Origin of the sequence: Arthrobacter sp. RIT-PI-e (genome assembly GCF_001187915.1) — a bacterium.
In the GTDB taxonomy this organism is placed as follows: Bacteria; Actinomycetota; Actinomycetes; order Actinomycetales; family Micrococcaceae; genus Arthrobacter_D.
Genome location: NZ_LGIU01000071.1, coordinates 1 through 40,871 on the forward strand (window position 1 = coordinate 1; position 40,871 = coordinate 40,871).

29 protein-coding genes and 2 pseudogenes are annotated in these 40,871 nt (G+C 71.1%); 13 read left to right on the top strand and 18 right to left on the bottom strand.

The genetic code is table 11. The features are described from left to right. Positions 1–297: 297 nt before the first annotated feature. From AC792_RS10235 to AC792_RS10255, 5 genes are all read right to left on the bottom strand, one after another. Positions 298–990 (bottom strand): hypothetical protein, encoded by a 693-nt coding sequence (locus AC792_RS10235; RefSeq protein ID WP_049830429.1) that lies wholly within the window; start codon positions 988–990, stop codon positions 298–300. Then, positions 987–2,459, bottom strand: a complete 1,473-nt coding sequence (locus AC792_RS10240) for a serine/threonine-protein kinase (protein WP_049830430.1) — start codon at positions 2,457–2,459, stop codon at positions 987–989. Before AC792_RS10240 ends, AC792_RS10235 begins: the two co-directional genes overlap by 4 nt. 190 nt (positions 2,460–2,649) lie before the next feature. Beyond that, positions 2,650–4,062 carry an MFS transporter gene (locus tag AC792_RS10245; protein ID WP_049830431.1) on the bottom strand — a complete coding sequence of 471 codons (1,413 nt, stop codon included), beginning with the start codon at positions 4,060–4,062 and terminating at the stop codon, positions 2,650–2,652. 148 nt (positions 4,063–4,210) lie between these two features. Next, entirely contained in the window at positions 4,211–5,287 is a 1,077-nt protein-coding gene (locus tag AC792_RS10250; protein WP_049830432.1) for a DUF2235 domain-containing protein, read from the bottom strand. Between the two features lie 62 nt (positions 5,288–5,349). Beyond that, positions 5,350–6,750: an NAD(P)H-quinone dehydrogenase gene (locus tag AC792_RS10255; RefSeq protein WP_049830433.1), complete on the bottom strand. Its 1,401-nt coding sequence runs from the start codon at positions 6,748–6,750 to the stop codon at positions 5,350–5,352. A 174-nt stretch (positions 6,751–6,924) separates the two neighbouring features. Here AC792_RS10255 and AC792_RS10260 point away from each other — a divergent pair, with 174 nt between their 5' ends. From AC792_RS10260 to AC792_RS17525, 4 genes and pseudogenes are all read left to right on the top strand, one after another. Next, the gene (locus tag AC792_RS10260) at positions 6,925–7,725 is read left to right on the top strand and encodes a purine-nucleoside phosphorylase (RefSeq protein WP_049830434.1); all 801 of its coding nucleotides are present in this window, start codon (positions 6,925–6,927) and stop codon (positions 7,723–7,725) included. A gap of 65 nt (positions 7,726–7,790) precedes the next feature. Further along, positions 7,791–9,498 (top strand): annotated as a pseudogene (locus tag AC792_RS10265) (phospho-sugar mutase). 59 nt (positions 9,499–9,557) lie between these two features. Then, positions 9,558–10,238, top strand: a complete 681-nt coding sequence (gene deoC / locus AC792_RS10270) for a deoxyribose-phosphate aldolase (RefSeq protein ID WP_049830435.1) — start codon at positions 9,558–9,560, stop codon at positions 10,236–10,238. Between the two features lie 36 nt (positions 10,239–10,274). Beyond that, a complete protein-coding gene (locus AC792_RS17525; RefSeq protein WP_049830436.1) occupies positions 10,275–10,598 on the top strand; it encodes a hypothetical protein in 324 nt (107 codons plus the stop codon). Positions 10,599–10,682: 84 nt separating this feature from the next. On the opposite strand, the gene mfd is transcribed toward AC792_RS17525, so the two are convergent. Further along, the gene (gene mfd / locus AC792_RS10280; RefSeq protein WP_049830437.1) at positions 10,683–14,330 is read right to left on the bottom strand and encodes a transcription-repair coupling factor; all 3,648 of its coding nucleotides are present in this window, start codon (positions 14,328–14,330) and stop codon (positions 10,683–10,685) included. Between the two features lie 522 nt (positions 14,331–14,852). On the opposite strand from mfd, the gene AC792_RS10285 reads away from it, so the two are divergent. From AC792_RS10285 to AC792_RS10300, 4 genes are read left to right on the top strand one after another with little or no spacing between them, the layout of a single operon-like run. Further along, positions 14,853–15,350: a DUF2505 domain-containing protein gene (locus AC792_RS10285; RefSeq protein ID WP_049830438.1), complete on the top strand. Its 498-nt coding sequence runs from the start codon at positions 14,853–14,855 to the stop codon at positions 15,348–15,350. Positions 15,351–15,390: 40 nt separating this feature from the next. After that, positions 15,391–15,612, top strand: coding sequence for an SCO4848 family membrane protein (locus AC792_RS10290; protein WP_049830439.1), 222 nt, complete (start codon positions 15,391–15,393; stop codon positions 15,610–15,612). A 53-nt stretch (positions 15,613–15,665) separates the two neighbouring features. Continuing rightward, positions 15,666–17,027 carry a Na+/H+ antiporter NhaA gene (nhaA, locus tag AC792_RS10295; protein WP_049830440.1) on the top strand — a complete coding sequence of 454 codons (1,362 nt, stop codon included), beginning with the start codon at positions 15,666–15,668 and terminating at the stop codon, positions 17,025–17,027. Beyond that, a complete protein-coding gene (locus tag AC792_RS10300) occupies positions 17,002–18,702 on the top strand; it encodes a sensor histidine kinase (protein ID WP_152916138.1) in 1,701 nt (566 codons plus the stop codon). Before nhaA ends, AC792_RS10300 begins: the two co-directional genes overlap by 26 nt. Positions 18,703–18,727: 25 nt before the next feature. Here AC792_RS10300 and sufU read toward each other — a convergent pair whose 3' ends face one another. From sufU to AC792_RS17765, 12 genes are all read right to left on the bottom strand, one after another. Beyond that, positions 18,728–19,180: a Fe-S cluster assembly sulfur transfer protein SufU gene (gene sufU / locus AC792_RS10305; protein ID WP_049830442.1), complete on the bottom strand. Its 453-nt coding sequence runs from the start codon at positions 19,178–19,180 to the stop codon at positions 18,728–18,730. Next, entirely contained in the window at positions 19,177–20,496 is a 1,320-nt protein-coding gene (locus AC792_RS10310; RefSeq protein ID WP_049830443.1) for a cysteine desulfurase, read from the bottom strand. The genes sufU and AC792_RS10310 overlap by 4 nt, the downstream gene beginning before the upstream one ends. 209 nt (positions 20,497–20,705) lie before the next feature. Then, positions 20,706–22,163 (bottom strand): glycosyltransferase, encoded by a 1,458-nt coding sequence (locus AC792_RS10315; protein ID WP_082177647.1) that lies wholly within the window; start codon positions 22,161–22,163, stop codon positions 20,706–20,708. A 1-nt stretch (position 22,164) separates the two neighbouring features. Beyond that, a complete protein-coding gene (locus AC792_RS10320; protein WP_049830444.1) occupies positions 22,165–23,787 on the bottom strand; it encodes an ArnT family glycosyltransferase in 1,623 nt (540 codons plus the stop codon). Positions 23,788–23,904: 117 nt separating this feature from the next. Beyond that, positions 23,905–25,200 (bottom strand): glycosyltransferase, encoded by a 1,296-nt coding sequence (locus AC792_RS10325; protein ID WP_049830445.1) that lies wholly within the window; start codon positions 25,198–25,200, stop codon positions 23,905–23,907. A gap of 46 nt (positions 25,201–25,246) precedes the next feature. After that, positions 25,247–26,233, bottom strand: coding sequence for a hypothetical protein (locus tag AC792_RS17325; RefSeq protein ID WP_160317633.1), 987 nt, complete (start codon positions 26,231–26,233; stop codon positions 25,247–25,249). Beyond that, the gene (locus tag AC792_RS10335; RefSeq protein WP_049830447.1) at positions 26,230–28,755 is read right to left on the bottom strand and encodes a galactose oxidase early set domain-containing protein; all 2,526 of its coding nucleotides are present in this window, start codon (positions 28,753–28,755) and stop codon (positions 26,230–26,232) included. Before AC792_RS10335 ends, AC792_RS17325 begins: the two co-directional genes overlap by 4 nt. 740 nt (positions 28,756–29,495) lie before the next feature. Continuing rightward, a complete protein-coding gene (locus tag AC792_RS10340) occupies positions 29,496–32,174 on the bottom strand; it encodes a helix-turn-helix transcriptional regulator (RefSeq protein ID WP_049830448.1) in 2,679 nt (892 codons plus the stop codon). Then, on the bottom strand, positions 32,171–34,885 hold the full coding sequence (locus AC792_RS10345; protein WP_049830449.1) for a LuxR C-terminal-related transcriptional regulator: 2,715 nt from the start codon (positions 34,883–34,885) through the stop codon (positions 32,171–32,173). Before AC792_RS10345 ends, AC792_RS10340 begins: the two co-directional genes overlap by 4 nt. A gap of 140 nt (positions 34,886–35,025) precedes the next feature. Then, a complete protein-coding gene (pth, locus tag AC792_RS10350; RefSeq protein WP_049830450.1) occupies positions 35,026–35,610 on the bottom strand; it encodes an aminoacyl-tRNA hydrolase in 585 nt (194 codons plus the stop codon). A gap of 11 nt (positions 35,611–35,621) precedes the next feature. Next, positions 35,622–36,272 (bottom strand): 50S ribosomal protein L25/general stress protein Ctc, encoded by a 651-nt coding sequence (locus AC792_RS10355; protein ID WP_049830451.1) that lies wholly within the window; start codon positions 36,270–36,272, stop codon positions 35,622–35,624. A gap of 268 nt (positions 36,273–36,540) precedes the next feature. Next, complete coding sequence (locus tag AC792_RS17765) at positions 36,541–36,798, bottom strand: hypothetical protein (protein WP_235436623.1); 258 nt, start codon at positions 36,796–36,798, stop codon at positions 36,541–36,543. Here AC792_RS17765 and AC792_RS17020 point away from each other — a divergent pair. The 5 genes and pseudogenes from AC792_RS17020 to AC792_RS10380 form a co-directional block, all read left to right on the top strand. Then, positions 36,686–37,036: pseudogene (locus tag AC792_RS17020) on the top strand (acyltransferase family protein); the annotation flags it as partial. The gene AC792_RS17765 and the pseudogene AC792_RS17020 sit on opposite strands and share 113 nt — an antisense overlap. A gap of 247 nt (positions 37,037–37,283) precedes the next feature. Then, positions 37,284–38,825: an acyltransferase family protein gene (locus tag AC792_RS10365; RefSeq protein ID WP_049830453.1), complete on the top strand. Its 1,542-nt coding sequence runs from the start codon at positions 37,284–37,286 to the stop codon at positions 38,823–38,825. A 34-nt stretch (positions 38,826–38,859) separates the two neighbouring features. Next, positions 38,860–39,300 (top strand): VanZ family protein, encoded by a 441-nt coding sequence (locus AC792_RS10370; protein ID WP_049830454.1) that lies wholly within the window; start codon positions 38,860–38,862, stop codon positions 39,298–39,300. Positions 39,301–39,524: 224 nt separating this feature from the next. Continuing rightward, complete coding sequence (locus AC792_RS10375; protein WP_160317635.1) at positions 39,525–39,752, top strand: hypothetical protein; 228 nt, start codon at positions 39,525–39,527, stop codon at positions 39,750–39,752. An 841-nt stretch (positions 39,753–40,593) separates the two neighbouring features. After that, positions 40,594–40,871 (top strand): hypothetical protein (locus AC792_RS10380; RefSeq protein WP_049830456.1); only part of this gene is annotated, 278 nt, incomplete at its 3' end.

Below are 40,871 nucleotides of genomic sequence, written 5' to 3' on the forward strand. Positions count from 1 at the left end.
GGGGCGCTCCGGTGGTGGTCCTCGAAGCCAGGAAGAGGGGGCGGCCGCTCCCCGCGCCCAGGGCGGGCCCCACCCCCGGGCTGACCAGCGACCCCGGCGCCACGGTCTCGGCCGGCTCCGTGATCGCGACCATCCAGGACTGAACCGACGCCGGGTCACCGCCACCGCACGCAGCACCGCCCGCCGTGACCCACCGGCGGGCGGTGCTGCGTGGACCTCCGTGCCGGGAGGTCGGGCGCCGGGCCCGGTGGTGGCCTTGATCGGGCGAGTGCGACCGACCCGACCTGCACATCCCGGTTAGCCGCCGTTACCCCGACCGCTGCTGCCGTTGCCGTTACCCGGGCTGCCACCGTTGCCCGAGTTACCGTTACCGTTACCGGTACCGTTACCCCAGTTTCCGATCCCCTGGTCGCCTGGGACATCGCCGGCGCCACCCTCGGCGGGGGCGCCCCCCGCGCCGCCGCCCCCCGGGGCGGGCAATGGCGCCGGGGACGCGGGCGGGGGCTGCTCAGGAGCCGGCGCGGGGTCCACCGGCTCGGGTTCCCCCGCCGCGTCCGGTTCGTCCGCTTCATCCGGTTCGTCCGCCTCGTCGGGCTCCTGCTGTGGTGTCGCAGGCACCGGGTCGGGCTGCGCGGGAGCGGTGTCCGCGGGTGCGGGTTCCACGGTCTCCTCGGCGGGCGCAGGCTCCTCCTGGAACTGCATCCCGTCCGCTTCGAGTGAGGCGATCAGCTCCTCGATGGTGTCACCGATCACCGTGGCGCGATCCTCCGTCACCGTGCCCTCCGCCCGGGCGCTCTGCCCATCGGCCTCCAGGGCCCGCGCGAGCGTGATGGCGCCCGCGGAGTTCCCGTCCGCCGCGGTATCGGCAATGCGCCGCACGTCGGCCTGCAGCTCTCGCGCGAGATCGGTGTCCAGCGCCCCGTCGCTGCACCCCGTGAGCAGCAGCGCGGGGAGGAGGGCCGGGACCGTCACTGTCCAGCGGAACTTCATGGCTGCACGCTTTCGTAGAGTTCCTGCAGTCGCTTCCCGGTCTCACCGGGGACCGGCGGGAGCGGGGGAAGATCGGGGGCGGACCCGACGTCCAGCACGCCACTGCTCCACAGCCCGATCGCGATGGCCAGGAGCACTCCGAACGTGACGATCCGGAGCAGGGTGCGCCTGCGCTTCCTCGGAGTGCGTCCCGTGGTCACCCGATCACCGGGAGGCATGTCCGGCACCCGGTGGCGCTCCGTCCGATCGGAGGCCTCCGTGCGCAGTGCCGCGGTGGACGCGGTCCCGGTGGGGAGCGCACGGGTGAGGCGCGCGGTGTCCGGGGCGCGCGTGCGCGTACCGGCGTCGCTCCCCGATGCCCCCACCGCCCGCGTCATCGGTTCCGATCGGGCCAGGACCGCGGTCCCGAGCTCGTCCGGGAGCGGCACGGCACGAGGTGACGGCGGCGCGGCAGTGGCCGGCGCAGCAGTGGTGTGCGCGGCAGTGGCCGACGTCGGCGCGAAGGACGACGTGTCGGACCCGGACGCCGCGGCGGTCGGGGAGGATCCCGTTGACGAGGGCGCCGAGGAGGGCACCGCCGCCGATGCTGCGGTCGTGTCGTCGTCGCCCTCGTCGTCGGGATCCTGGCGGTCAAGGGCGTCTGCGTGCGGCTGCAGCGGACCGAGCGCCGTCAGCGACCGCACCAGCGCCGCCGCAGTGGGACGCGCCCCGGGATCGTCCAGTGTCATGGACATCAGCACGGCGGACAGGCCGGGCCCGGCGGCGTGCGGTATCGAGGGGCCCCGGTGCAGACGCACCAGGGCGCTCTCCACTCCCGTTCCCGGGAAGGCCTTCTCCCCGGTGAGGCACTCGATGAGCACCAGTGCGAGCGAGTAGACGTCCGAGGCCTGCCCCACGTCGTCGCCGCGGGCCTGCTCGGGGCTGAAGTACGCGGCGCTGCCGATCACCTGGCCGGTGGCCGTGAGCCGTCCGCCGTCGAAGAACCGGGCGATCCCGAAATCGGTGAGGAGATGACCGAATCTGTCACCGTACTGCTCGGCGGGCCGGGTGAGGATGTTGGACGGTTTGATGTCGCGGTGCACGATGCCCCGGCCGTGGATGTACTCGAGGGTCCTGGCCAGCTCGAGGGCCAGCCGCCGGACGCCCTCCCGCCCCAGTGCTCCCGCGCTGCGCAGCAGGACGTTGAGGTCCGGACCGCGGACCAGCTCCATCACCAGGTACGCCCGCTCCCCCGACTCCTCCCCGGCGTCCATGTCCAGCACCCGCACCAGTCCGGGGTGGTCGAGGCCGGCCAGGAGCCGTGCCTCGGCGGATCCCCGCTCGATGCCGTCCGCGGCGCCGGCACGGAAGAGCTTCACGGCCACGTCCCGCTCCAAGCGGGTGTCGTGGGCCTCGAAGACCTCCGCCATGCCACCGGTACCCACGCGCGGGCCCAGGACGTAGCGCCCCGCGAGTACCTGCTGCTCCATGTCCTCTGCTCCCGCTGTCCTGATGCCCTCCGGGCATGCGTCGATCCCCTCGTCACCCCAGCGGACGGCATCGCTCCCAGTGTACGGGCGGCGTACCCGTTGCACCGTGGCGTCCGGGTACGGACGACGACGGCGCCGCACCCCTCGAGCGGGTGCCGCGCCGTCGTCGGTCGGGAGGACAGGGTCAGGGTCAGGCGACGTTGTTCTCGTAGTCGTTGTCGCGGGTCTCCCGCGAGATCAGCAGGGCGATGAACGTGGCGACGGCAGCGACGCTCAGGTACGCCCCCACCAGCACGGTGCTGCCGTCGGCGAGCTGCCACAGCGCGACGGCGATGAAGGACGCCGGAGCGGCACCGATCATGCTGGAGACGTTGTAGGCCACGGCGGAGCCCGTGTAGCGGACGTTGGCGGGGAAGAGCTCGGGCAGCACGGCGGCCATGGGGCCGAACGTCAGACCCATGAGGATGAACCCGATGATCAGCAGCGCCATGGCGCCCACGGTCCCCGCCCCGAACAGCGGCGCCCAGAGCAGACCGAAGACGGCGATGCCCACGGTGGTGGCCAGGAGCATCTTCCGGCGGCCGAAGCGCTCCGCCAGCGGGCCGGACACGATGGTGAAGATCCCGAAGAACACCACGCCGATGATCAGCATCCACAGGAAGTCGGTGCGCTCCATCCCCAGCCCGGGAACGAACGCCGCCTCCTGCGCAGCGGTGAACTCGCCACCGGCGGCCTCGGCCCGGGACCTGGCCTGCTCGATGCTGGACGCCCTGGTGCCGTAGGTGAGGGTGAAGGCCGTCATGAAGTAGAACAGCACGTACGTGGCGAACATGATGAACGTCCCGAGCAGCAGCCGCTGCCAGTGGTTGGCGAACACGGAGCCGAGCGGGAGCTTGACCACCTTGCCCGTCTGCTGCACCTTCTGGAAGGACGCGCTCTCGATCAGCTTGAGCCGCACGTAGAGGCCCACGATCACCATGACGGCACTGAGCAGGAACGGCACGCGCCATCCCCAGGCGAGGAACTGCTCCGGGGTCAACGCGGTGCTCAGGAGCACGAAGAGCAGGTTCGCGAGGATGAACCCGATCGGGGCGCCGAGCTGCGGGAACGTCCCGAAGATGGCCCGCTTGCCCTCCGGGGCGTTCTCGGTGGCCAGCAGTGCCGCACCGCTCCACTCACCGCCGAGCGCCAGGCCCTGGAAGAAGCGCAGCACCACCAGCATGAACGGCGCCCAGAACACCCAGGCCTCACCTTCGGCGGTGGGCAGGACGCCGATCAGGAAGGTGGCGATGCCCATGGTCAGCAGGGAGCCCACGAGGGTGGCCTTCCGCCCCACCTTGTCGCCGAAGTGCCCGAACAGGATGGACCCCAGCGGACGGGCCACGAAGGCCACGCCGAACACGGCGAAGGAGCTCAGGAGCTGGTTGGCGTCCGACTGCGTGGGGAAGAACAGCACCGGGAACACGAGCACGGCGGCCGTGGCGTAGATGTAGAAGTCGTAGAACTCGATGGTGGTGCCGATGAGGCTGGCGAAGATCACCCTCCCCCGGGAGTTCAGCGGCGTGGTGGTCCCGCTGGTACCAGCGGAGGTCGAGGAGGTCATGGAGCGTCGGCTTTCTCCCGAGACGCCGTGGGCCCACGAACGAGCATGAGCAGCACGGCGTCCGTGCGTCAGTGGAATCCTGACATCAGACCATCGGTGTCCGTAGCGTGGATAAGCGTGTCCACGATGTGGACCGTGGGAACTCGGTTCACCGCCCGGTGAGCTCCCGGACCCACGCGGCGAGGTTCGGGTTCCCCGGGCGGTAGGGCGGCGCCCCCGTTCCCCAGCGGCGCAGCACCGAACCGTCGATCGTCTCACCGGTGCTCGTGCGTACCGGGCGCAGCCGGGGCTTGCGCCCGGGGAGGAGACGCAGCAGGCCACCGAGCGTACGGGGGGCGCGGATCGGCCCACGCCACTCGTCCCCTTCGACAGGTACCACGGGCAGCCGGAGCACGAGCCCGGCCTGGGCAGCACGACCGGCGATCCACTCACGCGTGAGCACCGAGAGCGGATTGTCGATGCTCGGTCGCGACGTACCCCCACCGCCGATGCTGGAGTGGGCGCCGACGAACCAGCGTTGCTCCACGTGGGTGACGTGGTCGCCGACCGGGATCGGTACACCGCTCCACAGCGTGGGGGTGAACTGTGCGCGGTGCTCGTCGATCGCCACCGCGTGACAGGCGTGATCCACCAGCCCGCTGAGCGCGGTGTCGTGGAACGCGTACCGCCTGCGTGAGAGCCAGTGCCCGAGACCGCCTGGGATGCCGAGGCTCCCGACGGTGTCGAGGACACCGATGAACCGGATGCGGACGAGACGCGATCGTTCCAGCAGGAGACGATCCTGCGCCGTCGTCGCCGGTTCCTCCCCCGCCTGCATCTCGCGCAGGCCGGGGGCGTCACCTCCACGCCGGTAACGGGCGAAGACGGCCTCGGCGGACAGGATCTCGGGTGCGATGATCCCGCACTTGGCGATCACACCGCCCAGGCTCCGCGCCGTGAAAGCACCACGGCTGAACCCGAGGAGGTAGATCCGGTCGTCGTCGGAGTGGTGGTGGTCGGCGATGAAGCGGTAGGCGTCGATGATGTGCCGGTCCAGGCCGTAGCCGAAAGCACCACCGAGCAGACGCTCCAGGAGTCCGTGGCCCGTCCCGACCCCCGGATCGTAGTACGTCTCCTGCGGTGCTCCTGCGGTGCCCGCAGCAGGGGTGCGCTCCCAGAGCTGCACGATGTTGGTGAAGTCGTCGCGATCCTGCCACGTGCCGTCCAGGAAGAGCGCGATGTCCATCCCCGCCCCTCTCCCCTCGACCCCGGTGAGGGCTCCGACCAGCGCCGCCGAGCGGTACGGGACTAGATCCGTACGTGGAGCCGGCGCGCTGCCTCGGAGATGGACCCGGTGAGCGACGGGTACACCGTGAACGTGTTGGCGACGTCGTCCACGTGCAGTTTCTTGGTCACCGCGAGCGCCAGCGGGAAAATCAGCTCGGATGCGCGCGGGCCCACCACCACACCGCCGATCACGGTGCCGGAGCCCTTGCGGGAGATCACCTTCACGAAGCCGTCCTTGACGTTCATCATCTTCGCGCGGGCGTTGGTGTGCAGGGAGAGCTTCACGACGTCGCCCTGGTACCGTCCGGACTCGATGTCCTCCTCGCTGACCCCCACGGTGGCGATCTCGGGCGAGGTGAAGATGTTGGAGGCCACCTGCTTGAGCTTGATGGGGCTCACGGAATCGCCCATGAGGTGGGCGATGGCGATCCGGCCCTGCATCGCGGCCACGGAGGCCAGCGCGAACACGCCCGTGCAGTCGCCGGCGGCGTAGACGTTGGGGGCGGTGGTGCGCGAGACGCCGTCCACCTCGATGTGGCCGGACTCGGTGAGTGCCACCCCGGCCTCCTCGAGACCGATCCCGGCGGTGCGGGGCACCGCACCCACGGCCACGAGGCAGTGGCTGCCCTCCACCGTGCGGCCGTCCGCGAGCTGCACCCGCACACCGTCGTCGGTGCGCTCCACGGCGTTGGCCCGCGACTGCGAGAGCACGGTCATGCCGCGGTCCTTGAACACGCCCTCGAGCACCTCGGCGGCGTCGGCGTCCTCCCCGGGGAGCACGCGGTCGCGGCTGGAGATGAGCGTCACCTTGGAGCCCAGGCCGTTGTAGGCGCTGGCGAACTCCGCGCCGGTGACCCCGGAGCCCACCACGATCAGGTGCTCGGGGATCTCGGTGAGGTTGTAGAGCTGGGTCCAGTTGAAGATGCGTTCGCCGTCGGGCTTGGCCGAGGGCAGTTCACGCGGCGTGGCGCCGACGGCCAGGAGCACGGCATCGGCCTCGACGACCGTGGTCCCGCCGTCGGCCTCCACCTCCAGGCGGTGGTTGTCCAGGAGTTTGCCGGAGCCGATGATCACGCGGACGCCGAGACGCTCGAGCGTGGCACGGATGTCCGAGGACTGCTCCACGGCGAGCTTCAGGAGCCGCTGGTTCACCTTGTCGAGGTCCGCGTACACGGTGCTGTCCGCGGAGAAGTGCACACCGAGTCCGGTGGCGTCCGTGAAGCGGGTCATGGTGTCCGCGGTGGCGATCAGGGTCTTGGACGGCACCACGTCCGTGAGGACGGCCGAGCCGCCGAGGCCCTGGCGCTCCACGATGGTCACGTCCGCTCCGAGCGAGGCGGCGACCATGGCCGCCTCGTACCCGCCGGGTCCGCCGCCCAGGATCGCCAGGCGCAATGAACTGAAATCGAGTGGGTTCGTCACCGTCCCATTCTCCCCCACGCTTCTCGGGGCGCCCAAACGATCCGCGCGCGGTATCGCCAGGAGCATACGGCCGGTACGTAACCGCCCGGGTGGAACGTGGGAACGGCCGCGGCATGACCCCGAATCACTCGTTGCGCGAGTGATTAACACTCGTCCAACGAGTAAGTTGTAGCGGTGACTTCCGATCCTTTCGACCTGGCCCGCGAGGCCGCCGCCACCATCGCCCGGGCCACCGGGGTCGAGCAGCACGACACCGCACTGGTGCTCGGTTCGGGCTGGGGTGAGGCGGCCGAGCTGATCGGCGAGACCACCCACACGCTCGACGCCGCCGAGATCCCCGGCTTCTCCGCCCCCGCGGTGGTGGGACACACCGGCACCATCCGCTCCGTGCTCACCCCGAACGGCAAGCGCGCCCTGGTGCTCGGGGCACGCACCCACTTCTACGAGGGCAAGGGCGTGCGCGCCGTGGTCCACGGGGTGCGCACCGCTGCTGCCGCAGGGGCGACGACGATGGTCCTCACCAACGGGTGCGGTGGCCTGCAGGAGCAATGGGAGCCCGGCACCCCGGTGCTGATCAGCGACCACATCAACCTCACGGCGTCGTCCCCCCTCGAGGGCGGCACGTTCGTGGACCTCACGGACCTCTACTCCCCCCGCCTCCGGGACCTCGCCCGCACCGTGGACCCCACGCTGGAGGAGGGCGTGTACGCGCAGTTCACCGGACCGCACTACGAGACCCCCGCCGAGGTGCAGTACGCCAAGCGGATCGGCGCGGACCTCGTGGGCATGTCCACGGCGCTCGAGGCCATCGCCGCCCGGCACGCCGGCATGGAGGTCTTCGGGATCTCCCTGGTCACCAACCTGGCCGCCGGCATCAGCCCGGTGCCGCTCAGCCACGCCGAGGTGCTCGAGGCCGGGCAGGCCGCCGGGCCGCGGATCTCGAGGCTGCTCGCGGACATCGTCGCCGCGATCTGACCCGACCTCCGCACACCGAACAACCGCTCCACCACCACAGCTCGATCACCACAGTAGGGACCCGCATGAGCACCCCGGACCTGGCCACCCTCCTCGCCGACGCCGACTCCTGGGCGGGCACCGACCCGGACCCGGTGACCGCCAGGGAGCTCCGCGCGCTCGCCGACCGCGTGCGCTCCGGCGGCAGTGACGCGGACGCCGCCGAGGAGGACCTGCGGGACCGTTTCTCGGGCCCGCTGGCCTTCGGCACGGCCGGTCTGCGCGCAGCGCTGGGGGCCGGGCCCAACCGGATGAACCGCGGGGTGGTACGCCGCGCCGCCGCCGGGGGGGCCGCCCCCGCGCCGGCCTCGCCGCCGGCGCCTGCGTGCCCCGCGCGGGGCCCGCTGCGCCGCCCGCCACAACTCGCGGATCTTCGCCGAGGAGACGGCCGCGATCTTCACCGCGGCGGGCCTCCAGACGTTCCTCATGCCGCGCGAACTGCCCACCCCGGTGCTCGCCTACGCCGTCCGTACCCTGGCCTGCGAGGTGGGCATCATGGTCACGGCGAGCCACAACCCGCCGCAGGACAACGGGTACAAGGTGTACCTGGGCGGGCGCGCCGTGGAGGAGGACGCCCGCGGCGTGCAGATCGTGGCCCCGCACGACGCCGGGATCGCCGCGCACATCGCCGCCACGGACAGCGTGGACCTGGCGGACGAGGGGTGGAACGTGCTGCCCGGGGCCATCGAGACGGACTACGTCGCCGGGGTCCGCGACCTCGCCGACCCCGCGCGGACGGACCGGGACCTGAGGATCGTGCTCACCCCGCTGCACGGGGTGGGCGGGCGCACCGCCCGCGCGGTGCTCACCGGCGCCGGGTTCGACGACGTCACCCTCGTGGCGCTGCAGGCGGAACCGGACCCCGACTTCCCCACCGTGGCCTTCCCCAACCCGGAGGAACCGGGTGCGCTGGACCTCGCCGTGGAGACGGCGGAGCAGGTGGGTGCCGACCTCGTGATCGCCAACGACCCCGACGCCGACCGCGTGGCGCTCGCCGCCCGCGAACCCGCCTCCGGGACCTGGCGCATGCTGCGCGGAGACGAGGTGGGCACCCTCCTCGGGCTGCACCTGGTGGCACGGGGCGGGGACGCACCCGCCGTCTTCGCCAACTCGATCGTCTCCTCCCGCCTGCTCGGCCGGATCGCCGCGGCGTCCGGCGTCCCCCACGAGCAGACCCTCACCGGGTTCAAGTGGATCGCCCGGGTCCACGGGCTCTCCTTCGGCTACGAGGAGGCCCTCGGGTACTGCGTGGCACCGGAGCTGGTCCGGGACAAGGACGGCATCTCCGCCGCCCTGCTGCTCGCCGAACTCGCCGCGGCCACGAAGGCCGAGGGCCGCACGCTCTTCGACCTCCTCGACGACGCCTACCGCACCCACGGCCTCCACGCCTCGGACCAGCTCTCCGTCCGCGTGGATGACCTGGACGTCCTGGGCGAGCTGATGACGCGGCTGCGGCAGCATCCGCCGTCGTCGTTCGCCGGGTCCGAGCTCACGGTGAGCGAGGACCTCGCGCGGGGGTCCGCTGCACTGCCGCCCACGGACGGCCTGCTGTACCTGACGGCGGATCAGACCCGGGTGATCATCCGCCCCAGCGGCACCGAGCCCAAGCTCAAGTGCTACCTCGAGGTGATCGAGCCGGCGGACCCTGCCGTGTCCCTCGAGGACGCCAGAATCGCCGCGCAGCAGCGGCTGGCCGCGGTGAAGCGCGACGTCGGGGCGGCACTCGGACTCTGAGGATCGACGTTGGCAGGTCGGGGAGATCCGCGGCCGGGCGCGCATGGAAGGATGGGAGCATGCCGAACAACGCCTCCCTCGCATCCTTCATCGACCACACCCTGCTGAAGCCGGACGCCTCGCGCGAGCAGATCCTCACGGTCTGCCGCGAGGCCGTGGAGCACTCCTTCAAGTCCGTCTGCGTGAACCCGGTATGGGTCAGCACCGTCCGCACCGCGGTCAAGGACACAGGTGTTCTCACCTGCTCGGTGGTCGGCTTCCCGCTCGGCGCCACCACCACCGAGATCAAGGTGCTGGAGGCCGTGGGCGCGGTGGCCGACGGCGCGGACGAGATCGACATGGTGATCGACATCGCCGCCGCCCGTGCCGGTGACCGTGAGCGGCTGGTCGGGGACATCCGCGCGGTGGCCGAGGCCGTCCACGAGCAGGGTGCGATCGTGAAGGTGATCATCGAGACCTCCCTGCTCACCGACGAGCAGAAGGTCCTCGCGTGCGAGGCCGCCGTGGAGGCGGGCGCCGATTTCGTGAAGACCTCCACCGGGTTCAACGGCGGAGGCGCCACCGTGGAGGACGTCGCGCTCATGCGGCGGACCGTGGGCCCGGACCTCGGCGTCAAGGCCTCCGGCGGTGTCCGCTCGCTCGAGGACGCCCGTGCGATGATCGACGCCGGGGCCACGCGTATCGGTGCGAGCTCCGGAGTCGCTATCGTTAGGGGTGAACAGGGCGCCGCAGGGTACTGACGGGGCAGCACTCACATCACGTCACGAGGAGATCCAATGTCGCACCAGCCAACGGAGAGCCGCCGGTCAACCGAGGACCGCGAGCAGCCCCAGGAGCGCCAGCCCAGCCACGCCGGGGAGGGTCACCTCGTCAGCAACCTTCTGTGGTTCGTGCTCATCTTCGGGATGTTCCTGCTCGGCATCTACCTGCTGACGTTCCTCAGCCTCGAGACCATCTGGCCGATGGGCGCCGTGGTGGTCCTCTCGTTCCTCGCGTTCTTCATCCCGCAGGGCATCATGGGCCGCGCGGACACCGGCTACAACCTGGCCAGGGGCAAGCAGACGGACGAGAAGGAGACCTCGGCGGGCGTCAGCTCCTGATCCGCTGAGGAAGCACTTCCACCGGACCGGATGGACACACGAAGAGGCCGCCCCGACGGGGCGGCCTCTTCGTGTGTCCGGGGATCAGGGCGTGAACACGGACTCCAGCACGTTCTTGGCCCAGGCCAGGATGTCCGCATCCACCAGATCGCGTCCCCCGATCCGCGCCGTCTTCGGCTTGGGCACCAGCACCGCGTTCAGCGCCGGCTTCACGGAGGACCCCGGGTACAACCGGTTCAGCCGCAGCTGCTTGGACTCCGGGAGCTCGGCGGGGGCGAACTTGATGAAGTTGCCCTGCAGCGCCACGTCGGTGAGGCCGAGCGTGCGGGCGGACACCCGGAACCGGGCCACCGCGATCAGGTTCTCCACAGCGGCGGGCGGCTCCCCGTAGCGGTCCTTCAGCTCCGCCACCACGGCGTCGATCCCCTCGTCCGTGACAGCGGCGGCCAGCTTCCGGTAGGCCTCCAGGCGCAGGCGCTCCCCCGGCACGTAGTCGTGCGGGAGGTGGGCGTTGACGGGCAGCTCGATCTTCATCTCCGCCGCCTTCTCCTCGGCCTCCCCGCGGAAGCTCGCCACGGCCTCGCCGACCAGGCGGATGTAGAGGTCGAAGCCCACGCCCTGGATGTGCCCGGACTGCTCCCCGCCCAGCAGGTTGCCCGCACCGCGGATCTCGAGGTCCTTCAGGGCCAGCTGCATCCCGGCGCCGAGCTCGTTGTGCGCGGCCACGGCCTTCAGCCGCTCGAGGGCCACCTCGCCGAGCGGTTTCTCCGAGGGGTAGAGGAAGTAGGCGTACGCCCGCTCCCGCCCGCGCCCCACGCGCCCGCGGAGCTGGTGGAGCTGGGAGAGCCCGTAGGAGTCGGCGCGGTCCACGATCAGCGTGTTCGCGTTGGAGATGTCCAGGCCGGTCTCGATGATCGTGGTGCACACCAGCACGTCGAACCGCTTCTCCCAGAAGTCCACGATGATCTGCTCCAGCCGGGACTCCGTCATCTGCCCGTGCGCCACGGCCACGCGCGCCTCGGGCACCAGTTCCTTCAGGTGCGCCGCCGTCCTGTCGATCGAGGACACCCGGTTGTGCACGAAGAACACCTGGCCCTCGCGCATCAGCTCGCGGCGGATCGCGGCCGAGGCCTGCTTGTCCGTGTACGGGCCCACGTAGGTGAGCACCGGGTGGCGCTCCTCCGGCGGGGTGGCCAGCGTGGAGGTCTCCCGGATGCCGGTCAGGGACATCTCGAGCGTGCGCGGGATGGGCGTGGCGCTCATGGCGAGCACGTCCACGTTGGTGCGCATCTTCTTCAGCGCCTCCTTGTGCTCCACGCCGAAGCGCTGCTCCTCGTCCACGATCACGAGCCCCAGGTCCTTGAACGTGGTCTCCTTGGAGAGCAGGCGGTGGGTGCCGATGACGACGTCGACCGCGCCCGAGGTGAGCCCCTCCGCCGTCTCGCGGGACTCCTTCGCGGTCTGGAACCGGGAGAGCGCGCGCACGCGCACCGGGAAGCCGGAGAACCGCTCGGAGAACGTCTCGAAGTGCTGCTGCACCAGCAGGGTGGTGGGCACCAGGACCGCCACCTGCTTGCCGTCCTGCACCGCCTTGAACGCGGCCCGTACCGCGATCTCGGTCTTGCCGTAGCCCACGTCGCCGGAGACCAGGCGGTCCATGGGGATCTCGCGCTCCATGTCCGCCTTGACCTCGTTGATGGTGGTCAGCTGGTCCGGCGTCTCGATGTACGGGAAGGCCTCCTCCAGCTCGCGCTGCCAGGGGGTGTCCGGGGCGAACGCGTGGCCGCGGGAGGCCATGCGCGCCGAGTACAGCCGGATGAGCTCCCCGGCGATCTCCTTGACGGCCTTGCGCGCCTGGCTCTTGGTCTTGCTCCAGTCGGAGCCGCCCATCTTGCTGAGCGCCGGGGCGTCCCCGCCCACGTAGCGCGTCACCTGGTCCAGCTGGTCCGTGGGCACGAACAGGCGGTCGCCCGGGGCGCCGCGCTTGGACGGCGCGTACTCGAGCACCAGGTACTCGCGCGTGGTGCGGGTGGGGCCGGCGCCGGTGGAGCGCTGGAGCAGTTCCACGAAGCGGGCCACACCGTGCTGCTCGTGCACCACGAAGTCGCCCTCCTTCAGCTGCAGGGGGTCCACCGCGTTCCGGCGTCGTGAGGGCATCTTCCGCATGTCCCGGGTGCCGGCGGCACTGGTGCGGCCCAGGAGGTCGGCCTCGGTGAGCAGACCCAGCTTCAGGCCGTCCACCACGAAGCCACGGCCCGCAGAGCCCGTGGTGATGCCGATGACGCCCGGTTGCGGCGGAGTGTCCAGGGACTCCACGCGGGAGGACGGGATGTCGTTGTCGGCGAACAGCTCCGCCAGGCGCTGCGCCGGACCGGGGCCCTCGGTGACCACCACGAGGCGCCACCGGTCACGCATCCGCCCGCCGATGAACTCCATCATCTCGGCGACGTCGCCCTGGTAGCCGCGCGGTTCGCGGGCGTGCAGGGTGAAGCTGTCCACGTCCGCCAGCTCCTCGTCGGCGCCGAAGGAGGTGATCCCCCACCACGCCACCGAGTTGGCGAGCGCCGTGGCACGGGTGTCCGTGAGGGAGCGGAAGCTCGCCTCCTGCAGGTCCGTGCCGAGTCCACTGCCGAGATCCAGCGGTGCGGCACCGCCGTCGGACGCGGTGGACCACGCGGCGGCGAGGAACTCCTCGTTGGGGGCCGCGAGGTCGTGGGCACGGGCGCGTACCTTCTCGGGCTCGATGACGCCGGCGATCGAGCCCGCCGGGAGCTCCCCGGCGAACGGCACCATGGCGTCCACGAGCACCGGTGCGAGGGACTCCATGCCCTCGACGGCGATGCCCCCGGCGATCTTCTCCAGCATCGCGGCCGCCGCGGGCAGCTCCGACTGCAGCTTCGCGGCACGCGACATGACGCTCGGGGTGATGAGGATCTCGCGGCAGGGCGGCGCGTACAGGGCGGCGGGCGGCTCGTCCGTGGTCAGCGAGCGCTGGTCGGCCACGGCGAACCAGCGCAGCTGGTCCACCTCGTCGCCGAAGAAGTCCACGCGGATGGGGTGGTCCTCCGTGGGCGGGAAGACGTCGATGATCCCGCCGCGCACGGCGAACTCCCCGCGGTGCGTGACCATGTCCACGCGGGCGTACGCGGCGTCGGCGAGCGCCGTGACGACGTCGGTGAAGGGAATTTCGTCGCCCACCTTGAGGGACACGGGCTCGAGGTCGCCGAGGCCGTCGACCAGGGGCTGCACCACGGCGCGGATCGGCGCGGTGATCACCTTCACCGGGGAACCCTCGGGGTGGGCGAGGCGGCGCAGCACGGAGAGCCGGCGCCCCACGGTGTCCGAGCGCGGGGACAGGCGCTCGTGCGGGAGGGTCTCCCAGCTGGGGAACTCCTCGATGGCGCTCTCCGGGAGGTAGCTGCGCAGGGCGGCCGCGAGGTCCTCGGCCTCGCGCCCGGTGGCGGTGATCGCGAGGACCACGGGGACGGCGTCGTCCGCGGCCCGGGTGCCGTTGCCGCCGGTTCCGTTCCCAGAGGCGGCGTTCCCGGCGTTCCCGTTCCCGGCGGTGGGGAGCGCGTCCACCATCTCCGCGAGCAGTGCCGCCCGCATGCCGGCGGGTGCGCCGATCTGCAGGTCCGCGCTGCGCTGCTCCACAGGGCGTGAGGCGTTGGTGCGTACGCGTGCGTAGGACGCGTCCTCGGCCAGCGCTGCGCGCAATCCGTTCAGGCTCATGGTGTTCGAGGCTCCTCAGGCGTGGGTTCCTCCGCCGTCGTCCCCTGCGGCGGGTGGCCGGAGGGACGCGCGGAGACAGCACAAAAGCCCGGAAAGACGAATCGTCTCCGGGGTTCTCCCAGCCTAACAACCGCTGCCGACGCTTTGTCCGCCCCCCTGCGCCGGGTGCTCGGGCGCCGCCGGGGATTGGTGCGCCTCCGGGACGCTCCGGCGGCTGGTGCGACGGCCTGTGCGTGGCGTCCCGGTACGTGCTCCGTCCTGAGGCGCCTGCCGAAACGTCCGGCTTCCACGGGAGAAGTGCGTGTCGCAGCCCGACACGCCGCGGATCCGGCGCCGTCGCCCAACAAAGCCGTGCGTTTCGGCACCACCCCGACATCGACGTCGCACTGACCCAGCCCCGACGCCAGCCCCGACACCGCCCTCGCCGGCCCGCCCGCCGTCACGGCTCGGGCAGGAGTGCAGGCCGTAGGATTACCGAGGACCCCTGCCCCTACCGCCCCGAAGGGCGCCCCCGGAGGAATCATGGCACTGAACGCATCCACCACGCTCCCCTATGACACCGCCACCGTGCTCGGTGTGCTGACGGACGAGGGCTTCGTGCGGCACATGAGCGAGTACGTGGGCGGCACGCTGGAGTCCCTCACGGTCGACGGCGATCCCGCCGGGGCGTTCACCGTCACCGCCGTACGCACCCTGCCCACGCAGCGGCTCCCCGAGATGGCGCGGAAGTTCGTGGGTGAGACGCTCTCGGTGACGCAGACGGACCGGTGGGATGCGCCCGAGGCGGACGGCTCCCGGCGGGCCACGGTGAACATGGCCGTGGCGAACGTGCCGCTCACCGTCACGGCCGTGCAGCGCCTCGTGGCGCAGGGGACGGACACGGTGGTGGACCTGCAGGGCAACGTGACCTCGTCCATCCCGTTCCTCGGCGGGAAGATCGCCGCCTCTGCGGAGCCCATGATCGGCAAGGCCCTGAACGTGCAGGGCACCGAGGCGAAGAAGTGGCTCGAGACCCACTGACCTCCCGCACCTCCTCCCGCAGCCCCCGAAAGGACTCCCCGTGCAACTCGCCACTCCCCTGGCCCTGATCCTGATCCTCTCCGGGGTGTGGTCGCTGATCGTCTGGCCGCCGTTCCTCCGCCGGGTGCTGAAGGATCCGCGGGCACGGGACGAGAAGGGTGCACCCACGCGCTTCCTCACCGTGCACCTCATGCTCGTCTCGACGTCGATGATCCTCGGAGTCGCGACGCCCGTCATCGGCATCCGCGCCCTCGTGGCCTGAGCCACCGGCCCCCGCCTCCCCATCCAGGAACCAGGTCCACGAAGGAGCCACCCATGGCACAGGGAGATACCCCGCAGGGCGGTGGCTCACACCCCGTGATCCTCCAGCGCTCCAGCCCCCCCGAGCATCTGCGGATCACGGAGATCCTCCGCAAGGAGACCGTGGGTGGCATCCTGCTGCTGATCGCGAGCGCGGTGGCGATCATCTGGGCCAACTCCCCGCTCACGGACTCCTACTTCGCGGTGCGGGACGTCGAGTTCGGGTACGAGCCGTGGCACCTGAGGCTCTCCGTGGGTCAGTGGGCGTCCGACGGCCTGCTCGCGGTGTTCTTCTTCCTCACGGGGCTGGAGCTCAAACGGGAGTTCGTCTCCGGGGACCTCCGGCGGATCAGCCGGGCGATCGTGCCGGTGGCCGCGGCGTTCGGCGGCGTGCTGGTCCCGGCCCTCGTCTACACGGCGGTGAACCTCACCTCACCGGACACCCTGCGCGGCTGGGCCATCCCCACCGCCACGGACATCGCCTTCGCCCTCGCCGTCCTCGCGGTGATCAGCTCCCACCTGCCCGGGGCGCTGCGGATCTTCCTGCTGACCCTGGCGGTGGTGGACGACCTGATCGCCATCACCATCATCGCGTTCTTCTACTCCACCGACGTGCACCCGGGCTACCTCCTGTGGATGCTGCTGCCGCTTGGGCTCTTCGCGTTCCTCGCGCAGCGCAGGTCGGGGTTCTTCGGCGCTAGCACGTGGGCGCCGTGGGTGATCCTGCTGCCCCTCGGCATCGTCACCTGGGCGCTGATGCACGCCTCGGGCGTCCACGCCACGGTGGCCGGGGTACTGCTCGGCTTCTGCATCCCGGTCCTGCGCCCCACCCCGGACGGACCACCCCTGGCCCCCAGGCCCGGCCACCCCGGGCTGGCCGAGGTGTTCGAGCACCGCTTCCGCCCGCTCTCCACCGGTGTCGCCGTGCCGGTGTTCGCCTTCTTCTCCGCGGGGGTCCTGATCGGCGGCGTCGAGGGCTTCGTCAGCGCCCTGGGCGATCCCGTGCTCATCGGGGTGGTCCTCGGGCTGGTGCTCGGCAAGCCGGTCGGCATCCTGCTCACCACGTTCCTGGTCACCCGCGCCCGCAAGGCCACCTTCGATCCCGGACTGAGCTGGTGGGACCTGCTGGGTGTGGGCATGCTGGCGGGGGTGGGCTTCACGGTCTCACTGCTGGTCAACGATCTCAGCTTCGGTGCCGGCCACGAGCACAATGACCACGCGAAGGTGGCGATCCTCACGGCCTCGCTGACGGCGGCGCTCCTCGCGAGCATCGTCCTACGCCTGCGGAACAAGCACTACCGCCGCATCGAGGAGATCGACACCGTGGACGCCGACGCCGATGGAGTACCCGATGTCCTCGAAGACCGCCGCCCCTGACCCCGCCCCGCCATTCCACGGATGGAGCGCGGAGGGCCTGGACCTCTCCGGTCATGCGGACAGGCCGAGGACACCGCACCGCCGGAGCATCCTCCTCAGCCAGACCTCCACTGTCATCACGCTCGGCCTGGCTGTCCTGCTCGGCCTCCTAGACCGGCCGGCGCTGCACTCCCCCACGCTCTTCGTCACCGGTCTCCTCATCACCGTCGTCGTGCTCGCCGTCTGCTGCATCCTCCCGTGGAGCAGGGTTCCCGGCCGGTACGTGATCCTGGTCCCTCTCGTGAACCTGCTGGCGGTGGGGATGTCCCGCGCATCGGCCGGCGAGGGCTATGTGGCGGTGGGACTCGTGGCGGCGCTCCCCGTGGTGTGGATCGCGGCCTCCAACGTGCGCATGCGCACGGCCGTCCTGCTGACCGCCGTCCCGTCCTTCGCGATGGTCTGGCTCTCCCTGGTGCTCGATCCGTACCGGATCAGCTTCGACCAGGTGGTACAGCCCGTGATGCTGCCGCTGATGCTCATCGCCCTCGCCCTGACCATCAGCGCACTCACCCGGGACAACCGTGCACGCCAGGAGGAGCTACGGGTGTCACGGGCGGAGCTGCGCGAGAGCATGGTCGCCGGACAGCAGCGTGAGCGACTCCTGAGCACCGTGTTCGACGCCGTACCCGTGGGGCTCCTGGCGGTGGACGCCGAGGGCGACGACCTCATCATGAACGCCCCGCAGCGCAGCGCCCACGCGGCCGCAGCGCCTCCCGGCATCGGCGACCCGGACGAGACGCAACTGCTGATCTTCGGGGAGGACCGCGTGACACCCCTGCCCGTGGAGGAGCGTCCTGTACGGCGGGCCGTCAGTGGTGAGGACCTGGAGGCCCTGCAGGTGTGGGTGGGTACCGGGCGTTCGCAGCACGCCATCGCGGTCTCCTCGCGTGCCATGCACGACGACGCCGGCGCGTACGCGGGCACGGTGGTCTCCTTCAACGACGTCACCGAGCTGATCCTGGCGCTGCAGGCCAAGGACGATTTCCTCTCCAACGTCTCGCACGAGTTCCGCACCCCGCTGACCTCGATCCTCGGCTACCTCGACCTCACGATCGAGACGGACCTCCCGGAGCAGGTGCTCCGGAATCTGCAGGTGGTACGGCGCAACGTCCTGCGCCTGGAGCGGCTGGTGGAGGATCTCCTCGCGATCAACGCCGGCACGTTCGAGGTGCACCCGGTCGTCACGGACGTGGGGCGGCTCCTCCAGGAGGCGGCGGCGTCCGCCCTGCCCTGCGCGGAACGGGCGGGTTTGCACCTGAGGAACCGGGCGCCGTCGTGCCTCACCGCCGTGGCGGACCCGGTGCGGCTGGCGCAGGCCGTGGACAACCTGGTGAGCAACGCCACGAAGTACAACAGGACGGGCGGCAGCATCACCCTCGACGCCTGCCTCGACGCGGAGGGGCTGACCGTCCGGGTCGAGGACACCGGGGTCGGTATCGAGGAGGAGGATCTGCTCCATGTCTTCGACCGCTTCTTCCGCTCCCCCTCGGCGCGCACCTCCACCGTGCCGGGTGTGGGGCTGGGGCTGCTGATCACCAAGAGCATCGTGAGCGAGCACGGCGGAAGCATCACCGTGACCAGCACACCGGGCGAGGGCAGCCGCTTCACCCTGCAGCTGCCGCAGCCCGCGGACTGATCCAGCCGCGGGCGACGACGACGGTTCAGCCGTTCGCGGCCAGCAGCGACTCCTCGAGGGCCACCCAGGCGAGCATGGCGCACTTCACCCGGGCCGGGAAGCGCGAGACGCCGGAGAAGGCGGCGGCGTCTCCCAGCACCTCCTCGTCCGCCTCGATCCTCCCGCGCGACCGCATCACCTCGCGGAACGCGTCCACCAGCACCAGCACCTCGTCGCGCGGAAGACCCTCGGCGAGCCCGGTGAGCACGGAGGCTGAGGCCATGGAGATGGCGCAGCCCGCCCCGTCCCAGGTCACGGTGGTCACGGAGCCGTCCGCCACGCCGGCGCGCAGCGTGATCTCGTCCCCGCACACCGGGTTCAGCTGGTGGGACTCACCCGCACGCCCCGCGCCGTCGTACTCCCGCAGCGGTGAACCGTAGCGTTCCTTCGCGTGGTCCAGGATGATCTGCTGGTACAGCTGCTCGAGGCCCGCGCTCATGAGGATGCTCCGAAGAAAGGGCGGACCCCGGCGACGGCGTCCAGGAACGCGTCCACCTCGTCCGTGGTGGTGTAGAGGTAGGTGCTGGCGCGCGTGGTGGCGGTGAGGCCGAGGCGCCGGTGGAGCGGCTGGGCGCAGTGGTGGCCCACCCGCACGGCGATCCCCCTGTCGTCGAGGAACTGCCCGACGTCGTGGGCGTGGACGCCGTCGACGTCGAACGCGGCGAGCCCGATGCGCGGCAGACCCGAACCGGGACCGAGCACCCGGATGCCGGGGATCGCCCCGAGGCCCTCCACCAGGCGAGCGCCGAGCGCGGCTTCCCACGCCTCGACGCGCTCCATCCCGGTCTCGGCGAGGTAGTTCGCCGCCGCACCGAGCGCCACGGCCTGGGAGATGCGCTGCGTCCCGGCCTCGAAGCGGTTGGGGGCGGGCAGGTACTCGGCCCGCTCCATGGTCACGGTGGTGATCATGGAGCCGCCGGTGAGGAACGGCGGCATGGCGTTCAGCAGCTCCGCCCGCCCGTAGAGCGCCCCGATGCCGGTGGGGCCCAGCATCTTGTGCCCGGAGAACACGAGGAAGTCCACGTCGAGCGCCTTCACGTCCATGGGCAGGTGCGGTACGGACTGGCAGGCGTCCAGCAGGGTGAGGGCGCCCACCGCCTGCGCGAGCGCCACGAGCTCGCCCACCGGGTTGATGGTGCCCAGCACGTTGGAGGCGTGGGAGAACGCCACCAGGCGCGTGTTCGGCGTGATCACGGCGGCGGCGTCCTCGAGGCGCAGCGTGCCGTCGTCGGCCACGGGGATGAACTGCAGTTCGGCCCCGGTGCGGGCCGCGAGTTCCTGCCAGGGGATCAGGTTGGCGTGGTGCTCCATCTCGGTGACCACGATGCGGTCGCCGGGGCCGACGGCGAACCGGCGGGCGGCCTCCCCACCGCGCCCGGCCGCCGCGTTGGACATCGCGTACGCCACGAGGTTGATGCCCTCGGTGGCGTTGGAGGTCCATACCAGTTCGTTCACCCGTGCGCCGATGAAGCGGGCGACGGCGGCGCGGGCGTCCTCGTAGGCGTCGGTGGCGTCGACCGCGAGGGTGTGGGCGCCACGGTGCACGGCGGCGTTGCGCTGCTCGTAGAACTCCTGCTCGGCCTCCATCACGCTGGTGGGGTTCTGCGAGGTGGCGCCCGAGTCGAGGTAGACCAGCGGGGAGCCGTTGATCTCGGTGCCGAGGATCGGGAAGTCGTTGCGGATGCGGCGCACCTCGGCGTCGGTCAGTCCGGCGTCCAGCGGGGTGAGCGTCACGGGTGTTTCAACCACGGGCACGGTGGGCTCCTCGGATCGGGTCGCGTTCCCCTGCGCTGACGCAGGGTTTCCTCGCCCCAATCGTGCCACCGGGGAGGGTGCGCGGGCATCCCAGTGCTACCTAAGCAGGCCGACGTGGTTACGGTGGGCATCCTGGTGCGCAACGCCCAGCTCGCCTTCTCGGCGCCGGGTGCGCCGTCCGCCCCGGACGGCGCACCCGGCGCTCGCGGCTAGGGCGGCGCCTGCCGCTGCGCCGTGAAGGGCGCGATCACGGCGTCCTCCGCCTGCACGAGCGAGACCGGCAGAGCCGGCGGGGCCACGGCCCTCAACCGGTGCCGACCGACCGGTTCGCGGACCTGCCCGGTCACGTCGTCGTCCTGACCGGGCTCGACGGCGGCAGCACGCCGCCCGGCCCGCACGCCGGTGACGGCTCCGGTAGTCCCGGCGGCCCCGGCGGCGACGTTCGCCCGACCGGGATCGACGGCTGAGCCGCCGAGATCCGGGTCGGCAGCGGGAACCCCGCGGCCGGGCTCCGGATCGAGGAGCAACTCGTCCGCAGCCGCCGGTGCGGTGGCCACGGCCTCGGTCTCGCCGACACCCACGAGGTCCGGCGTGGTGTCCCGCTTCCGGTACACCACCTTGGCGTGGAACATGTAGCGCACCACGAAGGCCACGGCCAGCGTGCCGGCCTGCGCCAGGATGCTGTTGAACGCGAGCATCTCCACGAGCAGCACCAGGACGGGCATCCGCAGCAGGGCTTCCACGTTGTTGAAGCCCACGGACTGCAGGAACCGGGTGCGCACGGCGGACTCGGTGCGGCGGTCACCCGCGAACACCAGCTTCTCCTGCATCACGAAGTTGGTGAGGATGGTGAGCTCTGCGGCCACGATCGCCGCGGGGACGTAGTGCACCCCGAACGCCAACAGGCAGCCCATGATCAACAGGTTCAGCACCGTGCCGATCCCGCCGACGACGGCGAACAGCCCCACCCGCCCGGCACGCAGCTCGCCGAGCTGGCGCAGGAAGCGCAGACCCTGGTTGAGCGTGGCCTTGGACTCCCCGGCCGTGCGCTCCGCGAAGACGAACGGCACCTCGGTGACCTTCAGCCTGTTCCGCACGAGGATCTCGAGGAGGATCTTGAAGCCGTTGGGGTGCAGCGAGGCGAGGTCCACCTGCGAGCGCCGGAAGGCGAAGAACCCGGTCATGGGGTCGGTGCAGTGGCGCAGACGCACCGGGAACAGGGCGCGGGTGACGGTGGTGACGCCGGTGGACACGAGCTTGCGGTACGCATTCGCCAGGCCGTCGTTGTTCCCGCCCGCTCCGCAGTACCGCGAGGCCACCGCCACGTCGGCACTCTCCCGTTCGAGCTGTGCAAGGAGCACGGGGATCAGCTCCGGCGGGTGCTGCAGGTCGCCGTCCATCACGAGGCAGTAGGTGGCGCTGCTGGCGGTGACACCGGCCACCACGGCACCGCTCAGGCCGCCCTCGGGCTTGTCCCGGTGGTGCAGGTGCACGGGCACCAGCACCCCGGACGCGTACCGCTCCACCTCCTGGGGTGTGGTGTCGGAGGAGTCGTCCACGACGATCACCTCGGCGTCGATCCCCCGGCACGCGGTGTCGATCCGCCGGAGGAGTTCCTCGATGTTGCCGGCCTCGTTGAAGGTGGGCACGATCACGGAGAGCAGCATGTCAGTTCCCTTCCGCCGCGGCCGAGGATGCGTCCACCCGGTTGACGCTCCACTCGCCGAAGGTGGCCACGGGCTCGGAGTTCTCGAGGGCCAGGCCGGTCTGGGTGAGACCGAGGTTCTCGATGTTGTCCAGCACGATCGGGCCCACGATGATGTAGTCGACATCGCGCCAGCCACCGGGGTGCACGTCGGCGAACTGGGCGTCGAGGTCGGGTTTCTCGACGGCGATCATCTGCCAGGGGTCGTTCCACCCGCTGGCGTTGAGGTCGTGCCACATGGAGTACGGCGCGAGGACCACGTTCTCGGTGCCCACGTTGTCCTGCACCCAGTGCACGGTGCTCAGCCAGTCGGCGTTGGTGTCCGCGGTGAGCAGCTCGCGGTCCTGCTGGAACCACTGCGGCATGGACATCAGCACCAGGGCCAGGGCCAGCGCCCCGACGAACCCGCTGCGCAGCGGGACCCTCAGGTGGGGCATGCGCTTCCACAGTTTCTCCGTGCCCGTCCAGAGCACGTCCACGGCGGTGCCGAGGGCCAGGGCCAGGAAGGGGATCACCGCGATGATGTACATGGCGGGCAGGTACCCCTGGCCCAGCACGATCGGCACGGCGAAGCAGGCGATCGCGAGGGCCACGAAGTGGGCGTTGCGCCGGAAGAGGCACACCCCTGCCGCGACGAGCCCGGCGGCGATCAGGTACTTGTCGAAGTAGAGCCACCCGGTCCACAGCTCGGCCCTGCTGGAGCCCGCCTCGAAGATGGTGCCCGAGCCGGAGCGTTCGAGGAACTGGTAGCTCAGCGCGTCCTGCAGGGACACGTGGTCGTCTCCGGCAAGGAGCTCGTTGCGCAGCAGGGCCGCCAGCGGGTAGAAGGCCAGCAGCAGGCCGCCCACCGCGAGGAAGCCTACGAGGGAGAACGCCCGGTTGCTCCAGCGCGGCCGGTTGATCATGGAGAGCACCAGTGCCGGCCCGAAGATCGCGAGGGTCTCCTTGGACAGCACGGCGACGGCGAAGCAGGCACCGGCCAGCACGTGGTCGCGCAGCGAGTGCCGTGGGCTCAGCGCCAGGTAGAAGGCCAGCAGCAGCCAGGGCACCCCGATGTTGTCCAGGTAGACCTGGCGCCCGAGCACCAGGGAGAGCGGGGAGAGCACGAACACGAGGGTGGTCAGGGCCGCGAACGGGATGCGGACGTGCAGCCGGCGCGCCAGCATGTAGAGCAGGAGGGCGCTGGCCACGAAGAACACGGAGATCACGTACCGGGTGGCACCGATCTCGGTGCCGTCGCCGAGGTTCAGCATGCTAGGGATCCAGTTCAGGGCGGCGATCTGGATCCAGCCCAGGGGCGGGTGGTCGTACCAGTAGGTGTAGGGGGCCAGTTGGCCGTCGTGCACGGCGAACGCCTGCGCGGTGTAGGTGCCTTCGTCGTCCTGGTAGCTCGGGGCACCGGTGAGGTTCCAGAGGCTCAGCACCACCGAGGCCACGAACAGGCCGATCATGGTGAAGCGGTCGGCCGGTGCCAACCGGGTGAGGACGAAGGGGTGGTCCCGGGTGATCGGCGCCTTGTGGGCACCACGGCTCGAGGGCCGCTGGGGTAGGCGGAGCGGAGGTGGCTTCAGTTCGAGCAGTGCCATCGGGTTCTCCTGGGGCGCGAGGGATCAACCGGACCGGGTGGGACAGGCTGTGGGGAGGATGGAGTAGGAAGAAAGGTGGTGCGGATGCGGGAGGAGCAGGAGGGAGCGGGCGGGCACCTACACCTGGGCGGTGGCCGGTGCCGGTACGGGAGCCTCGATGTAGGAGAGGTGCGAGCCGGAGTGGCTGGTCTTCTCCCATGCGAAATCACCGCGCCGGAACTTGACCAGGGCGCGCAGTGCGGAGAACGCGAGGACCAGCTGGTAGAACGGCGTGCCGATCACCAGCCTCGTGTAGTCGTAGGCGGAGAGCTCGAACCGGTGGTCCCGGCCGAACTCGCGCAGCATGCAGACGTCGAAGGCGATGGTGGCGAGCGTGGGGATCAGCGGTAAAAAGGCGATCAGGGTGACCAGCAGCGGGAAGTCCCCCCAGACGGCCGCGATGATGGCGATGGGGATGCAGATCCCCGCGAAGGCCATGAAGTGCTGCTGCATGAGCGTCCACCAGGCGATCGTGCGCATCCTCCGGGTGGGCAGCGCCTTCCAGTCCCCCTTGGCGAACACCTGCATGAAGCCCAGCGACCACCGGGTCCGCTGGCGCACCAGGGTGGCCAGGGAGTCCGGGGTCTCCTCGCGGGTGACGAGTTCGGGCGAGTACGCCACCACGATGCGCCGGTTGAGCGTGGAGAGCCGCACACCGAGGTCGCAGTCCTCCGCCAGGCAGTTGCCGTCCCAGCCGTCCACGGCCACGAGCAGCTCCCGCTTGATGAACACGGTGTTCCCGCCCAGGGGGATGAAGCCCTGGCGCGAGTGGGCGTGGAGCCGGGACCTGAACCAGGTGAAGTACTCGAGGCAGTTCCGCAGCGAGTACCAGGTGTCGCGGTAGTTGATGAGCTGCACCGCACCCTGCACCACGTCGGCGTTGCGCCGGGCGAACACGCTGTCGATGTTCGCCAGCAGCTCCCGGGCCGCGATGGACTCGGCGTCGAACACGCCCACCACGTCGTTGCGGCACAGGGCGAGCGCCCCGTTGAGCTGGCGCGGCTTGTTCTTGGTCTCGTGCTCGTCCACGGCCACCCGCACGAGGTCGGGGAACTCGTTGGCGAGCCGGAACGCGCACGCGGCGGTGTCCGGGTCGTCGTGCCCCACCGAGATGATGACCTCCTTGCGGGAGTGCGTCTGCACCAGCAGGGCCATGAGGGTGGCCCGCATGACGTCCTCGCGCTCGTTGCGGCAGGGCATGATCAGCGAGAAGGAGAGCGACTCGGTCTCGAGGAGGCCCGCGTAGGAGGTGCGGACCTGGGTCTTGGGGTCCCACCAGGCGTAGGTGTTGAGGTAGAGGGTGGAGGAGGCGATGGCGAAGAGCGTCAGGGCCACCACCACGATGAGGGTGCAGCCGAGCAGGTAGAGGATCATGAGCGCTCCAGGAAGGATCGAGAGGTCGGGGTCGTGGGTGCGGGGTTCAGTCGTCTGCGCCGCATGCGGTGCCGTCCCCGGTGGTGTCGAGATTCTGCGGATCCGCGCCGGCCTGCCGGACGGTAAGGCCCTCGGGGAAGAGCTGCCGCACCTCCGTGCAGGACCACGGGTGGTCCATGGAGGCGATGCTGATGCCGCTGTCCGCCATCTGCTGCGCGTGCTCGGCCATGCTGGGGGGCACTACGGGGAGGCACTGGCCGTTGGTGCCGTATTCGGGCAGGCACCCGCCCAGCGCCGCGAGCCCGCTGGTGACCTCGGCGGGGTCGATCGGCCCGCGGGGGGTGAGTCCCTGCGTGCGGTCCGCTCCCCCGGCGGCGCCCGGCGCCGCGGCGTCGGGGGTCGCGGCACCGGGGACGGCGGCCACGGGTTGCGCGGCTGCCGCCTCGAGGCTCATCTCCTGCTGCGTCCCCGGTCGGGCCGCGGAGGCCTGGGCCACCGGGGGCGTGGGTTCCGTCCCGGTGAGCGGTGTTCCCGGCAGACCCGCTCCCGGCCGTGCGGCGTCGGTCCCGGATGCTGATGCGGATGCGCTCCCATGGCCCTCGTGCTGTCCCGTGGCCGGGAGCGCGGATGCTGCACCCGGATCCGATGACGGCGTCCCCGGCGCGGATGCCTCACCGGCGGTGGGGGCCGGGGGGCGGGGGCCGGGCGGCGTCCCACCGGCCTCGGGGGCACCCGAGGGGGCTCCTGACGGTGAGGTCCGCGGCGGCGAGGGGCCCGTTGCCTGCGTGCCTACCTCCCGGCTGTCGGCGAGCTGTGCCTCCTGTGCCGCGGCGGCCCCGACGCCGGCCGGTGCCACGGTCGCGGTGGCGGCGAAGCCTCCCCAGGTCACGGCCACAGCGGCCACGAGCCCTGCGGCGATGAGCAACCGCCGCTGGCGCCGCGGCATCCGGGTGTCAGGGACCGGACCACGGGACGGGGACGGCGTCGGGTTCGGGGTCGGAGCCGGGTTCGGGTTCTGGTCCGGGCCGCTCATGAGATCCAGATCCAATCCGCGATGCTCGGCACGCCGTCCGCGTCCAGCACGGAGAGCATGTAGGGCCCCGGCGGCAGCAGGTTCGGGTTGTCCGGTATCTGCGCCACCCGGGTGGCACCGGTCCCCGCGAGGGGCACGTCCACGAGCCGGGCGTTGGTGTCCGTCTGGTGGGTGGCGGACATCGGGGAGATCAGCGACGCCGTGGTGGGCTCACCGGTCACGTCCAGGGTGATGGTGTCCCCGTAGGACGCCGCCTCGGGCGAGGTGACCGTGGGCCGGACCCCCTTGAAGAGGTACGGCGGGCTGTACACGGAGACCCGGAGCTCGAAGGAGTTGTCCGCCGGGTTGGAGCCCATGATCGCCACCCGCCCGTCCGGCAGGAGGATCGACGTCGAGTGGTAGTTCCGGCTCACCGGGTCCGCGTCGATGGAGTGCCAGGTGTTGGCCTCCGGGTCGTAGAGGGCCGCGGTGTTCACGTTGTCCGTGCGGTTCAGCCGGGCCCCGTTGGCGGCGAGCACCGTGCGGTCCGGCAGGTTGACGAGGTTCACGTACGCCTTGCCGGGACCGGGGAGATCGGGGCCGGGGACGTAGGCGGGCGCCGGCTCGTTCAGGTCGATGATGTCCACGAGGTTGATGGCCGGCGCGTTGCCGTCCGTGTTGCCCCCGCCCACGATCATGAGCTTCTGGTCCTGGGCTGGGCCGATGAACACGGACCCCGCCTGGTCCCGCATGTCCTTCTGGCGCAGTCCCGGGACGTCCCAGATGGACGCCGTCCGCCAGTCGTAGAGGCTGGCGCCGGTGCCGGGGAGCCCATTGCCGAAGGTGTGGGCGCCGGTGTAGAACATGGTGCCGTCGTCGAGCAGGAACATGTGCGGGTACGTGCCCCAGTAGCTCCAGGTCTGCGGGACCTGGTTCGGCGGGAGCCAGCTCATGGTCTTCCAGTCGAACATCTCGGTGAGGACCGTGCCCTCGGCCTTCTCGTCGAGTCCGCCGGCGGACCAGATGTTGCCGTTGCCCAGCTTCGTCAGGGAGGGGTACCAGTGCGCCCCGGCCATGTCCGTGGTGGGGTGGAAGGTGTCGTCCTCCGGGTCGAAGTAGTAGCTCTTCTCCGAGCCCTTGAACGTGTTGGGCCCCTGGTCGCCCTCCGGGTAGGACGCCGTGCCCCCGGCGATCAGCACCTTGCCGTCCGGGAGGGTCACGTGGCCGGCGCAGAACATGTCGTAGGGCACCGGGATGTCCTTGAACTCGTTGGTGTCCGGTGTCCAGACCACGGCGCGCAGCTCACCGGCGTCGAAGAGGTCCTCGGCATTGCCCGAGCCGGCGATCAGCAGGATCCGGCCGTCGTTCAGCAGGGTGTTGTGGAGGGCGCGGATGGGCAGCTCCTCGTCCTGCACCGTCCAGCTGCCCACGCTCTCGGGGGCGCCGAGGGGCGGTAGCACCTCCGGGACCACCTGGGGGGCGGAGGCGTTGGTGGTGCTGAGCGTCCCGTTCCCTGCGGCGGAGAGCCCGAAGGCCAGGCGGTCCACGCCGTCGGGGATCACGGGGGTACGTGCGGGGGCGGCGGTCCAGGCGTCCGCGGCGGGAACGGCCTTGACGTCCGTCCAGTACTGCCACCCGGCGGCGGTGTGCGTGAAGAGGCTCAGGCCGTGCTGCGCGGTGCCGGTGCTGCGGTAGTCCACCGAGAGGTCGTACTCCTCGCCGGCGGTCACGGCGGGGGGGCAACCGGCGGCCTCGGAGGTGAGCAGCTTCACGTCCCCGGAGGCGTAGTCGCTGACGGTGACCTGGAAGGAGCGGGTTCCCTGCGGCGAGCCGGCGGGCACGTCCGTGGAGAGGCCCTGGCGCACGGTCCTGGCCCCCCATCCGGCCACCTGGTAGCAGGCCGGGACGGGTGCACCCTGCGCGAGGTTCCCGTTGGGCACCAGTTCCGCGGCGGGCGGTGGGCCCGGCGCGACCACGGGGACCAGCGAGTAGTCGTCGGTGGCGAGCGTGCCATCGGTGTCCAGGGACAACCCGAAGATGATCTGGTCGGTACCCTCGGGGATCACGGGGGTGGTGGCGCGGGCGGCCGTCCAGCCGTTCGCGGCGGGGACGCGTTCCACGTCACCCCAGTAGCTCCAGCCGGCCGCGGTGTGCCGGAACATGGTGAGCGTGACGGGTGCGGTGGAGGTGTACCAGACCTCCATGTCGTAGGTGGTGCCGGCCTGCACGCGGGGTGCGCACTCGGCGGTCTCGGCCTGCAGGAGCTTCCTGTCGCCGGCCTGCCGGCCCTGGAGGGCCACCTGCACCGCGCGTCCGCCGTCCCGGCCGGGCTGGAAGGTCCAGGTGCCCTCGGTGCCCCAGCCCGAGCGGGAGAAGCAGGTGGGCAGGCCCTGGCCGTCCTCGAGGGACGGGTTCACCACGAGGTTCCCGGGCACGGCCTGGGCGGGAGGACTCGCCAGGGGAAGGGCTGCGAGGAGGCCGGTGACCAGCACGACGGCGGAGGCGAGTGAGATCCAGCGCACCTTCGCTTCCCGGCGTCTCATGGCGCTTCGATTCCCGTATGAGAATTGTTGTGCGAACCGAAGAATTGCATGCCGAAAAGGCGCGTGACATTGACCATGAGGATCCCCATACCGAGCTGAAACCGGAAATTACTTTCTCCGAAAGCGTAGGTAGGGTAATCAGGAGTAGAACGAGTAATTACTACCTTAGTGAGCACCTGAGTACACGGCATCCAGATGAATACCTACTCGGTGTTCAGCCCCTTCCTTCCCGGAACGGCCCGGTATGCACCGGATCCGCACCACGGCGCAGCGGGCCGAACCTGGTGAGCACCGCGCAGGGAACAGCGGAGAGTGCACAGTGGTCAAGGGGAGAAGGAGCCGACGGCGGCTGGGGACGGACCCCCGGTCTCGAGAGGGCCCGGACGCCGTCGGCTCCGATCAGGGGTGCGGTGAGCCGATCGTCCTCGATCGGGGGCCACGCAGAATCAGGAATCACCCGCTGGTGCAGGACATCCCGGCCCGGGCGGAGGAATTCACCCTCCTCGAGTTCCACGCATGCGCATTCCTCGAGAAAATCCCTGGCGCAGAGAATGTTCTTCCCGTACGGAAATCGCGACCGGTTCACCGGGAACCAGGCGTGCGGGGAACCACAGTCAGAGCCTAGGAGGAATACCGTTCCCGGGTCGCGAGTACTGATCACCCGTCACCGCGCGTGCACGGCACCGCGGGTCGGCGTCACCACCTGCACGGGATCCCCGAAGTGAACCGTGACGAGTTCCTCAGAAGTCGCGCAGCTCCTCACGGCGGTTGACGCCGAGCTTGGCGAAGATCCGGTAGAGGGGCCCCTCGACGGTGCGGACGGAGACGCTCTTGGACGCCGCGATGGCACGGTTGGAGTACCCCTCCTTGACCAGTGCCACGATCTTCCGCTCGGTGGGGGTGAGCTTCGGCAGGTTGGCTGCGGGGGCGGCCGCCACCAGGGGTGTGGGCACCGGACCCTGCCGGTCGGCGGACAGGATGGTCAGCCGGCGCTGCAGCGCGCGTGCACTGCTCGTGGCCCCCTGCTCCGCCAGGTAGGTGGAGGCCAGGGAGAGGCCGGCGAACTCGAGGGCCAGGTTGCCCTGCGCACCGGCGGTGGTGGCGGCGTCGAGCATCGCCGAGGTGTCACGTGCCTGGGTGGCCGCCGCGAAGGCCAGGAGCCCGGTGGCATCCTCCCCGGGTGCGTCCTCGAGCAGACGCACCAGGGACGGCACCCCCCTGGTGTCGCCGAGGAGCAGGGACAGCTGCAGGGCCAGTGCTGCCAGCTGACGCAGCCCGCCCTTCTCCGCCAGCTCCGCGAGCTGCAGGAGCTCGGACCTGGAGCCGGGGGCGTCGTCGAGCAGCGAGGAGGCCGCGGCCATGAACACGCGCCCGTGGAGCCGTGCGGAGCGCGAGCCGCGCTTCGGCGAGTTCTCGAACTCGTCCACGAGGGTCCGCGCCCGCACGGCGTCACCTGCCAGGGCGCAGGAGAACGCCGCGAGACCCAGCAGCACGGTCATCATCTGGCCGACGTCGGATTCCCGGAGGGCCTCGAGCGCCAGGAGGAAGCGGGTGCTCGCCTCCTTGTTCTGCCCGCCGCGCAGGGCGGCGATGCCGTCCACGAAGTCGGTCCAGCCCGCGAAGTACACGATGCTGCCGGGATGACGGGTGGCGGCGGACTGCAGCACCGCCCGCGCCTCCGGCAGCTGCGAGCAGTACACCAGCGCGAGGATGTGGTGTGCGGTGGCGAGCTCCCGGTAGCCGATGAGGTCGGCCCCGGAGTCCTCGATCATCCGCAGCGCCTCCCCCGAGTACTCGCTCGCATCGTTCGGGCGTCCGGCGGTGGTCAACACCTCGGCGAGGAGGATCCTCGCACCCACCCGGGTCTCCCTGCCACCCTCGGGGGCGGTGAGGATCGTGCGCAGCTCCTCCTCGACCCCCGCGAGTCTTCCCTGGAGGATCGCCACACGGCAGTCCAGGAGCCGGCACCCGAGACGGTACCGTTCGGCGTCCTCCGCCAGGACCTGGTCGCTGGTCCGCAGCTCGAGGTCGGCGATCACGGACCGCAGGCGGTCCACGATGTCGCTGAGGTCCTCGAAAGGTCCGCCGGTGGCGAGCTTGAGGTCGAAGGCCAGCAGGGTGGCCTCCTTGGCGGCCCGCAGGTCGGTGACCCGGCGCATGGCTTCCTCGGCCAGCTCCTCCGCGTAGCCGTAGTTCCCCCGCCCCGCCTGGACCCGTGCCAGCTCCACCAGGGTGCGGGAGCGCAGGTCGGGGGCGGAGACGGCACGCACGGCACGCGCGGCGAAGGCGTGGTCATGGAGGCGGTTGGCCACGCCGGCGGCCTCGAGCAGGATCCTGTCCTCCAGCGGCATGCCGCAGTCCAGGCCCCATGACACCGTGCGGAGGAAGTCCTCGAGTGATCTCGGCTCCGTCTCCAGGACCGCGAGCACCTCCTGGCGGATCACGATGCTCCGTGCTGCCGGGACCTGGGCGCGGAGGACCTCGCCGTGGAGGGGGTACCGGAGGGACACGGGGTGGTCGGGACCCTGCCCCGGAACGATCAGCTGGTGGCTCTGCAACCGCTCCACGGCCTCCGACCCGATGCACTGCGTGAGGGCCTGCAGCGGGATCGGTTCGGCGAGCGCCACGAGCTCCAGCGACTCGAGGTCCTCCGGGCTCCGGGACCGCAGCTGGGAGCGGATCAGGTCCCCGAGGCGCAGATGGGTGGGGGTCTGCTCGTTGGCCAGGCGCCACACCCCGTTGCGCTCCACCAGGTAGCCGTCCTGCGTCCCCTGCTCCAGCAGTGCACGCAGGAACATGGGGTTGCCCCCGGTGATGATCGCGAGCGCGTGGCTGGTGCCGGTGAGCACCGGCCCTCCCAGGATCCTGGTGCACAGCAGGGACACTGCGTCGCGGTCCAGCGGGGTCACCTCGAACCGGGTGAGCAGGCCGTCGGCCCCGAGGTCGGCGATCTCGGCGGGTGCATCCGGTGCGTTGCGGATCATCACGAGCAGCTTGGCCCGGCGCGCGGTGATCAGCTGGGCCAACAGGGCGCTAGAGCTGTCGTCGAGTTCGTGGGCATCGTCCACCACGAGCAGCGGCGGGTGCCTGGGCCGTCCCACCTGGCCCGCGGTGAGGTGCGCCATGACGGCCCGCAGCACGGCCACGGGGGAATCGGCGTCCGCCACGGAGAGCGTGTGCAGGTAGGGTGCCAGGGCCCCGAACGGGATGCTGCGCAGGGACGGCCCGCCGTTGACGTGCAGCACCGGCGCCGTCCAGCGCAGGTGCTCCAGCACGTACGCGGCCAGGGCGGTCTTCCCCACCCCGGGTTCGCCCACGAGCATGGCACCGAACCCGGCGACGTCGTCGAGCGCTGAGGTCACCTCCTTCACCAGGCGGGCGCGACCCACGAGGTCCGCGTCCGGTTCCACGCGGATCACTGCTGCTGCCCGAACACCAGGGAGAGCTGCTTGCGGCTCGAGAGGCCGAGCTTGGTCATGATCTGGTGCACGTGGCCCTCCACGGTCCGGGGTGAGATGTGCTCCTGCAGGGCGATCTCCTTGTTGGGGACGCCGCGGGCCACCATCCTGGCGATGGCGCGCTCGCGCTCGCTGAGCAGTTTCCGGCGTACGTGCCGTCGGGCGGGGGTCGAGGTCCTGCGCAGGATCTGCTCGGCGTGCACCCGGATCATGGGGTCGGACGCCTCGGAGAGGTACTCGATGCCGAGGGACGCGACGTCGCTGGCGAGCGTGTGGTTCCCGGCGTCGAGCGCCCGCCGGGCGACTTCCCGCAGCATCCCCGCATCCTTGGCCAGCACGCCGGCCGCGACCCCGCGGCACAGCTCCGCGAACGGGCCGTCGCTCGCCGCTGCCACGTCGGCCAGTGTCTGCGCGGCCTCGTGCCGGCCCAGCTGCACCGCCTGGGCCAGGAAGTAGAGCGCCAGGCCGTGCTGTCCGCGGCCGGAGAGCGCCTGGGCGTGCTCGAGGAACTCGGTGGCCGGGGCGTCCGGGGCGCTGAGCCAGGCCTCGGTGAGCAGGGAGAAGTACTGCACGCACTCCCGCAGGTGCCAGGACCGCAGGGGTCCGGTGAGCTGCGCCGCACGCAGGTGGTCCTCCGCCGCGTCCGTGGCGTTCTCGAGCATGGAGGCGTAGGCGGCGGCCGCCTCGGCCAGCGGCAGCAGCCCGTGCCGGTCGCGGATGCGGAACTGGCTGATGGCGGGCAGCAGCTTGGCCAGGGCCTCCTCGCTCCTGCCGAGGTAGGAGAGCAGCACCCCCTCGGCGAACTCGGAGGGTGAGCCGTTGAACAGCGGGGCGTCGTTGTTCCCGCCGTGGAGCCGTGCGTGGTCGAGGGCGGGGGACCAGTGCCCGGCGAGCATGAGCACCTGGAACAGGTTGGCGTCCGCGAGGTCGCGGTCTATCCGGCTGTAGGGGGAGGCCGCGAACCGCGTGGTGACGTTGCGGATCAGCGAGACGGCCTGCTCGGCGGAGCCGAGGGACACCTGGGCCAGGCTGAGCAGGCTGCGGATCTTGAGGTACCACCGGGAGTCGTCGGCCCCGGTGCCCAGCAGGGTGTCCGCGAGCCCGGCCGCGCGCCCGTACTCGCCCTCGAACACCAGCGCTTCCACGCGGAGGAAGTCGACGCGGCCCCTGAGGTCCGCGACGACGGCGTCGTCGGGTTCGTGCTCCAGGCGCGCGGCGACGTCGTCCAGCAGTTCCTGCGTCCTCCCCGCCCGCGTGCGGTCCACCTCGCTGAGGCGGGCGGCCAGGAGCTTCGCCTCGGCCCAGGAGTGCAGCGGCACGGACCCGGTGTCCACGGCCTGCAGCAGCGGGTCGATCGAGGCGAGCGCCTCCCGGTGGCGCCCGTCGATCCAGAGGTGGCGGCTGCGCTCGATCGCCACGGCGGCGCTCTCCTGCTCCGCGGGAAGCGCGGCGAGGAACTGCTCCGCGGCACCGCTGCTCCACCGGTCGTTGGCGAGACGCGCGGCGGTGACCAGGTCCTCGGGGGCGAGGTCCCCGCCCTGGGCCAGTGTCCAGCCGGTGAGCGCCACGCGCCCGTGGGCGGGGAGCAAGGGGTGGTCGAGCCGGGCGCCGATGGTCTCCAGCGCCTGCCGGCCGCGCAGGGAGAGGAGCTGGGCGCGCACGACGTCGGCGAACACCTCGTAGGTCAGGCGCACGGACGGCGCGTCCTCCCGCTCCAGGGTGACCATGCCCGCACTCTGCAGCGTGTCCAGGGAGGTGGACGCCGCCACCTCCAGCAGCAGGCTGACCGGCAGCGGCCCGGACACGGCCAGGACCTCGACGACGGCGCGGTCCTCCGGGGAGAGCTCGGCGAGTTTCGCGGTGCTCCAGTCCGCCACGGAGCGGCCCGACTCCGGGCGCGGGGCATCCAGCGAGACCCAGACGCCGTCGCGCCGGAAGAGGTGCCCGGACTCGACGTCGGCCCGGGTGGCGAGCTGGAGGTAGCGCGGGTTGCCGCCGCTGACGGACCACTGCTGCTGGGCGGCGGAGCGCGAGACCGGGTTGCCGAGTGCGGCGCCGAGCAGGTCCGCGGTGGCCTCGAACCCCAGCGGGTGCAGGTCGAAGCGCTCCAGCACGCGGTCCTTCCACAGGTCGAGGAACTCGCCCGGGGCGCGCAGCAGGTTCTCGCAGGTGACCAGCAGGCGCACGGCGCCCACGCGCGCGAGGTGCGCTATCACGGTGGCCGAGAGCTCGTCGACGTCCTCCACGGAGTCGAGGTGCATCACGGTGGGGCGGGAGGCCGCGGTGGAGTCGAACCTGCGCTGCAGGGCCGTGAGTACCAGGAGGGGGTTCCGGGCGGTGTCCTCGTCCAGTTCGGCGAGCAGCACGTTGAGGGCGCCGTAGGGCACCGTGGAGTGGGAGGCGGAGCCACGGAGGTAGATGTGGTCCATGGTTCCGGCCAGGCCCTGGATGACCTGCTGGGCCAGGGTGGTCTTACCGATGCCGGAGGTGCCCACGAGGAGGACGCCGCGGCCGGTCTCGTCGGTGAGCACGTCCCGGACGGACGCGAACTCGTCCTCCCGGCCCACGAACGGCCAGCGACCGTTGACGTTCGTCACCTGCACCGCCCGGACGGGCGCACAGCAGAACCACCCACCGAGATGTCCGGTCGAGATCCGGAAAGATGATTCCACGTCCGCATAAGAGTTCCGCCCCACAGCACTTGTCCTGCCGGTCACTTTACCGCGCAGGTCCCACCGAACCGTGTTTCCCGGTGGTTTCCGCGGTGCGCGTCCCGGTGGCCCACCGCCGCGTCGCCGTACCCCTCGGTACGTCAGGCGGGGGCGTGGAAGCGCTGCTGCGCGGCGAGGAGCCCCTCGGTGATGAGCAGCTCGGCGGCGTCGGCGGCGTCGTCGACCAGGAAGGGCAGGTCCTTCTTCTCCACGGTGCCGAAGTCCTTGAGCACGTAGTCCGCGGTGTCCTGCCGGCCCGGCGGACGGCCCACGCCCACGCGGACGCGGAGGTAGTCCTTGGTGCCGAGGGCCCGGCTGATGTCGCGCAGGCCGTTGTGCCCGCCCTCTCCCCCGCCGAGCTTGAGCTTCACGGTGTTGAAGGGGATGTCGATCTCGTCGTGCACCGCGATCACGTGATCCGGGGCCACGTCGTGGAAGCGTGCCAGGGCGGAGACCGGGCCGCCGGTGAGGTTCATGTAGGTGAGCGGCTTCGCGAGCACCACGCGCGGACCTCCGATGCCCAGCCGGCCTTCGAGGGTCACGGCCTGGGCCTTGGAGGAGGTGAAGCGCCCGCCCACGCGGGCGGCCAGCAGGTCCAGGACCACCTGGCCGATGTTGTGGCGGTTGCCGGCGTAGCCGGGCCCGGGATTCCCGAGCCCGGCCACGAGCCAGGTGTCGGTGGACACCAGGGTGCTGCCTACTTCTCGTCGGCGTCGGTGACGACGGCGTCCGCGTCGGCGTCGCCGGCCGTGGCGCCCTCGGCGATGGCCTCGGTGTCGTCGTCGCTGGCCTCGGTCTCGCCGAGGTCCTGGACCACGGGGGCCATGAGGTTGACCACGAGGGTCTCGGGGTCGGTGACGAGGGTGACGCCGCTGGGGAGGGTGACGTCGGAGGCGTAGACGTGCTCGCCGATCTCGCGGCCCTCGATGCTGACGGTGAGGGTCTCGGGCAGGTGGGTGGCCTCGGCCTCGACCAGCAGGGTGGTGGTCTCGAGGTTGTAGGTGGTCTCGAGTGCGGGCTCGCCCTCGACGTGGATGGTGACGTCCACTTCCACCTTCTCGCCGCGGCGCACGGTCAGCAGGTCCAGGTGCTGCACGATCTGCTTGATCGGGTTGCGCTGGATGTCCTTCACCAGTGCCAGGTGGTCCTCGCCGTCCACGTCCAGGGTGAGCAGGGCGTTGGCGGTGCGCACGGCCAGGGTGGTGGCCTTGGCGGGGAGGAGCACGTGGGGGGGGGCGGCGCCGGGGCCGTAGATCACGGCGGGGCTCACCTCGGCGCGGCGCGCCTGGCGGGGGGCGCCCTTGCCGAAGTCGGTGCGTACCTGTGCGGGGAGCTTCTGATCAGCCATGGGGTGTCTCCTGGGATGTCATGGGTTCCCGCTGTGTGCGGGGAACTCCGGATTCTCGCCCGGGCGGAGGATTCACGCGAACAGGCAGTCCGGCGACAAGGAGAGTCACCAGCCACCGTCGATCACGGAGATGAGCCGGATTCCGCATGGAACCGGCCCGCTCCCTCGCCTAGGCATCGGTTCCAAGGGTACCGCACCGGCTGCCAGGTGCCTGACGGCGGGACGTCTCGCCGTCGTCCGGGAACCGGCGTGTCCGCCCGGACTAGAATCAGGAAGGCCCCTTACCGTCCTGGCCACCGTCGTCGTCGAAGAGTGCCATGCCCCCACCCCCCCCAGCCCGGCAGAACCCGACGAGCCGTACCCGGGTGCGCCCGGACATCCAGGGCCTGCGGGCGTTCGCCGTCACGGTGGTGGTGCTGGACCACCTGCTCGGGTGGCCCAGCGGCGGGTTCATCGGCGTGGACGTGTTCTTCGTGATCTCCGGGTACCTCATCACGGGCCTGCTGCTGCGGGAGTACGAGTCCACGGGCCGCATCTCCTTCTCCGACTTCTACCGGCGGCGGATCAAGCGGATCCTCCCGGCGTCCACCGTGGTGCTGGCCGCCACGGCGCTGGCCTCCGCCCTGGTGTTCGGGGGCGCCCGCGCCCTGGACATCGGGCGGGACGCCGTGGCCGGTGCGCTCTTCGCCGCGAACTGGCGCTTCGCCGCCACCGGCACGGACTACTCCAGGGCGGGCGGTGAGGTGTCCCCGCTGCAGCACGTCTGGTCGCTCTCCGTGGAGGAGCAGTTCTACTTCGTGTGGCCGGCGGTGATGCTCCTGGTGCTGCCCCTGGTGGTACGGCGCGCGGGGGCGCCGCGCGGGCGAGGGGGGGCGCGGGCATCGGGATCGGCGTCATCTCGCTGGCCCCCTTCGGGTGGGCGCTGGGGGGGACGCAGGCGCTGCCCGCCCGGGCGGACTTCTCCCCCTTCCCCGCGGGGGGGAACTCGGGGCGGGCGCGCGCCTGGCCATCATGGCCCCGCTGTGCTCCCGCCTGGGGCGCCGGATCCGCCCGGTGCTCGCCTGGCTCGGCATCGCGGTGATGGTGGCGGGCCTGTTCCTCATCGACGATGCACTGCCCTTCCCCGGTCCCTGGGCCGCGCTGCCCGTGGCCGGCGCCGCGCTGGTGATCCTCGCGGGGACGGGCGCGGAGCGGCACGAGTACCTGCAGCCGCTGACCAACCGGGCGAGCGGGTACCTCGGGAACATCTCCTTCTCCCTGTATCTCTGGCACTTCCCGGTGATCGTGCTGGCCGAGGCGGTGCTCGTGGAGCGGGGAGCCCTCTACTACACGGTGTGCGCAGTGGGGATGCTGCTGCTGGCGGTGTACTCGTACCACCTCGTGGAGAACCCGGTGCGCCGCTCCCGTGTGCTGTCCGGTTCCCGCGAGCGCCGGCCCGCCCGGACGCGGAGCGCGCCGGACCACAGTGGTGGACAGGATCACAGCGAACAGGACCACGGCAACCAGGGACACGGCGACCCGAGCCGGCCCGCACGGCCCCGGCGCGTGGGCCGCGACGTGAAGCTGGCGGGGAGCGCGGCACTGGTGACCGCCGTCGTCGCCACCGTGCTGTTCGTCCTGCTGCCGGCGCCGTCCCGGCAGATCGAGCTGACGGGCACCACGACGCCGGCGGCGGCCGGGCCGGAGGCGGCCCTGCAGGCGGAGATCCGGGACGCCCTCGACGACGCCGGGTGGCCGGTGCTGGAGCCCCCCATCGACGAGGCGATGGCGGGGCTGATCGCCCCGGGCGACGTCCTGGACTGCAGCGGGCCCGAGCCCATGGAGGTGGAGTCCTGCACCTGGGGGGACCCGGGGGCGGAGCGTCACGCCGTGGTGGTGGGCGATTCCATGGCCACCACCTGGGTGGACCCGCTGCGCACGGCGTTCACCGCCGGCCCGGGCTGGGAGTTCACGAGCCTGGGCACCTCGGGGTGCACCTTCACGGAGCCGCTGATCCGCAACCCGAACCCCCGCACCATGGCGGCGTGCGAGGGCCGGAAGGCCGAGGCCGTGGAGGCCGTGATCGCCCTGGAACCGGACGTGGTGTTCATCGCCAACACCTACGAGGCACGCTATCTCGAGGGTGCGGAGGAGCCGCTGACGCCACAGGAGTGGCAGGATGCCATGACCGCCATGGTGGAGCGCTTCGAGGGCGCGGCGGGCCAGGTGGTGTTCCTGGCCCCTCCCCCGCTGTTCACGGACATCCAGGACTGCTACTCGCGGTTCGTCTCGCCGTCCTACTGCGCCGGCACCGTCGAGGAGCAGTGGAGCACCTTCGCCGCGGCGGAGCGCGAGCTCGCCGCCGGCATGGGCGCCCTGTTCCTGGACCCGACCCCGTGGTTCTGCGCCGAGCAGTGGTGCCCCAGCTACGTGGGAGGGGTGCCGGTCAAGCGCGACGCCGTGCACATGAGCCCGGAGTACCAGGAGAAGATCGCCCCGGCCCTGCGGGCGGAGCTGCAGCGCCGGGGAATCCTGGATCGAGGGATACTTGGGGTGTCTCAGAAGGCGCCATAGCAGTCGCCGGACTTCCCGCTCAAGGAGTTCCTTCGTGCCTGCCACGCCCCTGCCCTCCCCCCGTGAACGCCGCATCACCTTAGGTCTCACCGCGCTCCACCTCGCCATGGTGGGGCTGATCGTGCTCTCCCCCGCCCCGGTGGACGCCGCCGGGGGCAGCGCCCTGCGGCGGGCGCTGGCCACCCTGCAACGCGCGGGGTTCCCGAGGTGGGTTGACTACGACTTCGTGGAGTTCAGCGCCAACATCGTCATGTTCGTGCCCTTCGGCGTGTTCTTCGTGCTCCTGGCCCCACGCGGCTGGCGGTGGCTGGCCCCGGCCGTGGGCTTCTTCCTCTCCACCCTGATCGAACTCACCCAGCTCGTGTTCCTCCCGCAGCGCGTGGCCAGCCTCTACGACGTCCTCGCCAACACCACCGGCGCCCTGATCGGCACCGGCATCGCCTGGCTCCTGCTCGCTGCACGACGACGGCCGTAGAACGACGCCGGCACCGGCCGAGAGGCGGCGGCACTGACCCCGTCGTGGGGTCCCGACAGTCCCGCGGTAGGAGCGTGGTCGGCCCAGACGGAGGCCCGCGTATGCACCGATTCGGCCGGACCGCACAGCACGAGGGGCAGCACAAGCTCGCCGGCCCTCACCGCGTGGCGCCTGGCCGCCCGCCACCGGCACGGTCATAATGAATGCACGCCGAGGGTGAGGTGGTGACAATGAGGTTCTTCCAGTGGTTTCTGACCCTGATCGCAGGGCTGTTGATCCTTGTCGCCCTCCTGCCCTCCGGGAACCTCGGCCTGTTCGTGGCCGGCCTCGCCGCGATGCTCGGGGCCTGCGCCTGCGCGATCACCGCGGACAACCGGGACATCCGGTTCGGACGCGGCCGCCGGAATGTCCGGCCCGCCCCCCGGCAGAGGGCATCCGAGGAAGCTCGCTGATCCGACCGCACACGGTCCGTTGCACTGCCCGGTTGCTGCCCACGGCAGGACGGCGGCGGCGCTGACGCCGGAGGTGAACACGCCGACCCCGGCCCTCGCGAGATCATTCCCGGAGTGCCGGCCGCGGCGCGGCTGCACAGCTTTCCGTCAACACCCGCCCCACTGAACACCCCTGGAACCGCAGGTTTTGATCAGGTTCCCGTGTTCGCGACCGGACCTGCGGTGCGCCGTACTACGAAGGTGGAGTCCGCCTCGGTATCGGGTCGACGGTCCGCTCGTGGGACCCGGAGCTCCGCCCGAGGCGAGGACATCCAGTCCGCACCTCGTGTAAGGAAGCGTCATGTCGTTCAGGTTGGGAAGTGCCCTCGTTCTGGCAGCCATCGCGATGACGATCGGTGCCTCCAGCGCTGCGGCCACCACCGATTTCACCGTCCCCTGTACCACTACGGATTCCACCTGTCTGGCCCAACGACTCACGGCGGTGGAAACGTGGATCGAAGCGAATGATACGGATGTACCCGTGCCTACCCCGAAGCCTTCCCCGGCCCCCACACCGAAGCCGACGGCGTCACCGACTCCCACACCGACCGCGAAACCCACCGCGAAACCGACCGCGACCGCGAAACCCACCGCGAAACCGACCGCGACGGCATCACCCACCGCGAAACCGACCGCGACGGCATCACCCACCGCCAAGCCGAGCGCGTCACCGACCGCGGCTCCCGCCCCGAAGCCCACTACGACCACATCGCCTGCTCCGGCTCCCGCCCCGAAGCCCGCCGTGTGGGAGGGCTCGGTCAGCCAGGGGTCTGCCATCGGTGGGAGAGCAACGCCCCTCACCGTGACCGTGACCTCGCCGTCGGGGTCCCAGGCCAACAAGGTCGTCTACGTGGAGGCGTGGCAGAACGGCGCCAGGAAGGCGGACGTCTTCCTGGAGGGCCGGGACCTGACCGGGAGGACCACCCACACCCTCGACCTCCCGGCCCTCGCACCGGGAAGCTACGAACTGCGGCTGATGCTCTTCGACGGCCCTCCTGCGGGCTCGTACGAGTGGGGCACCATGCGCCTGAACACGGTGGGCCGGAACCTCACCGTCGCAGTCTCGGTGACCCCGGTGAC

Excerpts from the sequence above, each read along its gene's own strand:
- AC792_RS10235 (WP_049830429.1), bottom strand. The coding sequence starts at position 990 with ATGAAGTTCCGCTGGACAGTGACGGTCCCGGCCCTCCTCCCCGCGCTG.
- AC792_RS10240 (WP_049830430.1), bottom strand. The coding sequence starts at position 2,459 with ATGGAGCAGCAGGTACTCGCGGGGCGCTACGTCCTGGGCCCGCGCGTG.
- AC792_RS10245 (WP_049830431.1), bottom strand. The coding sequence starts at position 4,062 with ATGACCTCCTCGACCTCCGCTGGTACCAGCGGGACCACCACGCCGCTG.
- AC792_RS10250 (WP_049830432.1), bottom strand. The coding sequence starts at position 5,287 with ATGGACATCGCGCTCTTCCTGGACGGCACGTGGCAGGATCGCGACGAC.
- deoC (WP_049830435.1), top strand. The coding sequence starts at position 9,558 with ATGCCGAACAACGCCTCCCTCGCATCCTTCATCGACCACACCCTGCTG.
- AC792_RS17525 (WP_049830436.1), top strand. The coding sequence starts at position 10,275 with ATGTCGCACCAGCCAACGGAGAGCCGCCGGTCAACCGAGGACCGCGAG.
- mfd (WP_049830437.1), bottom strand. The coding sequence starts at position 14,330 with ATGAGCCTGAACGGATTGCGCGCAGCGCTGGCCGAGGACGCGTCCTAC.
- AC792_RS10285 (WP_049830438.1), top strand. The coding sequence starts at position 14,853 with ATGGCACTGAACGCATCCACCACGCTCCCCTATGACACCGCCACCGTG.
- nhaA (WP_049830440.1), top strand. The coding sequence starts at position 15,666 with ATGGCACAGGGAGATACCCCGCAGGGCGGTGGCTCACACCCCGTGATC.
- AC792_RS10300 (WP_152916138.1), top strand. The coding sequence starts at position 17,002 with ATGTCCTCGAAGACCGCCGCCCCTGACCCCGCCCCGCCATTCCACGGA.
- sufU (WP_049830442.1), bottom strand. The coding sequence starts at position 19,180 with ATGAGCGCGGGCCTCGAGCAGCTGTACCAGCAGATCATCCTGGACCAC.
- AC792_RS10315 (WP_082177647.1), bottom strand. The coding sequence starts at position 22,163 with ATGCTGCTCTCCGTGATCGTGCCCACCTTCAACGAGGCCGGCAACATC.
- AC792_RS10320 (WP_049830444.1), bottom strand. The coding sequence starts at position 23,787 with ATGGCACTGCTCGAACTGAAGCCACCTCCGCTCCGCCTACCCCAGCGG.
- AC792_RS10325 (WP_049830445.1), bottom strand. The coding sequence starts at position 25,200 with ATGATCCTCTACCTGCTCGGCTGCACCCTCATCGTGGTGGTGGCCCTG.
- AC792_RS17325 (WP_160317633.1), bottom strand. The coding sequence starts at position 26,233 with ATGAGCGGCCCGGACCAGAACCCGAACCCGGCTCCGACCCCGAACCCG.
- AC792_RS10335 (WP_049830447.1), bottom strand. The coding sequence starts at position 28,755 with ATGAGACGCCGGGAAGCGAAGGTGCGCTGGATCTCACTCGCCTCCGCC.
- AC792_RS10355 (WP_049830451.1), bottom strand. The coding sequence starts at position 36,272 with ATGGCTGATCAGAAGCTCCCCGCACAGGTACGCACCGACTTCGGCAAG.
- AC792_RS10365 (WP_049830453.1), top strand. The coding sequence starts at position 37,284 with ATGGCCCCGCTGTGCTCCCGCCTGGGGCGCCGGATCCGCCCGGTGCTC.